General features: G+C 68.0%; 54 protein-coding genes (1 of these 54 running past the window's edge). 26 read left to right on the plus strand and 28 right to left on the minus strand.

The genetic code is table 11. The features are described from left to right. On the plus strand, nucleotides 1–1497 hold a 1497-nt coding region (locus ACFOMP_RS07425), incomplete at its 5' end, for a CHAT domain-containing protein (RefSeq protein ID WP_379029046.1). An 11-nt stretch (nucleotides 1498–1508) separates the two neighbouring features. Here the strand turns inward: ACFOMP_RS07425 and ACFOMP_RS07430 are convergent. The 7 genes from ACFOMP_RS07430 to ACFOMP_RS07460 form a co-directional block, all read right to left on the minus strand. Then, a complete protein-coding gene (locus ACFOMP_RS07430) occupies nucleotides 1509–2225 on the minus strand; it encodes a cytochrome c3 family protein (protein WP_289896530.1) in 717 nt (238 codons plus the stop codon). 1 nt (nucleotide 2226) lies between these two features. Next, on the minus strand, nucleotides 2227–2712 hold the full coding sequence (locus tag ACFOMP_RS07435; protein ID WP_379029049.1) for a nitrate reductase cytochrome c-type subunit: 486 nt from the start codon (nucleotides 2710–2712) through the stop codon (nucleotides 2227–2229). Next, nucleotides 2685–5180: a periplasmic nitrate reductase subunit alpha gene (napA, locus tag ACFOMP_RS07440; RefSeq protein ID WP_379029052.1), complete on the minus strand. Its 2496-nt coding sequence runs from the start codon at nucleotides 5178–5180 to the stop codon at nucleotides 2685–2687. Before napA ends, ACFOMP_RS07435 begins: the two co-directional genes overlap by 28 nt. Then, nucleotides 5177–5506, minus strand: a complete 330-nt coding sequence (locus ACFOMP_RS07445) for a chaperone NapD (RefSeq protein ID WP_379029054.1) — start codon at nucleotides 5504–5506, stop codon at nucleotides 5177–5179. Before ACFOMP_RS07445 ends, napA begins: the two co-directional genes overlap by 4 nt. 8 nt (nucleotides 5507–5514) lie before the next feature. Further along, on the minus strand, nucleotides 5515–5694 hold the full coding sequence (gene napE, locus ACFOMP_RS07450; protein WP_019353070.1) for a periplasmic nitrate reductase, NapE protein: 180 nt from the start codon (nucleotides 5692–5694) through the stop codon (nucleotides 5515–5517). A 177-nt stretch (nucleotides 5695–5871) separates the two neighbouring features. Beyond that, nucleotides 5872–6237 carry an alpha/beta hydrolase gene (locus ACFOMP_RS07455; protein ID WP_379029057.1) on the minus strand — a complete coding sequence of 122 codons (366 nt, stop codon included), beginning with the start codon at nucleotides 6235–6237 and terminating at the stop codon, nucleotides 5872–5874. A 122-nt stretch (nucleotides 6238–6359) separates the two neighbouring features. Beyond that, the gene (locus tag ACFOMP_RS07460) at nucleotides 6360–6533 is read right to left on the minus strand and encodes a hypothetical protein (protein ID WP_379029059.1); all 174 of its coding nucleotides are present in this window, start codon (nucleotides 6531–6533) and stop codon (nucleotides 6360–6362) included. Between the two features lie 128 nt (nucleotides 6534–6661). On the opposite strand from ACFOMP_RS07460, the gene ACFOMP_RS07465 reads away from it, so the two are divergent. The 9 genes from ACFOMP_RS07465 (at nucleotide 6662) to ACFOMP_RS07505 (ending at nucleotide 18232) form a co-directional block, all read left to right on the plus strand. After that, the gene (locus ACFOMP_RS07465; protein WP_379029062.1) at nucleotides 6662–8539 is read left to right on the plus strand and encodes a TRAP transporter large permease subunit; all 1878 of its coding nucleotides are present in this window, start codon (nucleotides 6662–6664) and stop codon (nucleotides 8537–8539) included. Nucleotides 8540–8568: 29 nt separating this feature from the next. Next, a complete protein-coding gene (locus tag ACFOMP_RS07470; protein ID WP_379029065.1) occupies nucleotides 8569–9585 on the plus strand; it encodes a TRAP transporter substrate-binding protein in 1017 nt (338 codons plus the stop codon). A gap of 1 nt (nucleotide 9586) precedes the next feature. Continuing rightward, a complete protein-coding gene (locus tag ACFOMP_RS07475) occupies nucleotides 9587–10423 on the plus strand; it encodes an IclR family transcriptional regulator (protein WP_379029068.1) in 837 nt (278 codons plus the stop codon). Then, nucleotides 10420–11589: an acetyl-CoA acetyltransferase gene (locus ACFOMP_RS07480; protein WP_379029071.1), complete on the plus strand. Its 1170-nt coding sequence runs from the start codon at nucleotides 10420–10422 to the stop codon at nucleotides 11587–11589. The genes ACFOMP_RS07475 and ACFOMP_RS07480 overlap by 4 nt, the downstream gene beginning before the upstream one ends. After that, nucleotides 11586–13187 carry an acyl-CoA synthetase gene (locus ACFOMP_RS07485; RefSeq protein WP_379029074.1) on the plus strand — a complete coding sequence of 534 codons (1602 nt, stop codon included), beginning with the start codon at nucleotides 11586–11588 and terminating at the stop codon, nucleotides 13185–13187. The genes ACFOMP_RS07480 and ACFOMP_RS07485 overlap by 4 nt, the downstream gene beginning before the upstream one ends. Next, on the plus strand, nucleotides 13184–14011 hold the full coding sequence (locus tag ACFOMP_RS07490) for a PCC domain-containing protein (RefSeq protein ID WP_379029078.1): 828 nt from the start codon (nucleotides 13184–13186) through the stop codon (nucleotides 14009–14011). Before ACFOMP_RS07485 ends, ACFOMP_RS07490 begins: the two co-directional genes overlap by 4 nt. Beyond that, nucleotides 14008–14769: an SDR family NAD(P)-dependent oxidoreductase gene (locus tag ACFOMP_RS07495; protein WP_289895979.1), complete on the plus strand. Its 762-nt coding sequence runs from the start codon at nucleotides 14008–14010 to the stop codon at nucleotides 14767–14769. The genes ACFOMP_RS07490 and ACFOMP_RS07495 overlap by 4 nt, the downstream gene beginning before the upstream one ends. A gap of 441 nt (nucleotides 14770–15210) precedes the next feature. Continuing rightward, nucleotides 15211–17541 (plus strand): cache domain-containing protein, encoded by a 2331-nt coding sequence (locus ACFOMP_RS07500; RefSeq protein ID WP_379029083.1) that lies wholly within the window; start codon nucleotides 15211–15213, stop codon nucleotides 17539–17541. Between the two features lie 79 nt (nucleotides 17542–17620). Further along, nucleotides 17621–18232 carry a response regulator transcription factor gene (locus ACFOMP_RS07505; protein WP_289895977.1) on the plus strand — a complete coding sequence of 204 codons (612 nt, stop codon included), beginning with the start codon at nucleotides 17621–17623 and terminating at the stop codon, nucleotides 18230–18232. A 27-nt stretch (nucleotides 18233–18259) separates the two neighbouring features. Here ACFOMP_RS07505 and ACFOMP_RS07510 read toward each other — a convergent pair whose 3' ends face one another. Together ACFOMP_RS07510 and ACFOMP_RS07515 are read right to left on the minus strand one after the other, a co-directional pair. Beyond that, the gene (locus ACFOMP_RS07510; protein WP_379029086.1) at nucleotides 18260–19597 is read right to left on the minus strand and encodes a sigma-54-dependent transcriptional regulator; all 1338 of its coding nucleotides are present in this window, start codon (nucleotides 19595–19597) and stop codon (nucleotides 18260–18262) included. Then, nucleotides 19594–21246: a sensor histidine kinase gene (locus ACFOMP_RS07515; protein ID WP_379029089.1), complete on the minus strand. Its 1653-nt coding sequence runs from the start codon at nucleotides 21244–21246 to the stop codon at nucleotides 19594–19596. The genes ACFOMP_RS07510 and ACFOMP_RS07515 overlap by 4 nt, the downstream gene beginning before the upstream one ends. A gap of 261 nt (nucleotides 21247–21507) precedes the next feature. Here ACFOMP_RS07515 and ACFOMP_RS07520 point away from each other — a divergent pair, with 261 nt between their 5' ends. Continuing rightward, the gene (locus tag ACFOMP_RS07520; RefSeq protein ID WP_289895974.1) at nucleotides 21508–22875 is read left to right on the plus strand and encodes a dicarboxylate/amino acid:cation symporter; all 1368 of its coding nucleotides are present in this window, start codon (nucleotides 21508–21510) and stop codon (nucleotides 22873–22875) included. A 209-nt stretch (nucleotides 22876–23084) separates the two neighbouring features. Here ACFOMP_RS07520 and ACFOMP_RS07525 read toward each other — a convergent pair whose 3' ends face one another. From ACFOMP_RS07525 to paaN, 8 genes are all read right to left on the minus strand, one after another. Beyond that, nucleotides 23085–24164, minus strand: a complete 1080-nt coding sequence (locus ACFOMP_RS07525; protein WP_379029092.1) for a PLP-dependent cysteine synthase family protein — start codon at nucleotides 24162–24164, stop codon at nucleotides 23085–23087. Nucleotides 24165–24240: 76 nt separating this feature from the next. Next, complete coding sequence (locus ACFOMP_RS07530) at nucleotides 24241–26181, minus strand: 3-hydroxyacyl-CoA dehydrogenase NAD-binding domain-containing protein (protein WP_379029095.1); 1941 nt, start codon at nucleotides 26179–26181, stop codon at nucleotides 24241–24243. A 4-nt stretch (nucleotides 26182–26185) separates the two neighbouring features. Then, the gene (locus tag ACFOMP_RS07535) at nucleotides 26186–26887 is read right to left on the minus strand and encodes an ABC transporter ATP-binding protein (RefSeq protein WP_289895971.1); all 702 of its coding nucleotides are present in this window, start codon (nucleotides 26885–26887) and stop codon (nucleotides 26186–26188) included. Continuing rightward, complete coding sequence (locus ACFOMP_RS07540; RefSeq protein ID WP_289895970.1) at nucleotides 26874–27653, minus strand: ABC transporter ATP-binding protein; 780 nt, start codon at nucleotides 27651–27653, stop codon at nucleotides 26874–26876. Before ACFOMP_RS07540 ends, ACFOMP_RS07535 begins: the two co-directional genes overlap by 14 nt. Then, on the minus strand, nucleotides 27650–28609 hold the full coding sequence (locus ACFOMP_RS07545) for a branched-chain amino acid ABC transporter permease (protein WP_289895969.1): 960 nt from the start codon (nucleotides 28607–28609) through the stop codon (nucleotides 27650–27652). Before ACFOMP_RS07545 ends, ACFOMP_RS07540 begins: the two co-directional genes overlap by 4 nt. Continuing rightward, nucleotides 28609–29481 (minus strand): branched-chain amino acid ABC transporter permease, encoded by an 873-nt coding sequence (locus ACFOMP_RS07550; RefSeq protein WP_289895968.1) that lies wholly within the window; start codon nucleotides 29479–29481, stop codon nucleotides 28609–28611. Before ACFOMP_RS07550 ends, ACFOMP_RS07545 begins: the two co-directional genes overlap by 1 nt. 84 nt (nucleotides 29482–29565) lie before the next feature. After that, the gene (locus tag ACFOMP_RS07555; protein WP_289895967.1) at nucleotides 29566–30714 is read right to left on the minus strand and encodes an ABC transporter substrate-binding protein; all 1149 of its coding nucleotides are present in this window, start codon (nucleotides 30712–30714) and stop codon (nucleotides 29566–29568) included. A gap of 31 nt (nucleotides 30715–30745) precedes the next feature. Beyond that, nucleotides 30746–32395, minus strand: a complete 1650-nt coding sequence (gene paaN / locus ACFOMP_RS07560; protein WP_379029101.1) for a phenylacetic acid degradation protein PaaN — start codon at nucleotides 32393–32395, stop codon at nucleotides 30746–30748. 102 nt (nucleotides 32396–32497) lie between these two features. Between paaN and paaG the strand changes: the two genes are divergently transcribed. From paaG to ACFOMP_RS07580, 4 genes are all read left to right on the plus strand, one after another. Then, the gene (gene paaG, locus ACFOMP_RS07565) at nucleotides 32498–33286 is read left to right on the plus strand and encodes a 2-(1,2-epoxy-1,2-dihydrophenyl)acetyl-CoA isomerase PaaG (RefSeq protein WP_379029104.1); all 789 of its coding nucleotides are present in this window, start codon (nucleotides 32498–32500) and stop codon (nucleotides 33284–33286) included. Nucleotides 33287–33315: 29 nt separating this feature from the next. After that, entirely contained in the window at nucleotides 33316–33747 is a 432-nt protein-coding gene (gene paaI / locus ACFOMP_RS07570) for a hydroxyphenylacetyl-CoA thioesterase PaaI (protein ID WP_379029232.1), read from the plus strand. A 28-nt stretch (nucleotides 33748–33775) separates the two neighbouring features. After that, entirely contained in the window at nucleotides 33776–35086 is a 1311-nt protein-coding gene (paaK, locus tag ACFOMP_RS07575) for a phenylacetate--CoA ligase PaaK (protein WP_289895963.1), read from the plus strand. 129 nt (nucleotides 35087–35215) lie between these two features. After that, a complete protein-coding gene (locus ACFOMP_RS07580; protein ID WP_379029107.1) occupies nucleotides 35216–35815 on the plus strand; it encodes a TetR/AcrR family transcriptional regulator in 600 nt (199 codons plus the stop codon). A 341-nt stretch (nucleotides 35816–36156) separates the two neighbouring features. Here the strand turns inward: ACFOMP_RS07580 and paaZ are convergent, their stop codons facing one another. From paaZ to ACFOMP_RS07630, 10 genes are all read right to left on the minus strand, one after another. Then, a complete protein-coding gene (gene paaZ / locus ACFOMP_RS07585; RefSeq protein WP_289896526.1) occupies nucleotides 36157–38229 on the minus strand; it encodes a phenylacetic acid degradation bifunctional protein PaaZ in 2073 nt (690 codons plus the stop codon). A gap of 72 nt (nucleotides 38230–38301) precedes the next feature. After that, nucleotides 38302–39054, minus strand: a complete 753-nt coding sequence (locus ACFOMP_RS07590; protein WP_379029110.1) for a Phenylacetic acid catabolic protein — start codon at nucleotides 39052–39054, stop codon at nucleotides 38302–38304. Nucleotides 39055–39073: 19 nt separating this feature from the next. Further along, the gene (gene paaE / locus ACFOMP_RS07595) at nucleotides 39074–40150 is read right to left on the minus strand and encodes a 1,2-phenylacetyl-CoA epoxidase subunit PaaE (protein ID WP_379029113.1); all 1077 of its coding nucleotides are present in this window, start codon (nucleotides 40148–40150) and stop codon (nucleotides 39074–39076) included. Between the two features lie 31 nt (nucleotides 40151–40181). Continuing rightward, entirely contained in the window at nucleotides 40182–40703 is a 522-nt protein-coding gene (gene paaD / locus ACFOMP_RS07600; protein ID WP_379029116.1) for a 1,2-phenylacetyl-CoA epoxidase subunit PaaD, read from the minus strand. Nucleotides 40704–40708: 5 nt separating this feature from the next. Next, nucleotides 40709–41563: a 1,2-phenylacetyl-CoA epoxidase subunit PaaC gene (paaC, locus tag ACFOMP_RS07605; protein ID WP_379029119.1), complete on the minus strand. Its 855-nt coding sequence runs from the start codon at nucleotides 41561–41563 to the stop codon at nucleotides 40709–40711. Then, nucleotides 41563–41847 carry a 1,2-phenylacetyl-CoA epoxidase subunit PaaB gene (paaB, locus tag ACFOMP_RS07610; protein ID WP_019352085.1) on the minus strand — a complete coding sequence of 95 codons (285 nt, stop codon included), beginning with the start codon at nucleotides 41845–41847 and terminating at the stop codon, nucleotides 41563–41565. The genes paaC and paaB overlap by 1 nt, the downstream gene beginning before the upstream one ends. A 55-nt stretch (nucleotides 41848–41902) precedes the next feature. Beyond that, on the minus strand, nucleotides 41903–42892 hold the full coding sequence (gene paaA / locus ACFOMP_RS07615; RefSeq protein ID WP_019352084.1) for a 1,2-phenylacetyl-CoA epoxidase subunit PaaA: 990 nt from the start codon (nucleotides 42890–42892) through the stop codon (nucleotides 41903–41905). A gap of 19 nt (nucleotides 42893–42911) precedes the next feature. Continuing rightward, a complete protein-coding gene (gene pcaF, locus ACFOMP_RS07620; protein WP_379029124.1) occupies nucleotides 42912–44117 on the minus strand; it encodes a 3-oxoadipyl-CoA thiolase in 1206 nt (401 codons plus the stop codon). Between the two features lie 160 nt (nucleotides 44118–44277). Continuing rightward, entirely contained in the window at nucleotides 44278–45111 is an 834-nt protein-coding gene (locus ACFOMP_RS07625; RefSeq protein ID WP_289896520.1) for a PaaX family transcriptional regulator, read from the minus strand. A gap of 75 nt (nucleotides 45112–45186) precedes the next feature. Next, a complete protein-coding gene (locus tag ACFOMP_RS07630; RefSeq protein WP_379029127.1) occupies nucleotides 45187–46095 on the minus strand; it encodes a LysR substrate-binding domain-containing protein in 909 nt (302 codons plus the stop codon). Between the two features lie 103 nt (nucleotides 46096–46198). Here ACFOMP_RS07630 and ACFOMP_RS07635 point away from each other — a divergent pair, with 103 nt between their 5' ends. From ACFOMP_RS07635 to ACFOMP_RS07665, 7 genes are all read left to right on the plus strand, one after another. Then, on the plus strand, nucleotides 46199–47428 hold the full coding sequence (locus tag ACFOMP_RS07635) for an aminopeptidase P family protein (protein WP_379029130.1): 1230 nt from the start codon (nucleotides 46199–46201) through the stop codon (nucleotides 47426–47428). 95 nt (nucleotides 47429–47523) lie between these two features. Beyond that, nucleotides 47524–48846 carry an MFS transporter gene (locus ACFOMP_RS07640; RefSeq protein ID WP_379029133.1) on the plus strand — a complete coding sequence of 441 codons (1323 nt, stop codon included), beginning with the start codon at nucleotides 47524–47526 and terminating at the stop codon, nucleotides 48844–48846. Between the two features lie 168 nt (nucleotides 48847–49014). Continuing rightward, nucleotides 49015–49890 (plus strand): MBL fold metallo-hydrolase, encoded by an 876-nt coding sequence (locus ACFOMP_RS07645; protein WP_289896516.1) that lies wholly within the window; start codon nucleotides 49015–49017, stop codon nucleotides 49888–49890. Between the two features lie 17 nt (nucleotides 49891–49907). Further along, nucleotides 49908–50111 (plus strand): YgaP family membrane protein, encoded by a 204-nt coding sequence (locus ACFOMP_RS07650; RefSeq protein WP_289896515.1) that lies wholly within the window; start codon nucleotides 49908–49910, stop codon nucleotides 50109–50111. After that, a complete protein-coding gene (locus tag ACFOMP_RS07655; RefSeq protein WP_379029136.1) occupies nucleotides 50108–50545 on the plus strand; it encodes a YeeE/YedE family protein in 438 nt (145 codons plus the stop codon). Before ACFOMP_RS07650 ends, ACFOMP_RS07655 begins: the two co-directional genes overlap by 4 nt. Before the next feature lies 1 nt (nucleotide 50546). Next, nucleotides 50547–50954 (plus strand): DUF6691 family protein, encoded by a 408-nt coding sequence (locus ACFOMP_RS07660; RefSeq protein WP_289896513.1) that lies wholly within the window; start codon nucleotides 50547–50549, stop codon nucleotides 50952–50954. Continuing rightward, on the plus strand, nucleotides 50951–52687 hold the full coding sequence (locus ACFOMP_RS07665) for a SulP family inorganic anion transporter (RefSeq protein ID WP_379029140.1): 1737 nt from the start codon (nucleotides 50951–50953) through the stop codon (nucleotides 52685–52687). The genes ACFOMP_RS07660 and ACFOMP_RS07665 overlap by 4 nt, the downstream gene beginning before the upstream one ends. Here the strand turns inward: ACFOMP_RS07665 and ACFOMP_RS07670 are convergent. Further along, a complete protein-coding gene (locus ACFOMP_RS07670; RefSeq protein ID WP_379029143.1) occupies nucleotides 52663–52944 on the minus strand; it encodes an ArsR/SmtB family transcription factor in 282 nt (93 codons plus the stop codon). The two genes, ACFOMP_RS07665 and ACFOMP_RS07670, sit on opposite strands and share 25 nt — an antisense overlap. Nucleotides 52945–53050: 106 nt before the next feature. On the opposite strand from ACFOMP_RS07670, the gene ACFOMP_RS07675 reads away from it, so the two are divergent. From ACFOMP_RS07675 to efeO, 4 genes are all read left to right on the plus strand, one after another. After that, on the plus strand, nucleotides 53051–53494 hold the full coding sequence (locus tag ACFOMP_RS07675; protein WP_289896510.1) for a thioredoxin family protein: 444 nt from the start codon (nucleotides 53051–53053) through the stop codon (nucleotides 53492–53494). 74 nt (nucleotides 53495–53568) lie between these two features. Then, a complete protein-coding gene (locus ACFOMP_RS07680) occupies nucleotides 53569–54543 on the plus strand; it encodes a glutathione S-transferase family protein (protein WP_379029146.1) in 975 nt (324 codons plus the stop codon). A 176-nt stretch (nucleotides 54544–54719) separates the two neighbouring features. Further along, on the plus strand, nucleotides 54720–55565 hold the full coding sequence (gene efeU / locus ACFOMP_RS07685) for an iron uptake transporter permease EfeU (protein ID WP_379029149.1): 846 nt from the start codon (nucleotides 54720–54722) through the stop codon (nucleotides 55563–55565). Further along, nucleotides 55562–55583, plus strand: partial view of an iron uptake system protein EfeO gene (efeO, locus tag ACFOMP_RS07690; RefSeq protein ID WP_379029152.1) — the beginning only. Its footprint extends 1136 nt past the window's final position; only the first 22 of its 1158 coding nucleotides appear in the window; the start codon lies at nucleotides 55562–55564; its stop codon lies off the right edge, out of view. The genes efeU and efeO overlap by 4 nt, the downstream gene beginning before the upstream one ends.

A 55583-nucleotide genomic window follows, 5' to 3' on the forward strand; every position in this document is an offset into this window, starting at 1 on the left:
CTGGTGATCGGCGATCCGCGCGGCGGCGGCAGCCCGCTGAGCCCGCTGCCCGGCGCCCAGCAGGAGGCCGCGGCGGTGGCAAGCCTGCTTGAGGACAGCGGCTTTACCGTCACCCGGCTGATCGGCGATGCCGCCAGCCCGGCGCAGGTGGTCGCGGCGCTGTTCTCGCGCAGCTGGAGCGTGGTGCATGTCGCCAGCCACGGCGTCGCCGGCTGGCAGCCGCGCCCGGAGGATCCGCCGATGACCGGCATCGTGCTGGGCGCGCCGCCGCTCGACGTGCTCGAGGCGCCGCTGCTGGCGCAACTGCCCGAGCCGCCGGACCTGGTGTTCCTGAACTGCTGCCACCTGGGCCGGATCTCGGCCGACGGCCCCTTCTCGGGCGCGCTGCGCCAGGATCGGCCGGGCTTCGCCTCCAGCCTTGCCGTGGAGCTGATCGAACGCGGCTGCCCGGCCGTGGTGGCCTGCGGCTGGGCGGTGCAGGACGACGCGGCCATGCGTTTCGCCCAGGGCCTGTTCACCGAGCTTTGCGCCGGGGCCGATTTCGGCACCGCGGTCCGGCAGGCGCGCAGCGCCACCCATGCCGCCAGCGCCGCCATGGGCTCGCTCGACAACACCTGGGGGGCCTATCAATGCTATGGCCATCCCGGCTTCGGCCTGATCGACGGCAGGCAGGAGCGCAGGGCGCCGCAAAGCGACCCCGCCTCGCCGGCCGAGGCGCTGGCCGAGGTGCGGGCCCATGGCTCGCGGCTGGACATCCTGGGCAGCGGGGCGGTGGTCGCACAACTGTCGGCGCTAAGCGCCCGGATCCGCGAGAACGGCTGGCAGGGTTGCTCGGACCTGGCGGCCGCCCTGGGCGATGCCTATGCCGCCTGCGGCAAGCTGGAGCTGGCCGCGGAATGCTATGGCCGGGCCGCCAGCGCCGAGATCCCGACCCTGCCGCTGACCGCCCTGCAGGAATCGGCGCCGCTGCTGAACCGCAGCGACGACGGCAAGCTGCGCACCGCCATCGCCCTGCTGGAAACGCTGAACGCGAGCTGCGGCGCCAGCCTGCGCCGGCATGTCCTGCTGGCCGACCTGCACCGGCAGCGCGCCATCCTGGCCCCCGCCGCCAAGACCCGGCAAGAGGCGCTGAAACGGCTGGAGCAGGCGCTGGACCGGGCGCTGGCCTTGGCCGGGACGGCGCAGCAACCCGGGGCCCGGGCCGAGACCGACAGGCTGCGGCTGCACCGCCTGTTGGCGCAGGCGCTTCTGTCGCAGCCGCCCAAGGCGCTGGAAAGCGATTTCCGGCAGCTGTCGGCGCGAATGGACATCCAGGACCGGGCGGAGCCGCTGCTGGCGCTGGTCGGCGCGGTGGTCACCGGCGATCCCGGCGCCCTGCCCTCGGCGGCGCCGGACTCCCTCCTGCCCGCCGTGGCGCTGGCGCTCGCCGCCCTGCCGATGCGCTCACCGCTGCGCGAGGCGCTGGAACGGCTGCGGGACCGGCCCGAGGTGGGCTGAGCCCGCGGGCGCTAATGCGCGTCCGCGGTGGCGAGATAGCGCCGCAGCGCCTCATCCCCGCCGCCGTCCAGCGACGCCTGCCCGTCGCCGCGCAGTTCGGGCGGCTCCTGCCAGCCGGGCTCGATGCCGGTCATGTCGGGCAACTGATGCGCGATGCCCTTGTGGCAGTCGATGCAGGTCTTTTCGCCCGGGATCAGATAGCGCTCGTGGATCTCGGCGGCGCGGCGGGTCTGCTTGGTGAAGTCCATCGCCACCGCGGCATGGCAATTGCGGCATTCCAGCGAGTCATTGGCCTTGAGCCGCGCCCATTCGTGCTTGGCCAGTTCCAGCCGTTTCTCCAGGAATTTCTCGCGCGTGCTGATGGTGCCGAAGATCTTGCCCCAGACCTCTTTCGAGGCTTGCATCTTGCGGGCGATCTTGTCGGTCCATTGATGCGGGACATGGCAGTCGGGACAGCTGGCCCTGACGCCCGAGCGGTTCGAGAAATGCACCGTCGGCATCAACTCCTGAAAGACATTCTCGCGCATCTCGTGGCAGCTGGTGCAGAATTTCTCGGTATTGGTGATTTCCAGCGCCGTGTTGAAGCCGCCCCAGAAGATCACCCCGCAGATGAACCCGCCCAGCGTCAGGAAGCCGATGCTGAGAAAGCTGCTGGGCCGGCTGATGACGCGCCAGAACCAGATGAACCGGCCCCAGACCCAGCGGATGCTCGCCTTGATCCAGCCCATGTCACGGGCCCCCGGCATGCTGGTAGCCGTCGCGGAAGCCGTTCGGCACCAGCGGCTTCACATCGGTCTGCTGGACATGGCAGGCGGTGCAGAAATAGCGCCGCGGCGTCACGTCGGTCAGCACCTGCCCGTCGCGGTCCTGGAAATGCGTGACGCTGATCATCGGCGCGCCCGAGCCCTCGGTGAATTGCGGCTTGTGGCAGTCCATGCAGCGGTTGGTGTTCACCGTCAGCTGGTAGCCGTCGATGGAATGCGGGATCACCGGCGGCTGTTCGGGATAGTTGCGCATCCGGCGCACGTCGTCGGTGATCGGGCGGCCCAGCGGCGGGATCTCCTCGCCCGCCATCGGGTCGGGCCAGCCGGTCAGCGGCGGGACGATCTGCACCGCCGGCTCGGCCTGCGACAGGGCGGTGCCGACCAGGGCGAACAGCGCCAGTCCGGCCATGGCGGCGGGCCGGATCAGACGGAAAGGATCTTGACCGCGCATTTCTTGAAATCCGTCTGCTTGGAAATGGGATCCGTGGCGTCCAGCGTCACCTTGTTGATCAGCTGGCTGGCATCGAACCACGGCACGAAGACCACGCCGCGGGGCATCCGGTTGCGCCCGCGGGTGTCGATGCGGGTGCGGATCTCGCCCCGGCGCGAGACGACGCGCACCTCGGCCCCCTGGTTGAAGCCCATCTCGCGGGCATCCTCGGGATGCATGAAGCAGCGGGCGCCGGGGAAGGCCCGGTACAGTTCCGGCACGCGCATGGTCATCGACCCGGAATGCCAGTGTTCCAGCACCCGGCCGGTCACCAGCCAGATGTTGTATTCCTCGTCCGGCGGTTCGGCCGGCGGCTCGTAGGGCACGGCGAGGATGCGGGCCTTGCCGTCGGGATTGCCGTAGAACTGCACGCCCGCGCCCGGCTCGACATAGGGGTCGAGCCCCTCGCGATAGCGCCAGCGGGTTTCCTTGCCGTCCACCACCGGCCAGCGCAGGCCGCGGACCTGGTGATAGGTGTCATAGGGGGCCAGGTCATGGCCATGACCGCGGCCGAAGCTGGCATATTCCTCGAACAGGCCCTTCTGGACGTAGAAGCCGAACTCCTGGGATTCCCGGTTGGCGTAATCGGAATCCAGGTCGGAAAGCGGGAATTTGTCGACGCTGCCATTGCGGAACAGCACGTCGAACAGGCTTTGGCCGCGATAATTGGGGTTGGCGGCCAGGATTTCCTCGGGCCAGACCTCGTCGGTGGTGAAGCGTTTCGAGAACTCCATCATCTGCCACAGGTCCGAGCGCGCCTCGCCGGGCGCCTCGACCAGCTGGTGCCAGACATGGGTGCGCCGCTCGGCATTGCCATAGGCGCCCTCCTTCTCGACCCACATGGCGGCGGGCAGGATTAGGTCGGCGGCCAGCGCCGTCACCGTCGGATAGGCGTCCGAGACGACGATGAAGTTTTCCGGGTTGCGATAGCCCGGCCAGGCCTCGTTGCTGTTGTTGGGCGAGGCCTGCAGGTTGTTGTTCACCTGGATCCAGTAGAAATTCAGCCTGCCGTCATGCAATGCCCGGTCCTGCGCCACCGCATGCAGGCCTGGCTGTTCGGGGATCAGGCCTTCGGGGATCCGCCAGATTTCCTCGGCATGCTTGCGGTGTTCGGGATTGGTCACCGTCATGTCGGCGGGCAGGCGATGGGCGAAGGTGCCCACCTCGCGCGCCGTGCCGCAGGCCGAGGGCTGGCCGGTCAGCGAGAACGGGCTGTTGCCCGGTTCGGAAATCTTCCCGGTCAGCAGGTGGATGTTATAGACCATCTGGTTGGCCCAGACCCCGCGCACATGCTGGTTGAAGCCCATGGTCCACAGCGACATGACCTTGCGCTCGGGATCGGCGTAAAGCTCGGCCAGCTGCTCCAGAAAGCCCGGCTCGACCCCGGTCAGTTCGGACACTTTCTCCAGCGTGTATTCGCTGACCAGTTCGGCGAATTCCTCGAATGTCGAGGGCGTGGTCGCCGCCGGATCTTCCGCCGTGCGGGCGGCCATCTCGCGCGGATCGTCGTCGCGCAGCCCGTAGCCGATGCCGGTCGCGCCCTTGACGAAAGTGGTGTGGCGATCGACGAAGTCGCGATTCACCCGGCCGGTCTGGATGATGTGATTGGCGATGTAGTTCAGGATCGCCAGGTCGGTGCCGGGCTTGAAGACGATGGGAATGTCCGCGAGATCCGAGCTGCGATGGGTAAAAGTCGACAGCACCGCCACCTTGACATGCGGATGGCCCAGCCGGCGGTCGGTGACCCGCGTCCACAGGATGGGATGCATCTCGGCCATGTTCGAGCCCCAGAGCACGAAGGCATCCGCCGCCTCGAAATCGTCGTAGCAGCCCATCGGCTCGTCCATGCCGAAGGTGCGCATGAAGCCATAGGCGGCCGAGGCCATGCAATGCCGGGCATTGGGGTCCAGGTTGTTCGACCGGAAGCCCGCGCGCATCAGCTTGGTCGCGGCATAGCCCTCGAAGATGGTCCATTGCCCCGAACCGAACATGCCAAGCGCCGTGGGCCCCTTGTCCGCCAGCACCCGCTTGGCCTGGGCCGCCATGATGTCGAAGGCTTCCTCCCAGCTGACCGGGGTAAATTCGCCGTCCTTGGCATAGACCCCGTCCTTCTTGCGCAGCAGCGGCTGGGTCAGCCGGTCCGCGCCATACATGATCTTGGACAGGAAATAGCCCTTGACGCAGTTCAGGCCCCGGTTCACCTCGGCCAGCAGGTCGCCATGGGTGGCGATGACCCGCCCCTCCTTGACGCCCACCATGACGCCGCAGCCGGTGCCGCAAAACCGGCAGGGCGCCTTGGACCAGGTGATCTGCAGGGATTCGACGCCGCCGGGCACCGGCTGGGCCGGCGCCGCCAGCGGGATATTGGCGGCCAGCGCGGCAACCCCCGCCGCCTGCGCCTTGAGCAGATCGCGTCTGGAAATGCTCATGCCGGCGCCTCCTGCTCATCGGCGGCCAACACCTGCTCGAAGACCAGATTGGCCGAGAACACGTCCTCCATGATCGAAATCTCGGCCAGCCGGCCGCCGATCTCGCCCACCGAGCCGCCCTCCAGCACCAGCACGATCTTGGCACCCCGGACCGCATGCACCTCGGTCCCCGGCAGGGTGGCAAGGCGGCCGGCGACGGCATCGGCCCGTTCCGGCCGGGCGGTGACGATGGCGCTGGAAATGTGGAGAAGACGCGGCTCTGCCTGTTTCAGTTTGCCGGTCAGAATGTCGCGTCGCTGGATCGGTTTCCTGTCTGGCTCGCGCATGGCTGTTCCTAATGCATGGGTCCGGGGGGGCCGAAGATGATCTGCCACATCCACACCAGGAAGCCGTAGCCGCCGACGATCCCGACCGAGAGGATCGGCCAGATCACCACGGCGAGGATCAGGAAAGCGATGATTTCATCCCGCTTGCGATGCTTGGGGTGATCGGTTTCATTCGCGGAATCGACCATTTTCGAGCAACCCTTGCGTGTAGACGCTCTGGTTCAATCTTCCCACAAAACCGTGAGGGGTCAAGAAAGTTCCTGCACGAATCTCAGGCGTTCCCGAGAAGCGCGGCAGGACAGGCAAAATGCCCGGACTTGAAAGACAAGCCTTCGAGAGCGAAATAATCACGTATTTGCATAGATTTACTGCCATGCGACAACACGCCGCATCCGCCGTCCGGAGGGGCAAGCGGGGCTTTCGCGCCTGGCGCGGTCAACCGCCCGCGCCCGGGCGAAGCAGCGGCCGCAGCAGCATTTCGGCCCCAAGCAGCAGGTTCCAAGCAGCAGCAGGCAGAACAGGAACAGCCGCCGAAAGGCTGCCGGACTGATCTGGCGGCGCAGCGCCTGCCCCGCCACCAGCAGCACCCCGCCCACCCTGAGCTGTGGCCATTGCAGCAACAGTTTCACCGCGGCGACGGCGCCAAGCGAATGCCCGACCAGAACCGAACCCGGATGCATCAGCAGGGCGCCGGCGATCTCGGTCAGCCATCGGTCCGGGCAGGGCCGCATCCACGTGGCCTGTTCGACGATGCCGGCATTCGGACCGCGCCCACCAATGCTGCCAATGCGGCGCCGGTGCCGCGTCAAGGCCGGGGAGAAGCAAGGTGCGAATCATGGCCTTTCTTCTTTCGTCAAATATCCATCATATTAACCGAGTTTTTTGTTCCAAATTCGGCCAGGAACTGGGAAATCATTCCAGCCGGGGCTGAACATGGGATCGTTGCAGCTGCAAAACGCGCAGCATTTATTCCACCATATGGAACATGGATATGCATCGCCGGATTGCCCACCGCCAAAATTGGCATGATGTGGAATTTATTTCTTGCAATTGGGCATGAGTTCCGCAGAAATCCCCAAAGACGCGGCTGTCAAGCTGTCCACATGATGGATGCAGGCAGGGGGAGGGAGAGCCCGCCGCGCAGGGAGGAAGACAATGCAACTCACCGACACCCAGCCGGAGGGCGAGCTGGCGCTTGGCGGCATCGAGGCCATGACCGAACCGAAGCGCGCCGAGCGCTGGATGCGCCCGGTCGAGATCGCCGCCGCCGGTCTGCTGGTGGTGATGATGGTCACGGTGCTGGCGAATGTGTTCTTCCGCTACGTGCTGAGCAAGCCGCTGATCTGGGGCGACGAGGTCGCCTCGATCAGCTTCATCTGGATGGCGATGCTGGGCGCGGCGCTGGCGGTGGACCGCCACGAACACATGAAGCTGACCGTGTTCCTGCCGCTGCTCCCCGAACGGCTGGCCCGCGTGGTGGAGGTGGCGGGCCAGGTGCTGGTCTGCGTGCTGCTGCTGCGGCTGCTGCCGGTGGCGGTCGAATACGCCTATGAGGAAAGCTATGTGACCTCGCCGGCCCTGGGCCTGCCGATGTCCTGGCGCGCCTCGGCCCTGCCGGCAGGTATCGGGCTGATGGCGGCGCTGTCGCTGCTTTCGGTGCTGCGCACACGGGAATGGCGGATCATCGCCGGCACGGTGGTCCTGGCCGGCGCCCTGATCGCGCTGCTGTGGTTCGCGCGACCGACGCTGCTCTCCATCGGCAACTGGAACCTGCCGATCTGGCTGGGCCTGCTGGTCGCGGTGCTGCTTTGCGGCGGCGTGCCCATCGCCTTCTGTTTCGCGCTGGGAACGCTGGCCTATCTGACCTTTGCCAGCCATGCGCCGATCTTCGTGATGATGGGCCGCATCGACGAGGGCATGTCCTCGCTGATCCTGCTGTCGGTTCCGGTCTTCGTGCTTCTGGGCTGCATCCTGGACGCGACGGGCATGGGCAAGGCCATCGTCAATTTCCTCGCCTCGCTGCTGGGCCACGTCAAGGCGGGGATGAGCTATGTGCTGCTGGGCTCGATGTTCCTCGTCTCGGGGATTTCCGGCTCCAAGGTCTCGGACATGGCGACGGTGGCGCCCGCGCTGTTTCCGGAAATGCGCCGGCGCGGCCATTCGCCGTCCGAGATGACGGCGCTGCTGGCGACCGGCGCGGCCATGGCCGATACCGTGCCGCCCTCGATCGTGCTGATCGTGCTGGGCTCGGTCGCGGGGGTGTCGATCGCCGGGCTGTTCACCTCGGGCTTCGCCATCGCCATGGTGCTGCTGGTGGTGCTGGCCGTCCTGGCGCGCTGGAAGGCCCGCAAGGAGGACATGTCGGGCGTCACCCGCGTCACGCCCGCGCTGATCCTGAAGGCGGGGGTGATCGCCGCCCCGGCGCTGGTGCTGCCCTTCATGATCCGCAGCCTGGTCGGCGGCGGCGTCGCCACCGCGACCGAGGTTTCGGCCATCGCCGTGGTCTACGCCTTCCTCATCGGCGTCGTGCTCTATGGCGGCATCCCGCTGCGCAAGCTGGGCACCATGCTGGTCGAGACCGCCGCCATGTCCGGCGCGATCCTGCTGATCTTGGGTGCGGCCTCGGCGATGGCCTGGGCCCTGACGCAATCCGGCTTTGCCCGCGACCTGATGGGTTTCGTCACCGGCCTGCCGGGCGGCTGGGTGGTGTTCATGCTGGCCAGCATCGTGATCTTCCTGGTGCTGGGCTGCGTGCTGGAGGGGCTGCCGGCCATCGTGCTGCTGGCGCCGATCATGTTCCCCATCGCCCGCGGCCTCGGCATCCACGACATCCATTACGCCATGGTCATCGTCACCGCCATGAACATCGGCCTGATGGCGCCGCCCATCGGCATCGGCTTCTACATCGCCTGCAAGATCGCCAATGTGCCCGCCGACCAGGTCATGCGCCGCATCTGGCCCTATCTGGCGGCGCTGCTGATCGGCCTGCTGGCCATCGCCGCCGTGCCTTGGTTCTCGACCGCCTTGCTTTGACGTCAACAACCTTCGGGGAGGAGGAAAACATGACAATCACCCGCCGCAGCGTCCTGATGGGTGCCGCCGCCGGCGCGCTGGCCGCGCCCTTCATCCGGCCGGGCGCCGCCCGCGCCGCCGAGTTCAGCTACAAGATCGCCAACAACCAGCCGCTCGAGCATCCCAGCAACGTCCGGCTGACCGAGGCGGTCAAGGCGATCCTCGAGGAAACCTCGGGCGCGGTGGACATCCAGATCTTCCCCTCGAACCAGCTCGGCGCCGATACCGACGTGCTGGGCCAGCTGCGCTCGGGCGGGGTCGAGTTCTTCCAGCTTTCGCCGATCATCCTGTCGACGCTGGTGCCGAACGCCTCGATCAACGGCGTGGGCTTCGCCTTCCCGGATTACGACACCGTCTGGAAGGCGATGGACGGCGAGCTGGGCGCCTATGAGCGCGGCCAGATCGAGGGCGCCGGCCTGGTGGTGATGGAAAAGATCTGGGACAACGGCTTCCGCCAGACCACCAGCTCGACCAAGCCCATCGTGACGCCGGCCGATTTCGAGGGCTTCAAGATCCGCGTGCCGGTCAGCCCGCTCTGGACCTCGCTGTTCTCGGCCTTCGGCGCGGCGCCCGCCTCGATCAACTTCGCCGAGGTCTATACCGCGCTTCAGACCGGCATCGTCGACGGCCAGGAAAACCCGCTGGCGATCATGAAGGTCGCCAAGCTGTGGGAGGTGCAGAAGTATCTCTCGATGACCAACCACATGTGGGACGGGTTCTGGCTGCTGGGCAACCGTCGCGCCTGGGGCGCCCTGCCCGAGGACGCGCAGCAGATCGTCGCCAAGCATTTCAACGCCGGCGCCGAGAAGCAGCGCGCCGACGTGATGGCGCTGAACACCTCGCTGCGCGGCGACCTGGAGGGCCAGGGCTTCGTGTTCAACGACGTGGACCCGCAGCCCTTCGCGGACAAGCTGCGCGAGGCGGGCTTCTATGCCGAGTGGAAAAAGACCTATGGCGACGAGGCCTGGGAGATCCTGGAAACCGCCATCGGCCGGAAGCTGGTCTGACATGACCGAGGCGCCGGCCCCATCCCCCGCCGCCCCCGTCCCCGAGCCCGCCGGCGGCGGCGCGCAGGCGGTGGCGCGGGCGCTGTCGCTGCTGTCGCTGGTCGGCAGGGGCGGCAGCGCCGGGCTGGGGCTGACGGAACTGGCCGGCGCCGCCGGGCTGACAAGGCCCACGGTGCGGCGGCTGCTGCTGGCCCTGGCGGCGGCGCGCATGGTCGAACAGGATCGCCGGACCCGGCGCTATCACCTGGGCCCCGAGACCTATCTGCTGGGCACATACGCCGCCGAGCGCCACGGCATCCTGCATCACGCGCGCGAATCCATGCTGCGGCTGGCGCACGAGACCGGCGACACCGTGCTGCTGACCGTGCCGCAGGGCGACCATACGCTGTGCCTGGAACGGATCGAGGGCGATTTCCCGATCCGCACCCACGCGCTGATGCGCGGCGACCGCAAGCCCGCTGGCGTCGGTGCCGGGGCGTTGGCGCTGCTTGCCGCCCTGCCGGTGCCCGAGGCCGACGCGCTTTTGCAGAAGGCCGCGCCGCTGATCGAGCTTCTGGCCCCCGGCCTGGCCCCCGCGCTGGCCGACGACCTGGCCCGCGCCCGCGCGACGGGCGAGGCGCTGAATCCCGGCCGGGTGGTGCCGGGATCCTGGGGCCTGGGCGTCGCCATCCTGTGGCGCGACGGCCGCCCGGCCGGCGCGCTTTCCATCGCCGCCATCGAGAACCGCATGGGCGAGGCACGCCGGACCGAATTGGCCGCCGCCCTGCACCGCGAGGCGCGGCTGGTCGAATCCCGGCTCGCGGCGCTTGAGACGCAACAGAAAAGGAACATCGCATGACCGATCCGCTGATCGTCGGCTGGGCGCATACGAAATTCGGCAGGTCCGAGGCGCCCGACACAATGGCCCTGATGGCCGAGGTGGCGCGGCCGGCGCTGGACCACGCCGGCCTTGGCGCCGATGCCGTCGACGGCAGCTTCGTCGGCGTCTACAACAACGGCTTCTCGCGCCAGGATTTCCAGGGCGCGCTGGTCGCCATGGGCACGCCGGACCTGGCGGGCATGCCGTTCATGCGCACGGAAAACGCCTGCGCCACCGGCTCGGCCGCGCTCTATGCGGCGGCCGATTTCATCGCCTCGGGACGCGGCAAGGTGGCGTTGGTGATCGGCGCCGAAAAGATGAGCGCGACCCCGGGCGACCAGGTCGGCGACATCCTGCTGTCCGCGAGCTATGTCCCCGAGGAGGGCGAGATCCCCGGCGGCTTCGCCGGCGTCTTCGGCCGCATCACCGAAAGCTATTTCCAGCGCCACGGCGACCGGTCCGAGGAACTGGCGATGATCGCCGCCAAGAACCACGAAAACGGCATGCGCAACCCCTATGCGCATATGCAGAAGCCCTTCGACGTCGGCTTCTGCAACACCATCTCGGACAAGAACCCGCGCGTCGCCGGGCCGCTCAGGCGCACGGATTGCTCGCTGGTCTCGGACGGGGCGGCGGCCTTGGTGCTGGCCGCGCCCGAGGTGGCGGCCGATCTGCAGCGCGCCATCCGCTTCCGCGCCCGCGCCCAGGCCGGCGACCTGCTGGCGCTGTCGCGGCGCGATCCCATCGCCTTCGACGGTCCGCACCGGGCCTGGGCGTCGGCGCTGGATCAGGCGGGGCTCGGCGTCACGGACCTGTCGCTGGTCGAGACGCATGACTGCTTCACCACCGCCGAGATGATCGAATACGAGGCCATGGGCCTGGCCCCGCGCGGCCAGGGCTGGCGCGTCATCCGCGACGGCGTGACCCGGTTCGACGGCGCGCTGCCGGTGAACCCCTCGGGCGGGCTGAAGTCCCGGGGTCATCCGATCGGCGCCACCGGCGTCTCGCAGCATGTCATGGTGGCGATGCAGCTGGCCGGCGACGCGGGCGCCATGCAGGTGCCCGGCGCCAGCCTGGGCGGCGTCTTCAACATGGGCGGCGCCGCGGTCGCCAGCTATTGCTCGATCCTGGAGCGCGTGAAATGACCGGACCCGCCATCGACCCGGCCGGCGGCGTGATCCCGGTCTCGACCCGGGTGATGAACCTTGCCACCTTCCTGACCCAGGCCGCCCGGCGCGACCCCGACGGCGTCGCGCTGGTCATGGGCGAGGCGCGCTGGAGCTGGGCCGAGTTCGAGGCCCGCGCCGACGCCCTGGCCCACGCGCTTCAGACCCGCTTTGGGTTGCAAAAGGGCGACCGGGTGATGTGCCAGTCGCAGAACTGCATGGAGATGATGCAGGCCATGTTCGCCACCTGGCGCGCGGGCGGCGTCTGGGTGCCCGCGAACTTCCGCCAGACGCCCGAGGAAGTGGCCTGGCTGACCGAATCCTCGGGCGCGACGCTGATGTTCTGCAATGCCGCCTTTCCCGATCATGCCGCCGCCTGCGGCGTCACGACGCTGGTCTTCGGGCAGGCCGGTTTCGGCGCCTCGGTGCAGGCGATCACCGCCGAGCACATGGGAAGCCGCCCGCAGGTGGCGGCGGTGGACCGCGACGATCCCTGCTGGTTCTTCTTCACCTCGGGAACCACGGGCCGGCCCAAGGCAAGCGTGCTGACCCATGGTCAGATGGCCTTCGTGGTGACGAACCACCTGGCCGACCTGATGCCGGGCCTGACCGGAGACGACGCCTCGCTGGTCGTCGCGCCCTTGTCGCATGGCGCGGGCGTGCACCAGTTGACCCAGGTGGCGCGCGGGGTGAAAACCGTGCTGCTGCCGACCGAGCGTTTCGACGTGGCGCAGGTCTGGGATCTGGTGCGGGACTGGCGGGTGTCCACCATGTTCACCGTACCGACCATCCTGAAGCTGCTGGTCGAGCATCCGGCGACCGAGACGGCCGACACCTCGTCGCTGCGCTATGTGATCTATGCCGGCGCGCCGATGTATCGGGTGGATCAGCAAAAGGCGCTGCGCACCCTCGGCAAGGTGCTGGTGCAATATTTCGGCCTGGGCGAATGCACCGGCAACATCACCGTGCTGCCCGCACATCTGCACGAGGCCGAGGACGGCCCGGCCGTCCGCATCGGCACCTGCGGCCATGCCCGCACCGGCATCGAGATCCAGATCCAGGACGACCATGGCCGCGAACTGCCGGCCGGCCAGACCGGCGAGATCTGCGTGATCGGCCCCGCCGTCTTCGCCGGCTACTACCGGAACCCGCAGGCCAATGCGAAGGCCTTCCGCCACGGCTGGTTCCGCACCGGCGACCTGGGCCACATGGACGAGGCGGGGTTCCTCTACATCACCGGGCGCGAAAGCGACATGTTCATCTCGGGCGGCTCGAACGTCTACCCGCGCGAGATCGAGGAAAAGATCCTGACCCATCCCGCCATTTCCGAAGTCGCGGTGCTGGGCGTGCCCGATCCGCTGTGGGGCGAGGTCGGCTGGGCGATCTGCGTCGCCAGCACCCCGGTGACCGAGGAGGAACTGGCGGCGTTCCTGATGCCGAAACTGTCGCGCTACAAGCTGCCCAGGCGCTTCCTGTTCTGGGACGGCCTGCCGAAATCGGCCTATGGCAAGATCACCAAGAAGATGATCCGCGAGGAACTGGACGCCCGCGGCTTGCTGGAGCAGGCCCCGGCATGAGCATGGTCCATCCCGGCCCCCGAACGGCCGAACGTGCGCAGGCCCGCCGCGCCACGCTGCGGCCCATCCGCGGCCGACTGCGCGCCGGCCGGACGGTGATGCAGGCGGTGGGCGAGCTGTTCGCCGATCACGGCTGCAAGGGCGGCGCGCTCTCGCTGGCGGGCGTGACCTGTGCGCCGATGCGCTATGTGCTGCCGGCGCTGTCCACCGACGGGCTGCACGCGGCCTGGTATTCCGACACCCATGCGCCGGCCGACCGCTGGACCATCGAAAGCGCCACGGCCACGGTGGGCTGGAAAGAGGGTGCGCCCTTCCTGCATTGCCACGGCATCTGGTCGGACGGGCGCGACAGGAGGATGGGCCACCTGCTGCCCTTCGACTCGACCGTCGCCGAGGAGGTGGTGGTCTCGGGGCTCGGCGCGGCCGGGACATGGTTCGAGGCGCTGCCCGACGCGGAAACCGCCTTCACCCTGTTCACCCCGCAGGGCGGCGGCGACGGTCCCGGGCTTTTCGCCCGCATCCTGCCCGGCGAGGATGTGATCACAGCCATCGAGACGCTGGCCGCGCGCCACGGCATCCGCGACGCCCGCCTGCATGGTGTGGGCAGCATCGACCATATCCGCTTCGCCGAGGGGCATCGCATGGATTGCCTGGCCACCGAACTGCGCTTCGATGGCGCGCGGCTGGCCCAGGGCGCGGCGCATGTCCCGATCGAGGTCGTGGACATCCACGGCCATATCGCGCGCGGCACGCTGGAACGGGGCGCCAATCCCGTGGGCGTGACGCTGGAACTGATCATCGAACCGAAAGAGGAGACACCATGAAAACCGCCATCATCACCGGCGGATGCCGCGGCATCGGCCTGGCCGCCACCGAGATCTTCCTGGAACAGGGCTGGGCCGTGGCCGTGGTGGACCGCGATACCGAGGAACTGCACCGCGCCTGCGACCCCCTGGAAAACGTCCTGCCCATCGAGGCCGACATTTCGGACCCGCAGGCCGTCGACGGGGTGATCCGCAAGGTGGTCGAGCGCTTCGGCCGGGTCGATGCGCTGGTGAACAATGCCGGGGTCGCGCTGTTCTCGCAGGTCGGCCGGACCAGTTTCGAGCAATGGCGCGAGGTCATGGCGACGAATCTCGACGGCGTATTCCTGTGCACGCAGGCCGCGACCGGGGAATTGGCCAAGACCCGGGGCGCCATCGTCAACATCGCCTCGATTTCCGGGCTGCGCGCCTCGACGCTGCGGGTGGCCTATGGCACCTCCAAGGCGGCGGTGATCCACCTGACCAAGCAATTCGCCGCCGAACTGGGCGAACAGGGCATCCGCGTCAATTGCGTCGCCCCCGGCCCGGTCAAGACCAAGCTGGCCATGGCCGTGCACGCGCCCGAGATCATCGCGGCCTATTACGACGCCATTCCCCTGAACCGCTACGGCGAGGCGCGCGAGATCGCCGAGGCCATCGTCTTCCTGTGCTCGGACAAGGCGAGCTTCGTCTCGGGCCAGACGTTGGCGGTGGACGGCGGCTTCGACGCCACCGGCGTCGGCCTGCCGGCACTGCGGCGCGAGACCGAACCGGCCTGAACCCGGCCTTGCCGCAAGAACGATACAAACTGACCGGCACCATGCAGCAATGTCCATGGTGCCGGCCATTTTGTCATGTCGGGCAATAACCCTGCCCACTCGTTACAAGTCGCAACCGAAATCCATTTGCCCCTGAAATACCGCCCGGAACCTGACCCGAGCGGCGGCGGGGCCGCGCTTCCAATGCCCGCTCTCTTCCACACCAACCCGGAAGAATAAATTCCGCGCCATTGCCTAGGCAATTCTGCGTATGTGCCAAAGACACGCCGGCGCGGGAAATGCCGGCGGGCCGATGCGGCGCGCCTTGCAAAATGCTAAACACGACCCCGCCAGGGCCGGCGCCCGCCTCCACCCGCATCCGAAAGACGCCCGCATGACCATGACGCGATGCCTCCGCGGCTCCGCCGCCGAGAGCCGGAACCTGCCCGGAGATCCCCGCTGATGAAGAAATCGCTGGGCGCCTCGCTGGCCGTGGGCATGGCCGGGCTGCAATTCCTGGCCATCCTGCTGGTGGTTTTCTCATCCTACGTCACGTCGGAACGGGCGCTGATCCGGCACGCCCGCGACCTCTTGCGCGATGTCGGCATCAACACCATCGAACATTCCAAGGGCTTCCTCAGCCCGGCGCAAGGCGCGGCGGAGCTGGCCGCGCAGCTGGCCCAAAACCGGGTCATCGCCAGCCACGACACGCCGGTGCTGGAACAGCTGCTGTTCCAGCAGCTGAAGATGGCGCCGCAATTCGCCGGGCTGTATTACGGGCGCGAGGACGGCACCTTCGTGATGGTCATGCGCAGCCCGGACGGGCGGGCGGAATACCGTTCCAAGATCATCTCGATCGAGAACGGCAAGCGCCGGGTCGAACTGATCTGGCGCGATGCGACTTTTGCGGAAGTCGGGCGGCAGCTGGACCCGACCGACACCTACGACCCGCGCGACCGGCCCTGGTATGTCAAGGCCTGCAAGGAGCGGCGGACGATCTGGACCGATCCCTACATCTTCTTCTCGTCCCAGCAGCCCGGCATCACCCTGGCGGCGCCGGTGCTGCACGAAAATGGCCGCGTACGCGGCGCCGTCGGTGTGGATATCGAGATCAGCATGATCTCGGAATTCCTGTCGCGGCTGAACATCGGCCAGCACGGCCGGGCGCTGATCATCAACCATAACGGCGATGTGATCGCGCATCCCGATGCCAGCCTGATCAAGACCCGCAGCGCCGACGGCACGCTGCGCTTTGCCGACATCCGCGAGCTTGGCGACCCGATCGCCCGCGCCGCCTTCGGGCCGCTGGCGCTGGCCGGCGCCCTGCCGGTCCAGCAGGAGACGCCGTCGCAATTCGACTATCAGGGCGCGTCCTATGTCTCGACCATCATGCCGGTGATCAGCGACAAGCTGCCCTGGACCATCGCCGTCTATGCCCCCGAGAACGACTTCACCGGCGTGCTGAAGAAAAACCGCACACTGAACATCTGGCTGGCGGTGCTGGTCGCCGGACTGACCGGGTTGATCGGACTGGCGCTGGCCGATTACATCCACCGGCCGGTGCGGGCCTTCGCGGTGCGCACGGCGCTGATCTCGCAGGGCGAGCTCGACCCCGACGCCCCCCTGCCCCGCACCTACAAGGAACTGGGGCGCGCCAATGACGCGCTGGTCCAGCAGATCGTCGCGCGCCGCAAGACCGAGCGCGAATACGGCCAGACCTTCAACATGTCCTCGCGCGGGATGGCGCAGATCCAGCCCGACAGCGGCCGCTTCATCCGCGTGAACGCGCGGATCTGCGAGATGACCGGCTACAGCGCCCGGGACCTGACGCAGATGCGGCTGCGCGACCTGTTCCATCCCGACGACCCGACCTTCGTCGGGGCGATTTTCAACACCGATGACAGCGATTTTGCCGTCAACCGCGAGATCCGCTGCATTCGCAAGGACGGCAGCACCATCTGGATCACCCTGAACGAGATCCTGATCCGGGACGAGCACGGCAAGCCCCTGCACGCGGTGCTGACCATGGACGACATCACCCAGAACAAGCGAGCCGAGACGCAGATCCTCCAGCTGAACCGGGATCTGTCGCATCTGGCGCGCGGCAAGACCATGAGCCAGATGGCGGCCGGGCTTGCGCATGAGCTGAACCAGCCGCTGACCGCCATCGCGCAGAATGCCGACACGGCGCTGCTGATCCTGAACGAGCAGCCGGACGGACCGCCGCCGGCGCTGCACGACCTGCGCACCATCCTGGCCGAGATCGAGGGCCAGTCGTTGCGTGCGGGCGAGATCATCCGCGCCCTGCGCGGCTTCATCAGCAAGGACGAAGGCGGCAGCACCGCGCTTGATCTGGCACCGCTGATCGAACAGACCCTGCGGCTCGTCCAGGCCGAGGCGACCGAGGCGCGGGTGGGCCTGCAGACCCTGCTGGATCCCGACCTGCCGCCGGTGCGCGGCAACCGCGTCCAGGTCGCGCAGGTGATCGTCAACCTGTTGCGCAACGCCATCGAGGCATTGGCCCCCGACCCCGCCGCCGACCGCCGCGTCATCCTGCGCGCCGCGCGCGACGGCGGCATGGTCCGCATCGCCGTCGAGGATACCGGCCCGGGAATCGCGCCGGGGATCAACCTGTTCTCGCAATTCGAGACCACCAAGTCCGACGGCATGGGGCTGGGCCTGTCCATCTGCCGCTCGATCGTCGAGGCGAATGGCGGGACGCTCTGGCACGAGACCCTGCCCGGCCGCGGCTCGCGATTCCTGTTCACGCTGCCGGTCCACGCGCATGGCTGAGACGGTCGCGGATGCCGGCCGGCTTGCAGCCCGGCAAAAACTGACCGATACCCTTTGCGATCCTTAACGCAAGGCTGCCATGTCCGAGGTTTCCCTGACGGTCTTCGTGATCGACGACGACGACGATATTCGCAGATCCCTGGCGCGCGCGCTGGAAAGGCGCGGCTACGCGGTCGAGAGCCATGCCTCGGCGCAATCCTTTCTGGACAGCTACGACCCGCGCCGCGCCGGTTGCCTGGTCCTCGATTACGGCATGCCCGGCATGAACGGGCTGGAATTGCAAAAGCACATGAACGCCATGGGCATGGCGATCCCGATCATCTTCATCACCGGGCACGGCGGCGTGCCCGAATCGGTGCAGGCGATCAAGGCCGGTGCGGTCGATTTCCTGGAAAAGCCCTTCCGCCAGACCGACCTGCTGGAACGCATCGAGACCGCCTTCGCCATCACCCGCGCCCGCCTTGCCGACGAGGAGCAGAACCGCAACCACCGCGCCCGGTTCGAGCGCCTGACCGCGCGCGAGATGGAGATCGTCGAGCGCATGGTGGCGCGGCCCTCGGAAATCTCCAGCAAGGAAATCGCCGCCGCCCTGGGCATCAGCCCGCGGACGGTGGACCACCACCGGGCGCGCATCCTGGAAAAGCTGAACGCGCGATCGGTGGCCGAACTGATCGCGCTGGCAGGGAAATAAAGCCGGTATCACCGGCGGGCCGGCCCGCTAGCCGTCGTTGACGCGGAAATCGGCGGGCCTGATGCCGTGCCGGTTCAGCTTGTCGTAGAAGGTCTTGCGCGGCAGGCGCAGCCGGGCCATCGCCTGGGTGGCGTTGCCCTCGGCCAGGCGCAGGGCGTCGCGGATCAGCTCGGCCTCGTATTCCGCCACCAGCCCGGCCAGGCCCGGCCCGTCCTCTCCCTCTCCGGCCGCATCGAAAGGCGACAGGCCCAGCGCATGGCTTTCGGCGAACTGACGCAACTCGCGCAGGTTGCCGGGCCAGCCATAGCCGGCCAGCCGCGCCTTGACCGTGCCGGTGACCGGCGCCGCCGGCAGGTCCAGCCGCGCCGCCGCCTCGATCAGGAAATGCCGGAACAGCTCGGGGATGTCCTCGCGGCGTTCGGCCAGCGGCGGCAGGGTCAGGGTGATGCCCGCCAGCCGATAGTAGAGGTCGCTGCGGAACGCCCCCTCGCGCATCAGCCGCGCCAGATCGGCGCTGCTCGAGGCGATCACCCGCAGATCCAGCGCCCGCGGCGCGGCGGCGCCGGGCGGGCGGATCTCGCGCGCCTCGATCAGCGCCAGCAGCGCCGCCTGCAGCGCCGGAGAGAGCGCGTCGATCTCGTCAAGGTAAAGCGTGCCGCGATGCGCGCTTTCCAGCCGTCCCGGCAGGCGCGGGTTGCGCCCCTGCGGCTCGGCGCCCAGCATCTCGGCCTCGAAGCGGGTTTCGTCCAGCGCAGCGCAGGCGACATGCACGAAGGCGCGGGCGCGGCGCGGGCTTTGGCGGTGGATGGCGCGCGCCACCGTCTCCTTGCCCGAGCCGCCGGGGCCGAGGATCAACACGTCGCCCCCCGTCTCGGCCACCCGGCCCACGGTCTCGCGCAGATGCATCATGACGGGGCTCTGGCCGATCAACCGGGTCTCGGCCGCGGCGCCGGCCTGCTGCTGCTGCCGCAGCGCGCGGTTTTCCAGCACCAGCGCGCGGGACGAAACGGCACGGGCCAGCGCCGCCGCCAGCGGGCCACCGCCGATGGGCTTGGTCAGGAAGTCGTAGACCCCCCGCTTCAGCGCCGCCACCGCCATCGGCACGTCGCCATGGCCGGTCAGCAGGATCACCGGCAGGTCCGGGTCCAGCGCATGGATGCGCTCGAAGACCTGGAACCCGTCCATGCCGGGCATGCGCACGTCGGACAGCACCACGCCCGGCCAGTCGGGGCCAAGCCCGCGCAGCGCCTCGGCGGGTTCGGTGAACGGCTCGGCCCGGAACCCCGCGATCTTCAGCGATTGCACCTGCGCGGCCAGCAGGTCGGGATCGTCATCGACAAGGCGGACGAGCGGAGCTTCGGTCATGGCATCCCCGGCAGGTCGAGATGGAAGGTGGCGCCCCGGCCCGGCTGCGGCGGCTCGGCCGTCAGGCTGCCGCCGAAATCCCGCGCGATCTCTTGCGAGATCACCAGGCCCAGCCCCAGCCCCTGCGGCTTGCTGGTCGCAAAAGGGGTGAAGAGCGTGGCGGCGATTTCCGGCGTCAGGCCCGGCCCGTTATCCGAGACGGTCAGCCGCACCGTGCCGTCGCACTGGGTCAGGGCGATGCGGAGCTCGGCATCCGGGCGGCCGGACAGCGCCTCCTGCGCGTTCTGGATCAGGTTGACCAGGATCTGTTCCAGCCGCACCGTCTCGCCGCGCACGGCAAGGCCCGGGGGGATCTGCGGCAGCACCATGCGGATGCCCTCGGCCCGGCGGCGGCTGGCGACCAGCAGCAGCGCCGCGTCCAGCGCCTCCTTCAGCGGGATCGGCCCCAGGTCGCCGGTGGCCTTGCGGGCAAAGCTGCGCAGCTCGGTGGTGAACTGGGCGATGCGGTCGGACATGCGCAGGATCTGGCCCAGGTTTTCCGCCACCTCGGGCGCCGCCCCCGGCGGGATCAACTGCTGGCCGTTCTCGGCCAGAAGCCGGATGGTGGCCAGCGGCGTGTTCACCTCATGCGCGACGCCGGCGGTGATCTGGCCCAGGGTCGCCAGCTTGTTGGCCTGCACCATCTCGCCCTGCATCTGCGCCAGCCGCTGCTCGGCGGCGCGGCGCTCGCGCATCTCGGCGGTCAGGTCGCGGGTGCGCTCCTCGACCGCGCGCTCCAGATCGGCGCGGTAGCGGCGTTCGGCCTCGGCGCGACGGGCGGCGCGGGTGCGGGCGCGCGCCGCCCAGAAGCCGGCGCCCAGCATCAGCGACAGCAGGAAGCCGACCGTCCCGGTGGCGAAGGCCGCCGCCTGACTGGCCCCGGCCGAGGGCGCGCGGATCACCAGCCGCCAATCGGCACCGGGAACCGGCAGCGCCGCCGCCACCTCGCCCGCGCCGGCGGCGGGCAAGGCGCCGAAGCGCCGCCCCGGCTGGCTGGTCAGGATCACCTGCCCCGCCGCATCGGTCACGAAGATGCGCTCGCCGGCCTGCGCCCAGTTGCGCTCGGTCTGGTCGAATTCGACCTTCACCACGATCACGCCGCGCGGCTGTCCCCCCAGCAGCACGTTATGCGACAGGTACAGGCCCGCCCGCTTGCTGACGGTGCCAAGGGCGAATTGCGTCGCCTCGCCTCGCAGCAGCGCCTGACTGAAATAGTCGCGGAAACTGTAGTCCGAGCCGACGAAGCTGACCGCCTCGTCCCAGTTCGAGGCGGCGATCGCGACCCCGTCGCGGTCCAGCAGATAGATGACCGCGCTGTCGGTCTGACCGCGCAGCCGGTCCAGCTTGACCGAGGCGCGGGCGACATGGGCCGGGTTGGGATCGGCCAGCGCCTCGCGCATGACCGTGTCGTCCGACAGCACCGCCGCGACCGCACGCTGTTTGGCAAGCACGCTTTCCAGCGCCTGCACCCGGGTGCGCGCCGTCACCTCCAGCCGCTGGGCCAGCTCTGCGACCGCGCTTTCGCGCACCAGCCCGAAGGTCAGCGCCAGCAGGCCAAGGCAGGCGACAAGAATGACGGCGGCCAGCGCGGCGCGGCGCGCACCCGCCAATTTTCCGCCGACCGGACCCGCCGCCGAATCAACCATTGCCGCCGGTTCTCCTCTGGCTGCGGGATCAGCGCCCGCCTGTGTGGATTTCCACACTAGCACGCCCTCGCTGTGTGGGAAACCGCACGGTTTTCCTGCCCGGATCGCAGCAAAAAGACATGATTACAACGCATTGCCGCCATGCGCCCAGCTTTTGGGCGTCAAGACCCGACGGCTTATCATGGCTGTCACATACCCGTCATTCTCAGGTCGGAGGAGGCCTCTATGCAAATCGACACCTCGGCAGCGCCGGCCGCCCACGGTCCGCGCCCCTTCTACAGGCATCTCTATTTCCAGGTCCTTTGCGCCATCGTCGCCGGCGCGCTGATCGGCCATTTCTATCCCCAGACCGGCGAGGCGCTGAAACCCCTGGGCGACGCCTTCATCAAGCTGGTCAAGATGATCATCGCCCCGGTCATCTTCCTGACCATCGTCACCGGGCTGGCCGGCATGGGCACGCTCAGGGGCGTGGGCTCGGTCGTCGGCAAGGCCTTCGGCTATTTCCTGACCTTCTCGACGCTGGCGCTGATCGTCGGGCTGATCACCGCCAATGTCATCCGGCCCGGCGCCGGCATGAACATCGACCCGGCGACGCTGGATGCCAGCAAGGTCACCGACTATGCCGCCAAGGCGCATGAGACCAGCCTGACCGGCTTTGTCATGGACATCATCCCGTCCACCATCACATCGGCTTTCGTGGACGGCAACATCCTGCAGGTGCTGTTCGTCGCCATCCTGTTCGGCATCGGCCTGATCCTGATCGGTGACAAGGGCAAGCCGGTCGTGGCGCTGTTCGAGGCGATCAGCCATGCCGTGTTCCGCATGGTGGACATCCTGATGAAGGCCGCGCCCATCGGCGCCTTCGGCGCCTTCGCCTTCACCATCGGCAAATACGGCATCGCTTCGGTGGTGAACCTGGCGACGCTGGTCGGCACCTTCTACCTGACCTCGGCGCTGTTCATCGTGGTGATCCTGGGCACGGTCTGCATGCTCAACGGCTTCTCGATCTTCCGGCTGATCTCCTATCTCAAGGCCGAGATCCTGCTGGTGCTGGGCACCTCGTCATCGGAATCGGCGTTGCCCTCGCTGATGGAGAAGATGGAGCGCGCCGGCTGCAAGCGCTCGGTCGTGGGGCTGGTCGTGCCGACCGGCTACAGCTTCAACCTGGACGGCACCAATATCTACATGACCCTGGCGGCGCTGTTCATCGCCCAGGCCACCAATACCGATCTGACGCTGCAACAGCAGATCCTGCTGCTGCTCGTCGCCATGCTGTCCTCGAAGGGCGCGGCGGGCGTCACCGGCGCGGGCTTCATCACCCTGGCCGCGACCCTGTCCGTGGTGCCCACGGTGCCGGTCGCCGGCATGGCGCTGATCCTGGGCGTGGACCGCTTCATGTCGGAATGCCGCTCGATCACCAACTTCATCGGCAATGCGGTCGCCACCGTGGTCGTCAGCCGCTGGGAAGGGGCGCTGGACCGCGAGCAGTTCGACCGCGCCCTGGCCGGCGATGACGGGGCCGAGATCGCCCCGGTCCGCGGCCTGCACGGCGCCCCCGCCGGGCTGCGCCTGAACGAGGCCAGCGCCGACTGATCCCGCCGCGGCAGAAGATACCGACCGGCCGGCACGCAGATCCCGCGTGCCGGCCGGTCGCGTTCCCAGCGTCGCCTTACCCGCCGGCGTCACCGCTCTATCGCCGCGATCTGCGGCGCATCGGATCTTCTCTTTCGGGCAAGGTCTTTGGAATGCCCCGGCCTACCCCGGCCGAAGGCGCTGCAAGCCGGGCTGCGCGGCGGGCTGCGCTAGCCCATCCGGTAGCCGGGGGTCGAATTCGACAGCGCGGTCTCTTCCTCGTCCATGCCTTCGGGGATCTCCTGGAACAGCGGCGTCGAAAGGTAGCGCTCGCCGGTATCGGGCAGCATGGCCAGGATCACCGAGCCGGGCTCGGCGCGCTCGGCGATCTGCATCGCGACGGCGAAGGTCGCGCCGCCCGAGATGCCGGTCAGGATCCCTTCGCGCGCGGCGAGTTTCCGTGCCCATGCCATGCCTTCGGCCCCCGGCACCGGGATCAGCTGGTCGTAACCGTCCGAGTCCAGCGCCTCTTGCAGCACCAGCGGGATGAAATCCGGCGTCCAGCCCTGGATCGGATGCGGCTCGAAGGCCGGGTGGCTGACGGCGGGCGAGCCGTCCGCGGTGCGCTCCTGCGCGATGCCGCTGCTGACCAGCGCCGCATTGGCCGGCTCGGTCAGGACGATCTTCGTCTCGGGACGCTCGCGGCGCAGCACGCGGGCAAGGCCGGTCGCGGTGCCGCCGGTGCCATAGCCGGTGACGACGTAATCCAGCCGCTCGCCGGCGAAATCGCCCAGGATCTCCTGCGCCGTGGTCGCCTCGTGAATATCGGCATTGGCGGGGGTCTCGAACTGATGCGCCAGGAACCAGCCGTGCGTCTCGGCCAGTTCGACGGCCTTGTTGTACATGCCGGTGCCCTTTTCGGCCTTGGGCGTCAGCACCACCCTGGCGCCCAGCATGCGCATCAGCCGCCGCCGCTCGACCGAGAAGGTCTCGGCCATGGTGACGACCAGCGGATAACCCTTTTGCGCGCAGACCATGGCCAGACCGATGCCGGTATTGCCGCTGGTCGCCTCGACCACGGTCTGGCCAGGCTTCAGCGCGCCCGAACGCTCGGCCGCCTCGATGATGTTCAGCGCCAGCCGGTCCTTGACCGAGGCGGCGGGATTGAAGAACTCGGCCTTGACGTAAAGCCGCACGCCCTCGGGGCCGAGGTGGTTGATGCGGATGGTCGGCGTGTCGCCCACCGTGTCGAGGATGCTGTCGTATAGCCGGCCGCGGCCCCGGGTGGTCCTGATCCCCTGCTCTGCCATCTGTCTGCCTCCATCTGCATTGATGGAGGCAGAGTAGCGCAATCCGCCCGGCTTTTAAGCCGGAATCGGCGCGGTATCAGCCCTTGCGGCCGGTGGCGAACATCGGCCCGCCGCGCCAGCGCGGGAAGCCGTAGCCGTGGATCTCGACCAGGTCGATGTCGGCGGGGGTTTGCGCGATGCCCTCGTTCAGGATCGCCCGGCCCTCGGCGGCCATTTCGCTGACAAGGGCCTGGGCGATCTCCTCGCGGCTCATCGCCGGGCCGGGCCGGATTTGGTCCGCCAGCAGTTCGGCCGCCACCGCCGAGGGCTGCGGCCGGCGCTCGCCCGGCGCATAGTCATACCAGCCGCCGCCGGTTTTCTGGCCCTTGCGGCCGGCGCGGACCAGGATGTCGCCCAGCGTCTCGGGCACGTCCTGCCCCGCCGCCCGCGCGCCCTCGCGCTGCAGGAAGGCGATGTCGAGCCCGCCCAGGTCCTGCGCCTCGAACGGCCCCATGGCGAAGCCGTAACCGCGCATGGCGGCGTCGATTTCGGCAATCGGCACGCCCTGGCGGACCAACGCCTCGGCCGCGGCGCGATAGCGTTTCAGGATGCGGTTGCCGATGAAGCCCTCGCAAATGCCGGCGCGGACCGGGATCTTTTTCAGCATCCGCGCCAGCGCGAAGCCGGTGGCCAGCGTGCGGTCCGAGGTGTCCGGCGCGGGCACGATCTCCAGCAGCTTCATCACATTGGCCGGGCTGAAGAAATGCAGGCCGATGAAACGCCCGGGATTGGGCAGCCCCTCGGCGATGACGCGCGGGTCGAGATAGGAGGTGTTGGTCGCCAGCACCGCATCCGGGCGGCAGACCCGGGCGAGTTGCTCGAACACGGCGCGCTTGACGCCGATTTCCTCGAACACCGCTTCGATCACCAGATCGGCATCGGCGATGCTGGCATAATCCGTGGTCCCGGTGACACCGGCCGTCAGCGCCTCGGCCTGCGCCTCGGTCAGCTTGCCGCGCTTGACGCCGCCCGCGAAGATGCCGCGCAGATTGGCCAGGCCGCGCGCCACCGCCGCGTCGTCGCGCTCGATCAGGGTGACGGGCAGGCCGGCCTCGCACAGGGCGGCGATGATGCCCGCGCCCATGGTGCCGCCGCCGATGACGGCCGCGCGGCGCAGCGGCAGGGGTTCCACCCCGCGCAGGGCGGCGGGGCGCGGCGCGGCGCGCTCGGCGAAGAAGACATGGCGCAGCGCCGCCGCCTGGTCCGAGCCGCGCAGTTCCAGGAAGGTCTGGCGCTCGAAGGCCATGGCCTCGGCAAAGGGCGCCTCGACGGCCTTGCGCAGGCAATCGAGCGCCCGCAACGGCGCGGCGGCGCCCTTGGCGGTCTTGGCGACGGCCTTCTCCTGCTCGGCCCAGAAACCCGCTGCGGGCGCGGCAACCGGGCGGGCCGAGACCGGCGCCGGCAAGGGCCGCGTCAGCGCCTGCCGGGCAAAGGCTGCGGCGCCGTCGCGCAGGTCGCCCTGGATCACCGCATCGACCAGCCCGGCGGCGAAGGCCTTCGGCGCAGGCATCGGCCGGCCCGAGGTCACCAGCTCCGCCGCCAGCGCGGCGCCGGCAAGGCGCGGCGTGCGCACCGTGCCCGAGGCGCCGGGGACGATGCCGAGGCCAACCTCGGGCAGGCCGACCGAGGCGTCGGGCGCGGCCACCCGGAAGCGGCAGCCCATCGCCACCTCGAACCCGCCGCCAAGCGCCGAGCCGTGGATGGCCGCGACCCAGGGCTTCGTGGCGCCTTCGATGCGGTCCACCAGGTCGGGCAGGTGCGGCGGCTGCGGCGGCTTGCCGAATTCGGTCACGTCGGCCCCGGCGATGAAGGTGCGGCCGGCGCAGACCAGCACCACCGCCGCGACCGAGGCGTCGGCGTCCAGCGCGCCCACCGCGTCCCACAGCCCCTGCCGCAGCGCCGTGGACAGCGCGTTGACCGGCGGATTGTCCACGGTGACGATGGCGATTTCCCCTTGGCGGGCGATGGTGACGGTCATTTCCTCAGATCCCCAGATAGGCTTCGCGGATGCGCGGATCGGCGATCAGTTCCGCCGCCGGTCCCTGCATGATGATATGGCCGGTTTCCATGACATAGCCCCGGTCGGCGATCTTCAGGGCGCCGAAAGCGTTCTGTTCGACCAGCAGCACGGTGACGCCAAGCGCCTTGAGCCCGCTGACCACGTCGAAGATCTGCTGCACGATGATCGGCGCCAGACCCATCGACGGCTCGTCCAACAGCAGGCAGGACGGCCGGCCCATCAGCGCCCGCGCCATAGCCAGCATCTGCTGCTGGCCGCCCGACAGCCCGCCGGCCGCCAGGTTGCGCTTTTCGCGCAGGATCGGGAACATCTGGAACGCGTCCTGCATGTCCTTTTCCACCCGCTCGTCGCTGTAGAGGAAGGCGCCGAGGCGCAGGTTCTCCTCGACCGTGAGATTGGTGAAGATCTGCCGGCCCTCGGGCGATTGCGTCAGCCCGCGCGCCGGGCGGCGATGCGCCGGCACCCCGGCCAGCGGCTCGCCCCGGAAGGTGATCTGCCCGGCCGAGACCGGCTGCACGCCCGAAAGGCAGCGCAGCAGCGTGGTCTTGCCCGCGCCGTTGGCGCCGACCACGGTGACGATCTCGCCGGAATCGACATGCAGGTCGATGCCGTGCAAGACCTCGATGCGCCCGTAACGCGAGCGCAAGCCCTCAACCGTCAGCATCGGCACCCTCCTCGGTTCCCAGATAGGCGGCGATCACCGCCGGGTTGCGGCTGACCTCGGCCGGCGCACCCTCGGCGATCTTCTCGCCATGGTCCAGCACGACGATATGGCTGGAAATGCGCATGACCATCTTCATGTCATGCTCGACCAGCAGGATGGCGGTGCCGGATGCCGCGACCTCGGCGATCAGGTGGTCGATCTCCTCGGTCTCGACGGCGTTGCAGCCGGCCGCGGGTTCGTCCAGCAGCAGGACGGCCGGGTTCATCGCCAGCGCCCGCGCGATTTCCAGCCGCTTGAGTGAGCCATAGGACAGGTTCCCCGCCTCGCGATCCGCGGCGCGGTCCAGGCCCACGCGGGCCAGCAGCGCCAGCGCGCCGTCCCGCGCCTCGCGCGAGCGGCGGCGCGAGGCGGGCAGGTTCAGCAGGTCGGCCAGCACCGGCCCCTTTTCGCGCAGGTGAAAGCCCGAGATGGCGTTTTCCAGCACTGTCATGGCCTGGAAGATCTGCAGGTTCTGGAAGGTGCGCGACATGCCGCGCCGCGCCAGCAGGTCGGGGCGCATCCCGGTCACGTCCTCGCCCTTCAGCACCACGCGGCCCGAACCGGGCTGATAGACGCCCGAGATCATGTTGAACAGCGTGGTCTTGCCGGCGCCGTTCGGGCCGATGACCGAGACGATCTCGCCCGGCTCGACCTTGAAGCTGACATCGTTCACGGCCTTGAGGCCGCCGAAGGTGATGCCCAGACCCTCGACCGAAAGCAGCGTCATTCGCCGGTCCCCCGCAGCTTGCGCAGGATCGAGGGCAGAAGCCCGTCCCGCAGGAAGATCATCACCAGCATCATCACCAGGCCGAGGACCAGCTGCTCGTATTCCGCCAGCACCGTCAGCGCCTGCGGCAGCAGCGTCAGCACGCCCGCGCCGAAGATCGCGCCCAGCACCGAGCCGGCGCCGCCCAGCACGGCCATGGTCACCATCTCGATCGAATGCATGAAGCCGGCGATATCGGGGGTGATGAACTTGTTCTGCAGCGCCACCAGCGATCCCGCGACCGAGGCATAGACCGCCGAGATGACGAAGGCCTGCAGCTTGAGCCGCGCCACGTCCACGCCCACGGTGCGGGCGGCGATTTCCGAGCCGTGCAAAGCGCGCAGGGCGCGGCCGGTCGGGCTTTGATGCAGGTTCAGCGCGATCCAGGCGCCGATCATCAGCGCGATGCCGCAGAGGAAATACCAGAACTGGCCGTTGCTCAGCTCCAGCCCCCAGTCCTTCAGGACGCCGCGCAGGCCCAGGTCGGGAACCTCGATGCCGTCGGGCCCGCCGGTCAGCGCCCGTTCGTTGTTCAGCACCATCGAGACCAGGATGCCGAAGCCCAGCGTGGCGACGGCCAGGTAATAGCCCTTGAGCCGCAGGATCGGCCGGCCGACCAGGTAAGCCAGCACGGCCGAGACCGCCGCGCCCAGCACCACCGCCAGCGACGGGTGCAGACCCAGATGCGTCGGCGCCAGCGCGCAGGCATAGCCGCCGATGCCGGCAAAACCGGCATGGCCCAGGCTGATCTGCCCGGCATAGCCGGTCAGGATCACGATGCCGGTCACGGCCAGGCCGTTGACGAAGATCAGCGCGCCGACCCGGTAGTAATAGCCCGAGGGAAAGAAGAACGGCGTGACCGCGATCAGCGCGGCCAGCACCAGCAGCGTGGCGGATTTGGCGGAGAGTTTCGGCATCACACCCGCTCCGTCGATTTGCGGCCGAACAGGCCCTGCGGCATGAAGAACAGCACCAGCAGGATCACCACGAAAGCCGCGGCCTCCTTGTAGGTCGAGGAGAGGTAGCCCGCGGTCAGCGCCTCGATCAGCCCGATCAGGAAGCCGCCGGCCAGCGCGCCCTTGGGATTGCCCATGCCGCCCAGCATGGCGCCGGCAAAGCCCTTCAGCGCGAAGCCGATGCCGACATTATAGGCGGTCAGCGTGATCGGCGTCGCCAGCACCCCGGCCAGCGCCCCGATGCCGGCCGACAGCGCGAAGGACAGCGTCATCACGAAATTGGTGTTGATGCCCACGAGCTGCGCCGCGAGCCGGTTGTTCGAGGTCGCAAGCACCGCCCGGCCCAGAAGCGTGCGGGTGAAGAACAGCCACAGGCCGGCAAAGACCAGCAGCGCGCCGCCGATCACCCACAGGCTTTGCGGCTGGATGGTCGCGCCGCCGATGCGCAGCGGCGTATCGCCGGAAAAGGCCGGGAAGCTGTGGATCTGCTTGTCGAACACCAGCTGCGCCGCGCCCTGCAGGAAGACCGAGGCGCCGATGGTGATGATGATCAGCGACACGACGGGCGCGCCGCGCGCCGGCTCGATGGCCAGCTTGTTGATCGCCACCCCCAGCGCGGCGGTGGCGACGATGGCGATCAGCGCCGCCAGCGGCAACGGCAGGCCGGCAGCATGGGCGAACCAGGTGATCATGCCGCCCAGCATGACAAATTCGCCCTGGGCGAAGTTCACCACGTCCGAGGCGTTGTAGATGATGGTGAAGCCAAGGGCGACCAGCGCATAGACCGCGCCGACCGTCACCCCGGAAAAGAGGAACTGCAAGAACTCTGACATGTGCTCTCCGGCGTCTGTCTTGTGCGTGGGTGGCAGGCGCATTCCCCCGCGCCCCCTAGGGCGCGAGGGCCGGAATTCAGCCGCTTACTCGACCAGCGTCCAGTCGCCGCCCTTGATCTCGAGCATGCGGAAGGCCGAGAGGTCGAGACCAAGGTGATTCTCGGGCGTGAAGGAATAGATGCCGGTGGTGCCGGCCAGGCCTTTGGTCGCCTCGATGGCGTCGCGGATCGCCCCGGGCTCGGTCGAGCCGGCGCGGATGATGGCATCGGTCAGGATCAGGAAGGCGTCATGTGCATAGCCGCCGAAGGTGCCGACCGGGGTCTTGGTCTTTTCCTCGAAGGCCGCCTTGTAGGCGGTGACGACCGGCTTTTGCGCGTCGCCCTCGGGCAGCAGCTCGGCGACCAGCAGCGCGGTGCCGGGCAGGCGCACGCCCTCGGCCGCCTCCGGGCCAGCCAGTTCGATGAACCCGTCCGAGGCGACGCCGTGCGACTGATAGAGCGGCAGGTCGATGGCGAGTTGCTTGTAGTTGCGCGTCACGATGGACGGACCCTGGCCAAAGCCCGGGTTCAGCACCGCCTGCACGCCCTCGGCGTTCTTGATCTTGGTCAGCTGCGCCGTCATGTCGGCGTCCTTGGGATCATAGGTCTCGTCCGCCACGATCTCGATGCCGTAATCGCCGACCACCTCCTTGCACTGCGCCTGCATCGAGGCGCCGAAGCCGTCGGTGCCCGAGATCATGCCGATCTTCGCGATATCGCGCTTCTGCATGTCCTCGAAGATCTTCTGGCAGGCCATGCGGTCGGTATGCGGGGTCTTGAAGGTATAGGGCTTCACCGGGTCGATGATGTCGATGGCGCCGGCCAGCGAGATGAAGGGAATCTCGGCATCCTCGGCCACCGACAGGATCGACATCGAGGTGCCGGTGGTGGTGCCGCCGATGATGGCCTGCACCTCGTCATCCTCGATCAGGCGGGTGGCGAAGGTGCGTGCCTTGTTGGCGTCGCCGCCATCGTCGTAAAGCACCAGCGCGATCTCTTCGCCATTGATGCCGCCCTTGGCGTTCAGGTCCTCGACCAGCATCTCCAGCGTCTTGGCCTCGGGATCGCCCAGGAAGGCGGCCGGGCCGGTCGCCGAAACCGAGGCTCCGATCCTGATTTCGGCGCTGGCGGCCGAGGCCAAGGCAAGCGCGATCAGCGCGGCCGGAACGGTCGTGGTCAGGGTGGTCTTGATCATGGTTTTCCTCCTCCCAGAGAACGTGAAACGGTCAGGCCGCCACAGGACGCCGCCACATGGCGCGACGGAACCGGCTGGCGACGAAGGCGGTGTCGGTCAGGCTGGCATTCCCGGCCGGGTTGGCCCCGGTAACGTGGAAATCGCTGAAGGCCGCCGACTGGTTGACAAAGATGTTGCCGGTCAGGTTGACCGACAGGTTGACGCCGGCCTGCGCAAAGGCGCGTGCGGCCGCGCCAACGCGCGCCGCATCGGTGTCGTAAAGCGCAGCGGTGATCGCGCCCTTGCGCCGCGCCAGGTCGGCGGCGCGGGCGATGCCGGCCGCCGCATCCGGCACCGCGATGACGAAGGCGATGGGGCCGAACCATTCGCCCTCGACCGCCGCGTCGCCGTCGCGCATGGCCAGCAGCAGCGGCGCGGCGCTGCGCCCCTGCCCCACGGGATGCGAATCGCGCACGATCCGGCCCAATCCCCGCGCCTGCTGCACCCGCTCCAGCGTCGCCGGGTTGGCGATGGCGCCGCAGACCCCCGCGGCCCGCGCCGGATCGGCCAGCAGCCCGTCGATGGCCGCGGCCAGCGCCGCCGCCACCTCGTCGAAACTCTTGCGGCCCTGGTCGGTGTCGATCCCGGCCTCGGGCACGTAGATGTTCTGCGGCGAGGTGCACATCTGTCCCGAATACAGCGCCAGCGAGAAGGCCAGGTTCTCGCACATGCCGGTGAAATCCTCGGTCGCGGCGATGGCGACGCTGTTCACGCCGGCCTCCTCGGTGAACAGCTGCGCCTGCCGGGCGTTCTGGCGCAGCCAGGCGCCGAAGGCGTTCGAGCCGGTATAGTCGATCAGCCTGACCGCCGGGTCGGTGGCCAGATGCGCGGCGGTCGGAGCTTCCGGCGTATCCACCGCCAGCAGCACCGAATCGGCCGGCAGCCCGACCTCGGTCAGCACCTCGCGCAGGGTGCGCACCGCCAGCGCCAGCGGCAGAATGGCGGCGGGATGCGGCTTCACGATCACCGGGTTGCCGGTCGCCAGGCTGGCGAAGATGCCGGGATAGGAATTCCAGGTCGGGAAGGTATTGCAGCCGATGGCCAGGGCCAGCCCGGCAGGCACCAGCGACCAATGCTTCTCGATCAGCAGCGGCGCGGCCTTGCCCTGCGGCTTTTCCCAGCGCGCCTCGGTCGGGAAGCGGGACATTTCCTCCCATGCCATGGCAACGGCTTCCAGCCCACGATCCTGGGCGTGCGGCCCCCCCGCCTGGAAGGCCATGGCAAAGGCCTGCCCTGTGGTGTGCATCACCGCGTTCCCCATCAGGAAGCTCGCCCGGTTCAGCCGCACCAGCGCTTCCAGACAGGCACCGATTCGGGCCTCGACCCCGGCCTCGGCCAGGGCCGGCGCCGCCGCCTGCGCCGCCGCGATCAGCGTTTGCGGCGCGGCAGCCGGATAGCTGATCCCCAGCGCGCGGCCATAGGGCGATTCCTCGGCGCCCAGTCGGGTCTCCTCGGGGTGGCCCGGCAGGTCGAAGGGCTTGCCCAGCAAGGCCTCGAAGCCGGAAGCCCCGTCCTCGCGCGCGGTTTCGCCATAGATCTTGCCGCTAGGGATTTCGGGAAAAGGAGTCCAGAATGCGCGACTGTGCAAAGCCCGAAGCGCGGCATCGAGCATCGGCCGGTGGTGGTCGAAAAACGCGGTCATGCTATCCCTCCCTGGACTGGAGATTATCATTGACCGGCCGGTCGGTTTATGCAACATGAATCTTCGAGGACCCCCAAAATTCTGGGGCAAGGGAGTTCACGAATGACGGATACCGTGCTTGCGTCTCTTGCCGACGGCGTGTTGACGCTGACGCTCAACCGGCCGGAAAAGCTTAACGCATTCAACGAGGAAATGCATCTGGCGCTGCGCGCCGGATTCCAGCGCGCCCATGATGATTCGCAGGTGCGCGCGGTTTTGCTGACCGGTGCGGGCCGCGGCTTCTGCGCCGGGCAGGACCTGGGCGACCGCGACCCGCGCAAGGGCGGCCCCGCGCCGGATCTGGGGCAGACGCTCGAGACCTTCTACAACCCCACCCTGCGGCTGATTCGCAGCCTGGAAAAGCCGGTCGTCTGCGCCGTGAACGGCGTCGCCGCCGGCGCCGGCGCCAATATCGCCATTGCCTGCGACATCGTGCTGGCGGCGAAGTCGGCGAAGTTCGTGCAGGCGTTTTCCAAGATCGGCCTGATCCCGGATGCCGGCGGCAGCTTCAACCTGACCCGCATCCTGGGCGAGCCGCGCGCCAAGGCGCTGACCCTGCTGGCCGAGCCGTTGCCGGCCGCAACGGCCGCCGACTGGGGCCTGATCTGGAAGGCGGTCGAGGACGAGGCGCTGCTGCCCGAGGCCCGGGCGCTGGCCGCCGCTCTGGCGGCGGGGCCGACGCTGGGCCTTGGCCTGACCAAGCGGCTGATCCAGGCCGCCGCCACGAACAGCCTCGACCAGCAACTCGACCTGGAGCGCGACTGCCAGCGCGAGGCCGGCCGCAGCGCCGATTATGCCGAGGGCGTCACCGCCTTCCTCGAAAAGCGCAAGCCGGAGTTCAAGGGACAATGAAGGACGCCGCCGTGAAACCCGTCCCGCAGATGACCCCGCAGGAGCTGGCCGAGGCTTCGGCAAAAGCGATGTGGAACGACGATTCCGCCAGCCAGCGGCTCGGCATGAGCCTCGACCATATCGCGCCCGGCCAGGCGACGCTGTCGATGATCATCACCGAGGCGATGTCGAACGGGCACGGCAATTGTCACGGCGGCTATATCTTCACCCTGGCCGACAGCGCCTTCGCCTTCGCCTGCAACAGCTACAATCAGTTGGTCGTGGCCCAGCATTGCTCGATCACCTACCTGATCCCCGGCCGCATCGGCGACCGGCTGACGGCCGAGGCGCGCGAGGTGTCGCGCCGCGGCCGTTCGGGCATCTACGACATCCGCATCACCAATCAGGACGGCGAGCATGTGGCCGAATTCCGCGGCCATTCGCGCACCGTCAAAGGCACCCACCTGCCGGTCGAAGCCTGACCGGACCCGCATCGCAAGGGAGGAAACCATGCAAGACCTGTCCCCCAACCGAAAGGATCTCGACCCGATTGAGACCGCCTCGCGCGACGAAATCGAGGCGCTGCAGTTCCACCGCATGAAGCGGTCGCTGAAACATGCCTTCGAGAACTCGCCGTTCTACCGCAAGCGCTTCATCGAGCACGACGTGCATCCCGAGGATCTGAAGTCGCTCCGCGACATCGCGAAATTCCCCTTCACGGTCAAGCAGGACTTGCGTGACACCTATCCCTTCGGGATGTTCGCCGTGCCGCAGTCCCGGCTGGTGCGCATCCACGGCTCGTCCGGCACCACCGGCAAGCCGACGGTGGTGGGCTATACCCAGGCCGATATCGACCATTGGGCGAACCTGATCGCCCGCTCGATCCGTGCCGCCGGCGGCCGGACCGGCGACATGTTGCACAACGCCTATGGTTATGGGCTGTTCACCGGGGGGCTGGGCGCGCATTACGGGGCCGAGCGGCTGGGCTGCACCGTGGTGCCGATGTCCGGCGGCATGACCGAGCGGCAGGTGACGCTGATCAACGACTTCAAGCCGCGCATCATCATGGTGACGCCCAGCTACATGCTGTCGATCCTGGACGAATTCCGCCGCCAGGGCCTCGACCCGCGCGAATCCTCGCTGGAGATCGGCATCTTCGGCGCCGAGCCCTGGACCAACGCCATGCGCGAGGAAATCGAGGAAGCCTTCGACATGCACGCCGTCGACATCTACGGCCTCAGCGAAGTCATGGGCCCCGGCGTCGCCATGGAATGCGTCGAGACCAAGGACGGGCTGCATATCTGGGAAGATCATTTCTATCCCGAAATCATCGACCCGGTGACCGGCGAGGTGCTGCCCGATGGCGAGCTGGGCGAGCTGGTCTTCACCACGCTGACCAAGGAAGGGCTGCCGATGGTGCGCTACCGCACCCGCGACCTGACCCGGCTCTTGCCCGGGACCGCGCGCTCCATGCGGCGGATCGAGAAGATCACCGGCCGCAGCGACGACATGATCATCCTGCGCGGCGTCAACGTCTTCCCGACCCAGATCGAGGAACAGATCCTGAAATGCGACGGCCTGGCCCCGCATTTCCAGATCGAGCTGACCCGCGCCGGGCGCATGGACACCATGACCGTCCATGTCGAATGCGCGCCCGCGATGGCCGATGCCGATGCCCGCGCCGCCTCGGCCAAGGTGCTGGCGCATCACATCAAGAGCGTGGTCGGCGTCTCGACCCGGATCGAGGTGCAGGATCCCGACACCATCGCCCGCTCCGAGGGCAAGGCCAAGCGCGTCATCGACAACCGCCCCAAGGAATGACGCAAGCGCGGCGAGGCGCTGCCCGTGACAGGGCGGCGCAAAACCGCTAAACGCAAGCAAGGGGGGCTCGCGCCCCCCTGATTTTTCCCGTCAATTCATCAGGCGGGCACGCGATGCAAAGAGGAACCCATGGCTCGCACCCGAGCGGTTGATTTCGAGGAAAAGCGGCGCGGCATCCTTGACAGCGCGGCCGCGGTCTTTGCCGAGCAGGGGATGGAAAAGGCCTCGATGTCGCAGATCGCGGCGCATGGCCAGATCTCCAAGGCACTGCTTTACCACTATTATCCCAGCAAGGATGCGCTGATCTTCGCGATCATCATCACCCATCTGCAGGAGCTGGACGCCGCCATCGAGGCGGCCGACGACCCCACCCTGCCGCCGCAGCAGCGACTGCGCCGGCTGGTGGGCACGGTGCTTGAGAGCTATCGCGGCGCCGACAACCAGCACAAGGTGCAGCTGAACGCCACCTCGGCCCTGTCGGAAGAGCAGAAAACCGAGATCCTTGGCGTCGAGCGGCATATCGTCAAGCGTTTCGCCGTGGTCCTGCGCCAGATCAATCCCGACCTCGACAACCCGCAGCGCCCGTTGCTGACCCCGGTCACGATGTCGCTGTTCGGCATGATGAACTGGGTCTACATGTGGTTCCGCGACGGCGGCCGCATCACGCGCGAGGATTACGCCGACGTGGCGACCACCCTGATCCTGGAGGGGATCAAGGCGGTGCGGTGACGCGGCAAGACCCGGCATCCCGCTTTTGATCTTGGCCGAGGCGGCAACCGCTGCCGTTCGCGGCGCTGGCAGGAAACCGCAAGGCAAGCCGGCAGCCTGTCATCTTGGCGGGGACAGCGATAGAACCGGGTGCTCACCCCCGAGCAGCCGTCTTCCATGACCGTTTCGACCGCATCTTCGACAGCGGGGGCAGCATAGCCGCGAAGGTCGAGGCATTCGTCAAAAACAGCGTCGATTTCAGCCGGATCTGGATCGGAGAAGTCGATCATGATGGCCGGGCGGCGTCGATCGCAATTTCGGAAGGGCGGGGCGATCCCGAAGCACCGCCCCGCCCTTCCGGCTTATTCCGCCGCCCGCGCCAGCGGCCATTCCTTGGCCACCATGGTCAGCACGTCGTATTGCGCCACGACCTCGTCCTTCTGGTTGGTGACCTGGCAGTCCCAACGCACCTCGCCATGCTCGGCATTCTCGCGCGGGTTGATCTCCTTGCAGGTCAGCCGCACCTGCAGCGTGTCGCCGAAATAGACCGGGGTCAGGAAGCGCAGGTTGTCCACGCCGTAATTGGCCAGCACCGGGCCGGGGTTCGGCTCGACGAACAGGCCGGCCGCAAAGCTGGCGATCAGATAGCCATGCGCCACGCGGTCGTCGAAGAACGGATTCGCCTTGGCCGCCGCCTCGTCCATATGGGCATAGAAGGTGTCGCCGGTGAAATGCGCGAAATGCTCGACATCCTCGCGGGTGATGGTGCGCGTCGCCGTGACCAGCTGGTCGCCGATGCGCAGCTCGGCCAGCGACTTGCGGAAGGGATGCATGCCCTGCTGCGCATCGGCGCCCTCGATCCAGCGGCCGGTGACGGCCGACAGCAGCCGCGGCGTGCCCTGCACCGCCGTGCGCTGCATGTAATGCTTGACGCCGCGGATGCCGCCCATCTCCTCGCCGCCGCCGGCGCGGCCCGGCCCGCCATGGACCAGCGGTGCCAGGGGCGAGCCGTGACCGGTCGAGCTTTTGGCCGAGGCACGGTTGCCGATCAGCACCCGGCCGTGGAAGGGCGCGACACCCAGCACCACCTCCTCGGCCACCCGGGGATCGTCGGTGAAGACCGAGGAAACCAGCGAGCCTTTGCCCAGCCGGGTCAACCGGATCGCCTCGTCCAGGTCGTCATAGGGCATGACGGTGGAGACGGGGCCGAAAGCCTCGACCTCATGCACGGCGGCCGCCGCGAAGGGCTTTTCGGCATACATCAGCACCGGGTTCAGGAAGGCGCCCTTGCCGGCATCGCCGGAAGCCAGGCGCACCTCCCCGGGGTCGCCGGCCACGATCTCGGCCACGGCCTGCAACTCGCGGATGCGCTCGCGCACCTCCTGCCGCTGATCGAGGCTGGCCAGCGGACCCATGCGGGTGGCTTCCTCGCCCGGCAGGCCGAGCGCGGTCTTGCCCAGCCGCTCCCCCAGCGCCGCAACCAGCGCCTGCACCTGCGCGCGCGGCGCGATCACCCGGCGGATCGCGGTGCATTTCTGCCCCGCCTTCACCGTCATCTCGCGCGCGACCTCCTTCACGAACAAGTCGAACTCGGGCGTGCCCGCCACGGCGTCCGGACCCAGGATCGAGGCGTTCAGGCTGTCCGCCTCCATGGTGAAGCGCACGGAATTGGCAATGACCGCCGGATGCGCCTTCAGCTTGCGCCCGGTCCAGGCCGAGCCGGTGAAGGTCACCGCGTCCTGTCCGGTGACATGGTCCAGCAGATCGCCGACCGAGCCGCAGATCAGCTGCAGCGCGCCTTCGGGCAGGATGCCGGTCTCGACGATGCGCCGCACCATCAATTCGGTCAGATAGGCGGTCTGGCTGGCGGGCTTCACCAGGCAGGGCACCCCGGCCAGCAGCGTCGGCGCGATCTTTTCCAGCATCCCCCAGATCGGGAAGTTGAAGGCGTTGATATGCACCGCCACGCCCTGCAGCGGCGACAGGATATGCTGGGCGCTGAAGGTATGGTCGCGCGACAGCGGCTCGATATCGCCATCGGTCAGCACGCGGGTGTTCGGCAGTTCGCGCCGGCCCTTCGAGGCATAGGTCAGCATGGTGCCGATCCCCCCCTCGATATCGACCCAGCCGTCGGTGCGGGTGGCGCCGGTATGCAGGCTTTCGGCGTAGAACTCTTCCTTCTGCGCCATCAGCGCCTGGCCCAGGGCCTTGAGCATCGCCGCACGCTCGTGAAAGGACATGCGGCGCAACGCTGGCCCGGCGACCTCGCGGCCATGCGCCAGCGCGGCGGCGAAATCCAGCCCGGTCGAGTCGATCAGCGCCACCGGTTCGCCGGTGGCGGCGTCCAGCAGCGCCTGGCCTTCGCCCGAGCCGGGCGTCCAGCCGCCGCAAACATAGCTTTCCAGGCGGCGCGGGTTGCGGGTGACTGCGTTCATGTGCGTTTCCTTCGCGTTTCCGGTCGCGTTTTGCCGGCAAGGCGCGGGGCCTGTCCCCCGCCGCCCGCCATCCTACAGGCCCAGCCGGGCCAGTTCGTCCTGCACCTGGGCTTCCCATTGCGCCAGCAACGCCTCGTTCGGCTGGTGGCGCAGGCCAAGGCGGCGCAGCATTTCGTGCCGTGCCGATTGCGACAGGCCGAAGCCCGCCGCGACGCGCGGCCGCCAATAATCCAGCGCCGCCAGAATCTCGGCCTTGCCCTTCGGGGTGGCGGCGATGCGTTCCAGCCCTTCCAGCCCCAGCTGGGCATGGCGGGCCTCGCGCGGGGCGATCTGCCGGAAGACCTCGGCCAGCGGGCCGTAGGAGACGCGGGTCAGCTCGGTCATCTGCACCCCGGTCGCTAGGCCCTGCAGCACGTTCATCACCACCGCATCGGTCCAGCCGGCGATCGGATAGTGGAACACCGACAGCCGCATGTCGCCGGGCCGGCGCGCCGCGCCCAGATCGGCCTCGCGCGCGACGCGGGCGGCCCAGTCGTGGCTGGTCTGGTAGCGCATGACATCGGTGCCGAAATCACCCATCACCGCCAGCACCTGCTCGGCGTGGTCGGCCTTTTCCAGGGTGATGCGGCTGGCCGCGATGCGCTCTTTGATGCCGGGCGCGAAGTTGATCGCATTGGCGAACCCGGCCGAGGCGGCCAGTTCGCTGTCCACGAAAGACGACATCAGCCGCAAAAGCTCGCCGCGATAGCGGGCCGGCACGTTGCCCGGCGCGGTCAGCACGCCGCCCTGGGCCAGATAGTCCTCGATGCTCATGGTGTCAGACATGGTTCCCCCTCCCGTCCGGTCATTCGTCATAGGTCACGACGACCCGGTCGCTGACCGGATAGGCCTGGCAGGACAGCACATAGCCCGCCCGGACCTCGTAATCTTCCAGCGCGTGGTTCACCGCCATCTCGACCTCGCCCTCCAGCACCTTGCAGCGGCAGGTCGAGCAGACCCCGGCCTTGCAGGAATAGGGCGCGTCCATGTGGTTGGCGATGGCGGCGTCCAGGATCGTCTCGCCCTCGCGCGGCATCTGGAAATTGCGGGTGGCGCCGTCCAGCGTCACGGTGGCGGCGGTGCCGTTGCCCTGCGTCGCGGCCTCGCGCGAGACGGCGCGGGCCTTGGCCCGGCCGGGCTGGCTGCTGGCGAACAGCTCGAACTTGATCTGGTCGTCGCGCAGCCCATGGTCGCGCAAGGACGCGGCCACGGCCAGCATCATGCCCTCGGGGCCGCAGATGAAGGCGGTGTCCAGCGCGCTCGCGTCGATCCAGTGCTGGAACAGCGCCGCCATCTTGCCCGCGTCGATGCGGCCGGTGAACAGGTCGATCTCCTGCGCCTCGGCCTTGAGCACATGCAGCACCGAGAAGCGGCCCAGATAGAGGTTCTTCAGATCCTCCAGCTCTTCGCGGAACATGATCGAGCTGATCTGGCGATTGGCATAGACCAGCGTGAACTGCGAGCGCGGCTCGCGCGCCAGGACCGTCTTGATGATCGACAGGATCGGGGTGATGCCGGAACCGGCGGCGACGGCCAGGTACTGCCGCCCGGCGGCCGGGTTTATCTCGCTGTAGAACTTGCCCATGGGCGGCATCGCCTCGATCTCGTCGCCCGGCGCCAGGTTCTCGTTCGCCCAGGTGCTGAAGGCCCCGCCATCGACGCGCTTGATGCCGACGCGCAGCGCGCCCTCGTCCTTGCCGGCGCAGATCGAATAGCTGCGGCGCAGCTCCTCGCCATCGAACTCGCGGCGGAAGGTCAGATACTGGCCTTGGGTAAAGTCGAACAGCGCCCGGTCCTCGTCACGGGGCGCAAGGGTGACGACCACCGAGTCGCGCGTCTCTCGGCGCACATCGGTGACCTTCAGCGGGTGGAAGCGTGCCATGTGGGTATCCTTCCTGAAGCGGGGCGCATTCTCAGATGCATTTGAAATAGTCGAAGGGTTCCAGACAGTCCTTGCAGCGATAGCTCGCCTTGCAGGGGGTCGAGCCGAACTGGCTGATCTTTTCGGTATTGGCCGAGCCGCAGCGCGGGCAGGCGATGGTCAAGTTCGTGCCGGTCATCCGGGCGATGCGCCCGGCGATCTGCCCGTCCGCCGCCGTGCCGTCGATGGGGGGCGCGATGCCATAGGCGCGCAGCTTTTCCCGCCCCTCCGGCGTGATCCAGTCGGTGGTCCAGGGCGGCGACATCTGTCGTTCCAGCCGCAGCTTGCCGATGCCGTGGCCGCGCAGCGCGGTCTCGATATCCAGGTTGATGATGCTGGTCGCGGGACAGCCGGAATAGGTCGGCGTCACCTTCACGACCAGCGTGTCGCCCTGCCATTCGACGCCCCGGATGATGCCCAGGTCGGTCAGGCTGAGCACCGGGATTTCCGGATCGGGAACCTCGGAGAGCCAGCCCCAGACTGCCTCGACGCTGGGATGGGTCGCAGCGGCCATGGCCGTTACCAGCTTGCGCCCGGATAGGCGCGCTGCAGGAACTGCATCTCGGCAAGGATATAGCCCAGATGCTCGGTATGGGTGCCCTGCCTGCCGCCCTTGTGCGCGAATGGGCTGTCGGGGATCTGCAGCGTCGCCTCGCCCAGCACATGGCGCAGGGTCTCGTCCCATGCCGGGCGCAGGCTGGCCTGATCGGGGAAGATGCCGCGCGCCGCGACTTGGGCATCCTTGTCGTCGCCGATGAACATCTCGCCCGTATAGGGCCAGAGCGCATCCAGCGCCTCCTGCGTCCGGCGGTGGCTTTCCTCGGTGCCGTCGCCCAGCCGCACCACCAGATCGGACGAGCGTTCCAGGTGATAGGCCACCTCTTTCGCCGCCTTGGCCGCGATCTCGGCCACGCGCGGGTCCGAGGATGCGGACAGGCCCTTCAGCAACTCGTGGTGCCAGGCGTCGAACAGGAACTGCCGCATCAGCGTATGGCCGAAATCGCCGTTCGGACGCTCGACCAGCAACAGGTTGCGGAAATCCCAGGCGTCGCGCAGATAGGCCAGGTCGTCGGCGGTCCGGCCCTGCCCCTCGACCTCGGCCGCCAGACCCAGCCACAGTTGGGTCTGGCCGATCAGGTCCAGCGCCACATTGGCCAGGGCGATGTCCTCCTCCAGCGCCGGCGCGTGGCCGCACCATTCGGACACACGATGGCCGAGGATCAGCGTGCTGTCGCCGAGGCGCAGCAGCGCCTCGAAGAACGCCTCCTGCCCGGCATCGGGCTGCGGCGCGGCGGGATGGTTCGGATGAGCTTCGGCCTTGCGCCGGGCCAGATCCGCCACCTCGGGCGTGTTCATGTCGGGCAGCGACGGCATCACATATGCCCCACTTCGTCGGGAATGTCGAAGAAGGTCGGATGGCGATAGACCTTGGAGTTCGACGGCTCGAACAGCGGCCCCTTGTCCGAGGGGCTGGAGGCGGTGATCTGCGCCGAGGGCACGACCCAGATCGACACGCCTTCGTTGCGGCGCGTATAGACGTCACGGGCGTTCATGATCGCCATTTCGGCGTCGGGCGCATGCAGGCTGCCGACATGGCGGTGGTTCAGCCCGTGCTGACCCCGGATGAAGATCTCCCAGAGCGGCCATTCCTTGGACATGGTTCTCTCCCTAAACTTGGTTGCGCGGCTGGCGCGTGTTCCTGGCGATGACGGGTTATTCGGCGGCCTGCGCCCGGCGGGCGGCGGCCTTCTCGGCATGGACGACCAGCGCGTCGCGGAACCAGGCGCCGTCCTCCCAGGCCTTGACGCGGGCGCCCAGCCGATCTTTGTTGCAGGGCCCGTTGCCGGCCAGAACGTCGTAGAACTCGGACCAGTCCGGCTCGCTGAAATCGTAGCCGCCCTTCTCCTCGTTCCATTTCAGGTCCGGGTCGGGCACGGTCAGGCCCAGATATTCCGCCTGCGGCACGGTCTGGTCGACGAATTTCTGCCGCAGCTCGTCATTGGTGTTCATCTTGATCTTCCACGCCATCGACTGCGCGGAATGCACCGAGTCCTTGTCGGACGGCCCGAACATCATCAGCGAGGGATACCACAGCCGGTTCAGCGCATCCTGCGCCATGCGCTTCTGCGCCGGCGTGCCCTGCGCCATCTTCATCATGATGGCGTAGCCCTGGCGCTGGTGGAAGCTCTCCTCCTTGCAGATGCGGATCATGGCGCGGGAATAGGGGCCGTAGCTGGTCCTTTGCAGCGGCACCTGGTTCATGATCGCCGCGCCATCGACCAGCCAGCCGACCGCGCCCATGTCGGCCCAGGTCAGCGTCGGATAGTTGAAGATCGAGGAATACTTCATCTTGCCGGCATGCAAGAGTTCCATCAGCTCGTCGCGGCTGACGCCCAACGTCTCGGCCGCCGAATAGAGATACAGCCCATGCCCGGCCTCGTCCTGCACCTTGGCCAGCAGGATCGCCTTGCGCTCCAGCGTGGGGGCGCGGGTGATCCAGTTGCCCTCGGGCAGCTGGCCGACGATCTCGCTATGCGCGTGCTGGCCGATCTGGCGGATCAGCGTCTTGCGATAGCCCTCGGGCATCCATTCCTTGGGCTCGATCTTTTCGCCGCGGTCGATGCGTTCCTGGAAGGCAAGCTCCTCGGGCGTCATCTCCTCACGGGACTTGCTGCCTTCGGATTTCACGAGCTGGGCATACATGGCTGGATCCTCCCCTGGATCAAACGCGTTCGATGATGATGGCGATCCCTTGTCCCACACCGATGCACATGGTGCAGAGCGCATAGCGCCCGCCGGTGCGATGCAACTGATACATCGCCGTCGTCACAAGCCGGGCCCCCGACATGCCAAGCGGATGGCCAAGCGCGATGGCGCCACCGTTCGGATTGACGTGGGCGGCGTCGTCGGGCAGGCCAAGATCGCGCAAGGTCGCCAGCGCCTGGCTGGCGAAGGCCTCGTTCAATTCTATCACATCCATCTGCTCGATGGTCAGTCCCGCGCGCGCCAGCACCTTTTTCGCCGCCGGCGCCGGGCCGATGCCCATGATGCGCGGCTCGACCCCCGCCGCCGCCATGGCGACGATGCGCGCCCTGGGCACCAAGCCGTGCCGCTTCGCGGCTTCGCCCGACAGGATCGCCAGCGCCGCGGCGCCGTCGTTCACGCCCGAGGCGTTGCCGGCGGTGACCGTCAGGTCGGGGCCGTTCACGCCCTTGAGCTTCGCCAGCGTTTCCGCGGTGGTGCCGGGGCGGGGATGCTCGTCGGTGTCGACGACGACGGGCTCGCCCTTCTTCTGCGGGATGGTGACGGGCACGATCTCGTCGGCAAAGACCCCTGCCGCCTGCGCCGCTTCCCAGCGGGCCTGCGACCGGGCGGCAAAAGCGTCCTGGTCGGCGCGGCTGACAGCGAAATCGGCGGCGACGTTGTCGGCGGTCTGCGGCATCGAATCGACGCCGAACCGCGCCTTCATCGCCGGGTTGACGAAACGCCAGCCGATGGTGGTGTCATAAACCGCGTTCGAGCGGGAAAACGCGCTTTCCGCCTTGGGCATCACGAAGGGGGCGCGGGTCATGCTCTCGACCCCGCCGGCGATGACGAAATCACAATCGCCCGCCTTGATCGCGCGGGCCGCCATGCCGACCGCATCCATGCCCGAGCCGCAAAGCCGGTTCACCGTGGTCGCCGGCACGCCGATCGGCAGCCCTGCCAGCAGCACCGCCATGCGGCCGACATTGCGGTTGTCCTCGCCGGCCTGGTTGGCGCAGCCATAGATCAGGTCGTCCACCGCCGACCAGTCCACGCCCGGATTGCGTTCCATCAGCGCCCTGAGCGGGATCGCCGCCAGATCGTCCGCCCGGACCGAGGCCAGCGCGCCGGCATAGCGCCCGATGGGTGTGCGCACCGCGTCGCAGATGAAGGCTTCCTGCATGCCTGTTCCCTTTGCCTTGGAAAACCGGCGATTCTCCCAATTCGCCGACCGATTGGTCAGCTTATAGCGCGAGAAACATTACACCGGAAGAAAAAATTGCGCCCATCTTGTGATGTTTTTGCGCGTCCGTAAAATTTTCTTTTCTTATCATGATATTGCATCATAGCATTCCATCCATCCGGTTGGCGCTTTCCGCCGTTCTGGCCGGCAGGAAGCCATCCACGCCCTCGAAGCGGCTGGCGATATGACGCTCGGCCGCCGGCGACAGGGCGGCATAGAGCCGGCGGAACAGGTCCCGCGCCGCGCCGCCGCGCCAGTCTGGCGGCAGCACGCGGGCCGGCAGGCGCGGATCGCGCAGCAACACCTTGCGATAGACCTCGACCAGCAACAGGCGCACCACCAGCGCCGTCTCGTCCGGCAGCGCGCCGCGCCGCGCCGGCTCCAGCACATCCCCGAAACGGCCCAGCATCTCGAGATAGCGGCCCTGCAGCGCCGACAGATCCCAGTAGCGCGCCAGTTCCGCAGCCGCCTCCGGGTCCCGGGCCTGAAAGACCACCGCGCCCTCGGGCGGTTCCTGGCCGCGATCGGGGCGGATGAAGACCGTGCCGCCCATGCGGCCCAGCCGCAGATGGCGGGCCTGATCCTCGGTCATCGCCGGGGCATGGATGATCTGCCAGCCCTCCGAAACCGGGTCGGGCGCATAGAGCAGCCGGGCCGCCTGGTCGAATTCCTTGCGGGCCGAGGCGTCCAGCCGGTAATAGCTGCGCCGCCCGGCACGCTCGCCGCGCAGGCGATGGGCGGCGACCAGGCGCGAGACGGCGGTGCGCACCAGCGACTCGCTGATACCGACACGGGCGCAGATCTCGATCAGCGTGCCAGTCCACAGGACGCCGCCGCGCGGCACCACCACATCGCCATAGACGGTGACGATGAAGGAAGCCGAGCGCAGTTCCAGCCCCCGCAGGATGCCGGCCAGCAGATTGCCGTCGAACATGATCTCTCCGCCTGCGGACCCATCCGCGGCAATATATTACAAACAGCCGGCGGTATTCGCCAGTCGCGTGACATGTCAGGGCATCATCTGCGCCCGCTCGGCCATCAGCCATTCGACGAAGACCCGCCGGGCCTCGATGCGGTCGCTGTTCGGCGGCGCGGCGTCGGATCGGGTCAGGTAATAGTCGAACTGCTCCAGCACCGCGATATCCGACAGCCGCACCAGCCTGCCCTCGGCCAGGTCCGGTGCGACCATCGCCAACGAGCAGAGCGCCACCCCCTGCCCCGCCAGGGCGGCGGCGCGCAGCAGGTTGAAATCCTCGAAGATCGGCCCGGGCAGCGTTTCGGGCAGCGGCTGACCCGCCCGTCGCAGCCAGGTCTGCCACCCGGCCGGGTCCGCGTCATGCAGCAGGCCCAGGCCCAGCATCCGCTGCGGCGTCAGGCTCTCGACCGCCTCGCCATCCAGCAGCGCCGGGCTGCAGACCGGAACGCTGATCCCGCTCAGGAACGGTTCCGAGCGGAAGCCGGCGCCCATCGGCCGCGCGGCGGCAAAGGTGAACGCCAGGTCCACATCGCCGAAGTCGATCTCGTGGCCGTGATGGGCGTAGATGACGCGCAACTGCACTTCGGGATGCCTTTCGCGAAAGCGCGGCAGGCGTGGGATCAGCCAGCAGACCGCGACCGAGGGGATGGCAGCGACAACCAGAAAATCGGCGGCGGGCGCGTGGCGGGCCCGGCGGCAGGCCGCGTCGATGCCACCGAAGGCCAGCGTCAGGTCGCGGGCCAGGGCCTGGGCATGGGGCAGCAGCCGCGGCACCCGGCCGCTGCGGTCGAACAGCGACGCGCCCAACCATTCCTCCAGATGCCGGATCTGGTGGCTGACCGCCGGCTGGGTCACGAAAAGCGCCTCGGAGGCGGCGCGGAAGCTGCCGAGCCGCGCCACCGCCTCGAAGGCGCGCAGGGCGTTCAGAGGGGCGGTCGTCATGGTGCCTCGGATAAGAATTTCTAATCGGTTTGATTATAAATGGTCTTTTGACGCAGGGCAAATGCGACGGCAATCTGAACGAAACCTAACCGGGAGACCATAGATGACCGAACGCGAAAAACTGCAGAACTATGTCGGCAACGGGCGGAAGGCGCAGCCGACCTTCTCGGCGGCCGAGATGCAGCGCCGCCTGGACGCAATCCGGGCGCATATGGCACAGGCCGGCATCGACGCGGCGCTGTTCACCTCGTATCACAACATCAACTATTATTCGGACTTCCTCTATTGCCAGTTCGGCCGCCGCTACGGCTTCCTGGTCGACCATGACAAGGCGACCTCGATCAGCGCCGGCATCGACGGCGGCCAGCCCTGGCGGCGCACCTTCGGCGGCAACCTTACCTATACCGACTGGCAGAAGGACAATTACTTCCACGCCATCCGCCAGCTGGTCGGCGCCGCCAAGCGCATCGGCATCGAGTTCGACCATGTGAACATCGACCTGCTGAAGCTGCTGAAGGCGGAGTTTCCCGGCGTCGAGTTCGTCGACATCGCCGCCCCCGCCATGCGGCTGCGCATGGTCAAGTCGGCCGAAGAGATCGCCCATATCACCGAGATGGCCCGCATCGCCGATGTCGGCGGCGCCGCCTGCGTCGAGGCGACGGCGGTGGGGGTGCCCGAGCACGAGGTGGCGCTGCATTCCACCGCCGCCATGGTGCGCGAGATCGCCAGAACCTGGCCGCATGCCGAACTGCTGGATACCTGGACCTGGTTCCAGTCGGGCATCAACACCGACGGCGCCCACAACCCCGTCACCTCGCGCCGGATCGAGGCCGGCGACATCCTGTCGCTGAACTGCTTCCCGATGGTTGCCGGCTATTATGTCGCGCTGGAGCGCACGCTGTTCGCCGAACATGCCAGCGACGAGCATATCCGGCTGTGGGAGTTCAACTGCAAGGTCCATGACCGCGGCAAGGAACTGCTTGTGCCGGGCAAGAAATGCTCGGAGATCGCCGCAGAACTGAACGAGATGTATGCGGCCGAGAACCTGCTGCAATACCGCAGCTTCGGCTATGGCCACAGCTTCGGCGTGCTCTGCCACTATTACGGCCGCGAGGCCGGGCTGGAACTGCGCGAGGATTGCGACACCGTTCTGGAGCCCGGCATGGTGGTCTCGATGGAGCCGATGATCACCATCCCCGAGAACATGCCCGGGGCCGGCGGCTACCGCGAACACGACATCCTGGTGATCGAGGAGGCCGGCAACCGCAACATCACCGGCTTCCCCTACGGCCCCGAACATCTGATCGTGACGGGCAAGGCCAAGGCAGCCTGATCCCCCAGCGGCCCGCCGGCATCCGCCAGGCGGGCCGCTTCGCATCATGCGCGCCGGCAGGAGGGGCCGGCACAAAATCCCAAGGGAGGAAAATCATGTCACATTCCGTGGCCGCGCCAGCGGCCGCCCGGACCGATGATGCCGACGGCTCGCAGACCGTGCTGAAAAAGGTCTTGGGCGCCAGCTTCATCGGCAATTTCGTCGAATGGTTCGACTATGCGTCCTATGGCTATTTCGCGACGGTGATCGCCGCCGCCTTCTTTCCCGACATCGCGCCGGGCAGCGCCCTGCTGGCCACCTATGCGGTTTTCGCCATTTCCTTCGTGATCCGGCCGCTGGGCGGCATCATCTGGGGCGCGATCGGCGACCGGGTCGGCCGGCGCACGGCGCTGTCCTGGTCGATCCTGATCATGTCGGGGGCCACCACGGTCATCGCGCTGCTGCCCGATTACCACCAGATCGGCATCGCCGCGCCGATCCTGCTGCTGCTGGTGCGCATGGTCCAGGGCTTCTCGGCCTCGGGCGAATATGCCGGGGCGACCTCGTTCATTGCCGAATATGCGCCGACGCATCGCCGCGGGCTGTATACCAGCATCGTGCCCGCCTCGACCGCGGCGGGGCTTCTGGCCGGGTCGCTGATGTCGGCGGCGCTGTTCTGGCTGCTGAACGAGGCGCAGATGCAGGCCTATGGCTGGCGCCTGCCCTTCCTGCTGGCGCTGCCGCTGGGGCTGGTCGGGCTCTATATCCGGCTGCGGCTCGAGGATACGCCCAGGTTCCGCGAACTGGAACAGGCGCATCACCTCGAGCGCACGCCGATCCGCGAGCTGTTCGGCAACCACGGCCGACAGATCGCCATCGCCTTCGGCGCCACCTGCCTGAACGCCGTGGGCTTCTATCTGATCCTCAGCTATATGCCGACCTATCTTTCGACCGAGATGGGCATGGGGCATACGGAATCCTTCATCGCCGCCAGCCTGTCGCTTGCCGTCTACATCTTCCTGATCTTCCTGATGGGCCAGCTTTCCGACCGCTTCGGCCGCAAGACGGCGCTGATCACCGCCTCGGTGCTGTTCATCCTGCTGACGGTGCCGCTGTTCCGGATGCTCGACGGCGCGGGCTTCGTCACCATCGTGCTGATCCAGATCGCCTTCGGCGCGCTGCTGACCATCAACGACGGCACGCTGCCCTGCTTCCTGTCCGAGATCTTCCCGACCCGCGTGCGCTATTCCGGCTTCGCCTTCAGCTTCAACGCCGCCAATGCGCTGTTCGGCGGCACGGCGCCCTTCGTGGCGACCTGGCTGATCGGCGCCACCGGCAGCAAGCTGGCCCCGGCATGGTACCTGGTCGGCGCCGCCGGGCTGGCGCTGATCGCCATGCTGCTGGCCCGCGAAACCGCCGGCAAGCCGCTGGCAGACTGACCGGCGGCCTCCCGTTTTTTTCAGACCAGGCCGGGCCGCAAAGCCCGGCCTTTTCCTGCGGCCGGCCATGGCGGATTCACCGCGTATCCCGCTATTGCATATCTTCGCATAAGCGAATATATGGGGGAGGAAATTCCTAATCCTGCGATCATATCAAGAGGTTTTCCCATGACCACGGCCCCGGAAGTGACAGGGTTCTACGAGGCGCGCACCGGATCGGTGCAATATGTCGTGGCCGATCCCCAGACGAAGCAATGCGCGATCATCGATCCGGTGCTGGATTACGACGAGAAATCCGGCGCCACGGCGACGATCCAGGCCGACCGGATCCTGCGGTTCGTCGCCGAAAGGGGCTACGAGGTGCAGTGGATCCTGGACACCCACCCCCATGCCGACCATTTCTCGGCCGCCGATTACCTCAAGCGCCGGACCGGCGCCCCGACCGCCATCGGCGAGAAGGTGACCGAGGTGCAGAAGCTGTGGAAAGGCTATTACCACTGGCCGGACTTTCCCGCCGACGGCTCGCAATGGGACAGGCTCTTCGCCGAGGGCGAGCGGTTCAGCGTCGGCAAGATCCCCGCGCATGTGATGTTCTCGCCCGGCCATACGCTGGCCTCGATCACCTATGTCATCGGCGACGCGGCCTTCGTGCATGACACTCTGTTCATGCCCGACAGCGGCACCGCGCGGGCCGATTTTCCCGGCGGCGATGCGCATGTGCTGTGGCGCTCGGTCCAGGCCATCCTGGCCCTGCCGGACGAGACTCGGATCTTCACCGGCCACGACTATTGCCAGGGCGGGCGCGAGCCGCGCTGGGAATCCACCGTGGCCGAGCAGAAGCGCAAGAACCCGCATGTCGCCGGCATGGACGAGGCCCGCTTCGTCGCCCTGCGCGAGGCGCGGGACAAGACCCTGCCCATGCCCAAGCTGATCCTGCACGCGCTGCAGGTCAATGCCAATGCCGGCCGCCTGCCCGAGCCCGAGGCGAACGGCCGCCGCTATCTCAAGATTCCGCTGGACCTGCTGCAGGCGGCCTGGGATTGAACCAAGGGAGAGTAACGATGAAAGCCAATGTCGGAAGCATCGACCGTTCGCTGCGGCTGGTTTTGGGTATACTGCTGATCCTGCTGCCTTTCCTGGCCGGGCTAGCCGGCTTCGGGAAATGGCTCAGCCTGGCGGTCGGCGCGGCGCTGGTCGTCACCGCGCTGGCCCGCACCTGCCCGGCCTATGCGCTGTTCGGCCTCAGCACCTGCGGCCGCAAATGACCGTGTTCACCCCCCTGCAATCCGCCCTTGGCGGGGCGCTGATCGGGCTGGCAGCCGTGCTGCTGATGGCGCTGATCGGCCGGGTCGCGGGCATGACCGGCATCATCGCCGGTCTGCTGCCCGGCGGCGGGGATCAAGGCCGGCAGGGCCGCGGCTGGCGCGCCGCCTTCCTGCTGGGCGCGGTCGCCGCACCGGCGCTGATGCTGGCGCTTGGCGCGCCGGTGCCCTTCGACAGCCCGGTGCCGCGGCCGCTGCTGGTGCTGGGCGGCCTGATGGTCGGGATCGGCGTGACCTATGGCGGCGGCTGCACCTCGGGGCACGGAGTCTGCGGCAATGCGCGGTTGTCGCCCCGTTCGCTGGTGGCGACGCTGATCTTCATGCTGACCGCCTTCGCCACGGTCTACGTCATCCGCCATGTGATCGGAGGATTCTGAGATGCCGGTTCTCGCCGCCCTGCTGGCCGGGCTGATCTTTGGTGCCGGCATCGCGCTGTCCGGCATGATCAACCCGGCCAAGGTGCTGAATTTCTTCGACCTCGCGGGGGCCTGGGATCCGTCGCTGGGCTTGGTCATGGCCGGGGCGCTGGCTGTGACCTTCGTCGGCTACCGCCTGGTGCTGAACCGCCGGCAGCCGCTGCTTGCGCCGCGGTTCCACCTGCCGACGCGGCGGGATCTCGATCCGGCGCTGATTGGCGGCTCGGCGCTGTTCGGCATCGGCTGGGGCATCGCCGGCTTCTGCCCCGGAGGCGCGGTTCCCGCGCTTGGTCTCGGCCAGCCCGACGCGGCGATCTTCGTCATCGCGATGGGGGCCGGCATCGCCGTGACGCGCTGGCTGCGCTCATGATGCCCAGCCATCGCCTGTTGCCGCTGCACTGGACGCGCGGCTATGACGGCGCGACGCTGCGCGCCGACCTGCTGGCCGCGGCGATCGTGACGATCATGCTGATCCCGCAAAGCCTCGCCTATGCGATGCTTGCCAACCTGCCGCCCGAGGTCGGGCTCTACGCCTCGATCCTGCCGCTGGTGGCCTATGCCGTCTTCGGCACCTCGCGGGTGCTGGCTGTGGGACCGGTGGCGGTGGTGTCGCTGATGACCGCTTCGGCCATCGGGCCGGTGGTTGCCCAGGGGCTGGCAAATCCGCTGGTCGCCGCCGCCGGGCTGGCGCTGCTTTCGGGCGCCATGCTGGTCGTCGCAGGCATCCTCCGGCTGGGCTTCCTGGCGAATTTCCTGAGCCATCCGGTGATTTCCGGCTTCATCACCGCCTCGGGCATCCTGATCGCCGCCGGGCAGGTCAGGCATATTCTCGGCATCGAAGCCGCAGGCGCCACGCTGGTCGAGATCGTCCCGGCGCTTGCCGCGCAGATCGGCCGCACCAATCCTTGGACGCTGGCCATCGGGCTTGGCGCGCTGGCCTTTCTCTGGGCCGCGCGACTTTGGGCGCGGTCCGGCCTGACAGGCGCCGGCCTGCCCGGCTGGCTGGCCGACATGCTGGCCCGCGCGGCACCCATCCTTGCCATCGCCGTCTCGATCCTGCTGGTCCGGGCGCTGGACCTGGATGAACGGGGCGTCGCGCTGGTCGGCGCGATCCCGCAGGGACTGCCCCGGCCCGGCCTGCCCGTACTGCCCCCCGAGCTGCTGCCGGCACTGGCCCCGGCGGCGCTGCTGATCTCGGTGGTGGGCTTCGTCGAGTCGGTCTCGGTCGGGCAGACCCTGGCGGCGCGGCGGCGCGAGCGCATCGCCCCGGACCAGGAGCTGATCGGCCTTGGCGCCGCCAATATCGCCGCCGGGCTGTCCGGCGGCTATCCGGTCACCGGCGGCTTCGCCCGCTCGGTGGTGAACCATGACGCGGGGGCGCAGACCCCGGCGGCGGGCGCCTTTACCGCCATCGGCATCGCGCTGGCGGCACTGTTCCTGACCCCGCAACTTGCGGACCTGCCGCAGGCCGTGCTGGCCGCGACGATCATCCTGGCGGTTCTGTCGCTGGTCGATCTGCGCGCCCTGGCCCGCGTGCTGGCCTATTCGCCACGCGATTTCCTGGCCATGGCGGCGACGATCCTGGTCACGCTGCTGGTGGGGGTCGAACAGGGCATCAGCGCCGGGGTGATCCTGTCGCTGGTCATGCAGCTTTACCGCAGCGCGCGCCCGCATTCGGCGGTGGTCGGCCAGGTGCCGGGGACCGAGCATTTCCGCAATGTCGACCGCCACGAGGTCATCACCTGGCCCGAGATCCTGTCGCTGCGCGTCGATGAAAGCCTGTATTTCGCCAATTCGCGCTTTCTCGAAGACCGCATCGCCGCGCTGGTGGCCGAACACCCGCAGGTCCGCCATGTGGTGCTGATGTGCCCGGCGGTGAACGACATCGACGCCAGCGCGCTGGAAAGCCTGGCGGAAATCAACCGCCGGCTGGCCGAGGGCGGGATCAAGCTGCACCTGTCCGAGGTCAAGGGGCCGGTGATGGACCGGCTGCAGCGCTGCGACTTCCTGCGCCACCTGTCGGGGCGGGTTTTCCTGAGCCAGCACGAGGCGATCCGCACCCTGCGCGGCACCGGCGATCAGGCGGCGCAGAAACTTTCGTAAAGCACCGCCATGACGCGGCGGGCGGGTTGGCTGTCGATGCGATACCAGATCACCTGCCCCTCGCGCCGGCCCGAGATGATCCGGTCGCGCCGAAGCAGCGCCAGGTGTTGCGACACCGTGGAGTCGCGGATGCCAAGGAATCCGGCCAGCTGGCCCACCGATTTCTCGCCCGAGCTCAGCGCGCAAAGGATCATCAGCCGGTGCTGATTGCCCAAAGATTTCAAGAACTCGCTGGCCTCGCCTGCGGCGCTCCGCATGGCTTCTGGGTCGATCCGGCCGGGCTCGGGAAGAGTTTCGTTTACCATTCTTGCATACCTACAAGAATATGAATATATCGTCAAGACAAAGCATCGGAGGTGGGCCATGCCCGGTACCGACAGCCTGATCGTCTGCCCCGCCTGCGGGGCGCTGAACCGCCTGCCGTCGGGACACGACCCGCGCGCCGGCCGTTGCGGCAAATGCCGGCTGCCGCTGTTCTCCGGCCAGCCGGCCGATGTGGGCGGGCAGATGTTCGCACGCCAGATCGGCCGCAACTCGATTCCGGTGCTCGTCGATGTCTGGGCGCCCTGGTGCGGCCCCTGCCGGATGATGGCGCCGCAATTCGCCCGCGCGGCCGGGATGCTGGAGCCGGAGGTCCGGCTGATCAAGCTGAATTCCGAGGCCGAACCGCAGACCGCCGCCGGTTTGGGCATCCGCGGCATCCCGACGCTGCTGCTCTATCGCGGCGGGCAGGAGATCGGCCGGCAATCGGGCGCCATGGATGCGGCGGCCATCGTCGGCTGGACGCGCGGGCAGCTTGGCCGCTAGCCCGGTTGTCCGCCGGACCCGGTCGGCTATGCTGGTCCCCAAGGTCGCAGAAACGCTGCAAGGAGGCGGACGAGATGGGTCAACTGGTCGATGGCGTCTGGTACGACGCATGGTATGACACCGCCAGCGCGGGCGGGCGCTTCCAGCGCAGCGTCACCGCCTATCGCAACTGGATCACACCCGACGGCAGCCCCGGCCCCAGCGGCGAAGGCGGCTTCGCGGCCGAGAGCGGGCGCTATCATCTCTATGTCTCCTATGCCTGCCCATGGGCGCATCGCACGCTGATCTATCGGGCGCTGAAGGGGCTGGTTCCGCATGTCGACATCTCGGTCGTGCATCCCGACATGCTGTCGGACGGCTGGACTTTCGCCGCCGATTTCCCCGGCACCACCGGCGATCGGCTGTTCGGCCTGCGCTTCCTGCGCGAGCTTTATCTGAAGGTGGATCCCAGCGCCTCGGGCCGGGTGACGGTGCCGGTGCTTTGGGACACGGCCCGCGATACCATCGTCAGCAACGAAAGCGCCGAAATCATCCGCATGTTCAACACGGCCTTCGACGGGATCACCGGCAACCGCGACGATTATTGCCCGCCCGACCTGCTGGAGCAAATCGACGCCATGAACGAACGGATCTACGACCGCGTGAACAACGGCGTCTACAAGGCGGGCTTCGCCACCTCGCAAGCGGCCTATGACGAGGCGGTCCACCCCCTGTTCGAGACGCTGGACTGGCTCGAGGCGCATCTGGCGCGGAACCGCTATCTTTGCGGCGACCGAGTGACCGAGGCGGACTGGCGGCTGTTCACCACCATGGCGCGCTTCGATCCGGTCTATCACACGCATTTCAAGTGCAACCGCGCCTGGCTGCGCGAATACCCGAATCTCTGGGGCTGGACGCGCGCGCTTTACCAATGGCCAGGGGTGGCCGCGACGGTGCATTTCGACCATATCGTGCGGCATTACCATTACAGCCACGCCACGATAAACCCCAGCCGGATCATCCCGATCAATCCGCTGATCGACTGGACCGAGCCGCACGGCCGCGGCTGACGCGCCGCGTCGCGGAACTTTCCTAGGGTTTCGCTCTGGATTGACTTTGCCGATTTCCGCCTTAATGAGTCGGGAAACCGGCCCACCCGGGTCGAAGAACCTGCCGCGATGCCCGCCCGACTGGCTGCGCCCGACGCCAGCCGGACCCGCACCACGACATAGCTGGGGAAAGGCCGATGCTCGCTCCGTTTCTTATCATGCTGCGCGAAGGGCTGGAAGCCGCACTGATCGTCGGCATCATCGCAAGCTACCTGAGCCAGACCGGCCGCCGCGCCTGGCTGCCGGCGATCTGGGTCGGCGTCCTGCTGGCGGTGGCGTTGTCGCTTTTCGCCGGGGCGGCGATCCAGATCCTGGCCAACGGCTTCCCGCAGAGGATGCAGGAGTTGTTCGAGGCGGTGATCGGCCTGGTCGCCGTCGCGGTGCTGACCGGCATGGTGTTCTGGATGCGCCGCGCCGCACGCTCGATCAAGGCCGCGCTGCATGCCGACATCGACGAGGCGCTGTCGCACAAGGGCAGCGCAGGCACCTGGGCGCTGATCGGGATGGTCTTCCTGGCGGTGGCGCGCGAAGGGCTGGAATCGGTGTTTTTCCTGCTGGCGATCTTCCAGCAAAGCCAGGACGGCGCGGCCCCCATCGGCGCGGCCCTGGGCGTGATCGCGGCCATCGTCGCGGGCTGGGGCTTTTACGCCGGGGCGCTGCGGCTGGACCTGCGCCGGTTCTTCGGCTGGACCGGCATCTTCATCCTGCTGGTCGCGGCCGGCCTGCTGGCAGGCTCGGTCAAGGCGCTGCACGAGGCGGGGCTGTGGAACGGGCTGCAGGAGCGGATCTATGACCTGAGCCGGATCCTGCCCGAAACCGGCCCGCTCGGAACCGTCCTTTCGGGCCTGTTGGGCTATCGCGAGGCGCCGACCTTGGGCGAAGCGCTGGTCTGGGGCATTTTCCTGGCCGTGACGCTGACGCTTTTTCTCAGGCCGCATGCCGGTGCCCTGCCGGTGCGGCCGCAAACCGCGGGACGCAAATGACTTCACCATCGAATGGCC

This window comes from Paracoccus simplex, assembly GCF_042648325.1.
Taxonomy (GTDB): domain Bacteria; phylum Pseudomonadota; class Alphaproteobacteria; order Rhodobacterales; family Rhodobacteraceae; genus Paracoccus; species Paracoccus simplex.

Coding starts and splice junctions, on each gene's coding strand:
- pcaF (WP_379029124.1), bottom strand. CDS start 44,117: ATGCAGGAAGCCTTCATCTGCGACGCGGTGCGCACACCCATCGGGCGC.
- ACFOMP_RS07435 (WP_379029049.1), bottom strand. CDS start 2,712: ATGCGCGGTCAAGATCCTTTCCGTCTGATCCGGCCCGCCGCCATGGCC.
- ACFOMP_RS07540 (WP_289895970.1), bottom strand. CDS start 27,653: ATGACGCTGCTTTCGGTCGAGGGTCTGGGCATCACCTTCGGCGGCCTC.
- paaN (WP_379029101.1), bottom strand. CDS start 32,395: ATGACCGCGTTTTTCGACCACCACCGGCCGATGCTCGATGCCGCGCTT.
- ACFOMP_RS07625 (WP_289896520.1), bottom strand. CDS start 45,111: ATGTTCGACGGCAATCTGCTGGCCGGCATCCTGCGGGGGCTGGAACTG.
- efeU (WP_379029149.1), top strand. CDS start 54,720: ATGCTCGCTCCGTTTCTTATCATGCTGCGCGAAGGGCTGGAAGCCGCA.
- paaE (WP_379029113.1), bottom strand. CDS start 40,150: ATGGCACGCTTCCACCCGCTGAAGGTCACCGATGTGCGCCGAGAGACG.
- ACFOMP_RS07495 (WP_289895979.1), top strand. CDS start 14,008: ATGAAAACCGCCATCATCACCGGCGGATGCCGCGGCATCGGCCTGGCC.
- paaC (WP_379029119.1), bottom strand. CDS start 41,563: ATGCCGTCGCTGCCCGACATGAACACGCCCGAGGTGGCGGATCTGGCC.
- ACFOMP_RS07460 (WP_379029059.1), bottom strand. CDS start 6,533: ATGCCAATTTTGGCGGTGGGCAATCCGGCGATGCATATCCATGTTCCA.
- paaD (WP_379029116.1), bottom strand. CDS start 40,703: ATGGCCGCTGCGACCCATCCCAGCGTCGAGGCAGTCTGGGGCTGGCTC.
- ACFOMP_RS07645 (WP_289896516.1), top strand. CDS start 49,015: ATGACCACGGCCCCGGAAGTGACAGGGTTCTACGAGGCGCGCACCGGA.
- paaG (WP_379029104.1), top strand. CDS start 32,498: ATGACGGATACCGTGCTTGCGTCTCTTGCCGACGGCGTGTTGACGCTG.
- ACFOMP_RS07485 (WP_379029074.1), top strand. CDS start 11,586: ATGACCGGACCCGCCATCGACCCGGCCGGCGGCGTGATCCCGGTCTCG.
- ACFOMP_RS07665 (WP_379029140.1), top strand. CDS start 50,951: ATGATGCCCAGCCATCGCCTGTTGCCGCTGCACTGGACGCGCGGCTAT.
- napE (WP_019353070.1), bottom strand. CDS start 5,694: ATGGTCGATTCCGCGAATGAAACCGATCACCCCAAGCATCGCAAGCGG.
- ACFOMP_RS07590 (WP_379029110.1), bottom strand. CDS start 39,054: ATGTCTGACACCATGAGCATCGAGGACTATCTGGCCCAGGGCGGCGTG.
- ACFOMP_RS07555 (WP_289895967.1), bottom strand. CDS start 30,714: ATGATCAAGACCACCCTGACCACGACCGTTCCGGCCGCGCTGATCGCG.
- paaB (WP_019352085.1), bottom strand. CDS start 41,847: ATGTCCAAGGAATGGCCGCTCTGGGAGATCTTCATCCGGGGTCAGCAC.
- ACFOMP_RS07550 (WP_289895968.1), bottom strand. CDS start 29,481: ATGTCAGAGTTCTTGCAGTTCCTCTTTTCCGGGGTGACGGTCGGCGCG.
- paaI (WP_379029232.1), top strand. CDS start 33,316: ATGACCCCGCAGGAGCTGGCCGAGGCTTCGGCAAAAGCGATGTGGAAC.
- ACFOMP_RS07475 (WP_379029068.1), top strand. CDS start 9,587: ATGACCGAGGCGCCGGCCCCATCCCCCGCCGCCCCCGTCCCCGAGCCC.
- paaK (WP_289895963.1), top strand. CDS start 33,776: ATGCAAGACCTGTCCCCCAACCGAAAGGATCTCGACCCGATTGAGACC.
- ACFOMP_RS07675 (WP_289896510.1), top strand. CDS start 53,051: ATGCCCGGTACCGACAGCCTGATCGTCTGCCCCGCCTGCGGGGCGCTG.
- ACFOMP_RS07680 (WP_379029146.1), top strand. CDS start 53,569: ATGGGTCAACTGGTCGATGGCGTCTGGTACGACGCATGGTATGACACC.
- ACFOMP_RS07490 (WP_379029078.1), top strand. CDS start 13,184: ATGAGCATGGTCCATCCCGGCCCCCGAACGGCCGAACGTGCGCAGGCC.
- ACFOMP_RS07480 (WP_379029071.1), top strand. CDS start 10,420: ATGACCGATCCGCTGATCGTCGGCTGGGCGCATACGAAATTCGGCAGG.
- ACFOMP_RS07525 (WP_379029092.1), bottom strand. CDS start 24,164: ATGGCAGAGCAGGGGATCAGGACCACCCGGGGCCGCGGCCGGCTATAC.
- ACFOMP_RS07655 (WP_379029136.1), top strand. CDS start 50,108: ATGACCGTGTTCACCCCCCTGCAATCCGCCCTTGGCGGGGCGCTGATC.
- ACFOMP_RS07530 (WP_379029095.1), bottom strand. CDS start 26,181: ATGACCGTCACCATCGCCCGCCAAGGGGAAATCGCCATCGTCACCGTG.
- ACFOMP_RS07630 (WP_379029127.1), bottom strand. CDS start 46,095: ATGACGACCGCCCCTCTGAACGCCCTGCGCGCCTTCGAGGCGGTGGCG.
- ACFOMP_RS07650 (WP_289896515.1), top strand. CDS start 49,908: ATGAAAGCCAATGTCGGAAGCATCGACCGTTCGCTGCGGCTGGTTTTG.
- ACFOMP_RS07455 (WP_379029057.1), bottom strand. CDS start 6,237: ATGCGGCCCTGCCCGGACCGATGGCTGACCGAGATCGCCGGCGCCCTG.
- napA (WP_379029052.1), bottom strand. CDS start 5,180: ATGAGCATTTCCAGACGCGATCTGCTCAAGGCGCAGGCGGCGGGGGTT.
- paaZ (WP_289896526.1), bottom strand. CDS start 38,229: ATGAACGCAGTCACCCGCAACCCGCGCCGCCTGGAAAGCTATGTTTGC.
- ACFOMP_RS07545 (WP_289895969.1), bottom strand. CDS start 28,609: ATGCCGAAACTCTCCGCCAAATCCGCCACGCTGCTGGTGCTGGCCGCG.
- ACFOMP_RS07660 (WP_289896513.1), top strand. CDS start 50,547: ATGCCGGTTCTCGCCGCCCTGCTGGCCGGGCTGATCTTTGGTGCCGGC.
- ACFOMP_RS07510 (WP_379029086.1), bottom strand. CDS start 19,597: ATGACCGAAGCTCCGCTCGTCCGCCTTGTCGATGACGATCCCGACCTG.
- ACFOMP_RS07520 (WP_289895974.1), top strand. CDS start 21,508: ATGCAAATCGACACCTCGGCAGCGCCGGCCGCCCACGGTCCGCGCCCC.
- ACFOMP_RS07670 (WP_379029143.1), bottom strand. CDS start 52,944: ATGCGGAGCGCCGCAGGCGAGGCCAGCGAGTTCTTGAAATCTTTGGGC.
- ACFOMP_RS07500 (WP_379029083.1), top strand. CDS start 15,211: ATGAAGAAATCGCTGGGCGCCTCGCTGGCCGTGGGCATGGCCGGGCTG.
- ACFOMP_RS07465 (WP_379029062.1), top strand. CDS start 6,662: ATGCAACTCACCGACACCCAGCCGGAGGGCGAGCTGGCGCTTGGCGGC.
- ACFOMP_RS07580 (WP_379029107.1), top strand. CDS start 35,216: ATGGCTCGCACCCGAGCGGTTGATTTCGAGGAAAAGCGGCGCGGCATC.
- ACFOMP_RS07430 (WP_289896530.1), bottom strand. CDS start 2,225: ATGGGCTGGATCAAGGCGAGCATCCGCTGGGTCTGGGGCCGGTTCATC.
- paaA (WP_019352084.1), bottom strand. CDS start 42,892: ATGTATGCCCAGCTCGTGAAATCCGAAGGCAGCAAGTCCCGTGAGGAG.
- ACFOMP_RS07445 (WP_379029054.1), bottom strand. CDS start 5,506: ATGCGCGAGCCAGACAGGAAACCGATCCAGCGACGCGACATTCTGACC.
- ACFOMP_RS07505 (WP_289895977.1), top strand. CDS start 17,621: ATGTCCGAGGTTTCCCTGACGGTCTTCGTGATCGACGACGACGACGAT.
- ACFOMP_RS07640 (WP_379029133.1), top strand. CDS start 47,524: ATGTCACATTCCGTGGCCGCGCCAGCGGCCGCCCGGACCGATGATGCC.
- ACFOMP_RS07470 (WP_379029065.1), top strand. CDS start 8,569: ATGACAATCACCCGCCGCAGCGTCCTGATGGGTGCCGCCGCCGGCGCG.
- ACFOMP_RS07535 (WP_289895971.1), bottom strand. CDS start 26,887: ATGCTGACGGTTGAGGGCTTGCGCTCGCGTTACGGGCGCATCGAGGTC.
- ACFOMP_RS07635 (WP_379029130.1), top strand. CDS start 46,199: ATGACCGAACGCGAAAAACTGCAGAACTATGTCGGCAACGGGCGGAAG.